This window comes from Bacillus sp. FJAT-28004 (genome assembly GCF_001280845.1).
Classification (GTDB): Bacteria; Bacillota; Bacilli; order Paenibacillales; family Paenibacillaceae; genus Pristimantibacillus.
Genome location: NZ_LGHP01000001.1, coordinates 593,649 through 651,319, shown reverse-complemented (window position 1 = coordinate 651,319; position 57,671 = coordinate 593,649). Strand labels below are relative to the sequence as shown.

43 protein-coding genes (1 of these 43 only partly in view) are annotated in these 57,671 nt (G+C 42.4%); 11 read left to right on the top strand and 32 right to left on the bottom strand.

The annotated features are described in order from the left end of the window. Window positions 1–158: 158 nt before the first annotated feature. The 11 genes from AC787_RS02620 to AC787_RS34625 all read right to left on the bottom strand — a co-directional run bounded on the left by AC787_RS02620 (window position 159) and on the right by AC787_RS34625 (window position 14,811). The gene (locus AC787_RS02620) at window positions 159–1,130 is read right to left on the bottom strand and encodes a glycosyltransferase family 2 protein (protein WP_054023374.1); all 972 of its coding nucleotides are present in this window, start codon (window positions 1,128–1,130) and stop codon (window positions 159–161) included. Beyond that, entirely contained in the window at window positions 1,120–2,526 is a 1,407-nt protein-coding gene (locus AC787_RS02615; protein WP_054023373.1) for an undecaprenyl-phosphate glucose phosphotransferase, read from the bottom strand. Before AC787_RS02615 ends, AC787_RS02620 begins: the two co-directional genes overlap by 11 nt. Window positions 2,527–2,623: 97 nt before the next feature. Beyond that, window positions 2,624–3,568, bottom strand: coding sequence for a glycosyltransferase family 2 protein (locus AC787_RS02610; RefSeq protein ID WP_054026855.1), 945 nt, complete (start codon window positions 3,566–3,568; stop codon window positions 2,624–2,626). 8 nt (window positions 3,569–3,576) lie between these two features. Then, window positions 3,577–4,425 carry a dTDP-4-dehydrorhamnose reductase gene (gene rfbD / locus AC787_RS02605; protein ID WP_054023372.1) on the bottom strand — a complete coding sequence of 283 codons (849 nt, stop codon included), beginning with the start codon at window positions 4,423–4,425 and terminating at the stop codon, window positions 3,577–3,579. Window position 4,426: 1 nt separating this feature from the next. Next, on the bottom strand, window positions 4,427–5,449 hold the full coding sequence (gene rfbB, locus AC787_RS02600) for a dTDP-glucose 4,6-dehydratase (protein WP_054023371.1): 1,023 nt from the start codon (window positions 5,447–5,449) through the stop codon (window positions 4,427–4,429). Between the two features lie 9 nt (window positions 5,450–5,458). Beyond that, window positions 5,459–6,016, bottom strand: a complete 558-nt coding sequence (gene rfbC / locus AC787_RS02595) for a dTDP-4-dehydrorhamnose 3,5-epimerase (protein ID WP_054023370.1) — start codon at window positions 6,014–6,016, stop codon at window positions 5,459–5,461. 15 nt (window positions 6,017–6,031) lie between these two features. Then, complete coding sequence (locus AC787_RS02590) at window positions 6,032–6,775, bottom strand: sugar phosphate nucleotidyltransferase (RefSeq protein WP_054023369.1); 744 nt, start codon at window positions 6,773–6,775, stop codon at window positions 6,032–6,034. Continuing rightward, window positions 6,772–7,746 (bottom strand): glycosyltransferase family 2 protein, encoded by a 975-nt coding sequence (locus AC787_RS02585; RefSeq protein ID WP_054023368.1) that lies wholly within the window; start codon window positions 7,744–7,746, stop codon window positions 6,772–6,774. Before AC787_RS02585 ends, AC787_RS02590 begins: the two co-directional genes overlap by 4 nt. Before the next feature lie 29 nt (window positions 7,747–7,775). Next, window positions 7,776–12,119, bottom strand: coding sequence for an HAD-IA family hydrolase (locus tag AC787_RS02580; RefSeq protein ID WP_054023367.1), 4,344 nt, complete (start codon window positions 12,117–12,119; stop codon window positions 7,776–7,778). A gap of 21 nt (window positions 12,120–12,140) precedes the next feature. Further along, on the bottom strand, window positions 12,141–13,415 hold the full coding sequence (locus tag AC787_RS02575; protein ID WP_063847477.1) for an ABC transporter ATP-binding protein: 1,275 nt from the start codon (window positions 13,413–13,415) through the stop codon (window positions 12,141–12,143). Between the two features lie 19 nt (window positions 13,416–13,434). Then, window positions 13,435–14,811 (bottom strand): ABC transporter permease, encoded by a 1,377-nt coding sequence (locus AC787_RS34625; RefSeq protein WP_063847476.1) that lies wholly within the window; start codon window positions 14,809–14,811, stop codon window positions 13,435–13,437. Window positions 14,812–15,419: 608 nt separating this feature from the next. Here AC787_RS34625 and AC787_RS02565 point away from each other — a divergent pair. From AC787_RS02565 to AC787_RS02555, 3 genes are all read left to right on the top strand, one after another. Next, window positions 15,420–17,681, top strand: coding sequence for an O-antigen ligase family protein (locus AC787_RS02565; protein ID WP_054023366.1), 2,262 nt, complete (start codon window positions 15,420–15,422; stop codon window positions 17,679–17,681). Between the two features lie 176 nt (window positions 17,682–17,857). Continuing rightward, window positions 17,858–18,871 (top strand): peptidoglycan DD-metalloendopeptidase family protein, encoded by a 1,014-nt coding sequence (locus AC787_RS02560; protein ID WP_054023365.1) that lies wholly within the window; start codon window positions 17,858–17,860, stop codon window positions 18,869–18,871. Beyond that, window positions 18,871–19,323, top strand: a complete 453-nt coding sequence (locus AC787_RS02555) for a bactofilin family protein (RefSeq protein WP_235560885.1) — start codon at window positions 18,871–18,873, stop codon at window positions 19,321–19,323. Before AC787_RS02560 ends, AC787_RS02555 begins: the two co-directional genes overlap by 1 nt. An 83-nt stretch (window positions 19,324–19,406) precedes the next feature. Here the strand turns inward: AC787_RS02555 and AC787_RS02550 are convergent, their stop codons facing one another. The 5 genes from AC787_RS02550 to gltB all read right to left on the bottom strand — a co-directional run bounded on the left by AC787_RS02550 (window position 19,407) and on the right by gltB (window position 28,500). Next, a complete protein-coding gene (locus AC787_RS02550) occupies window positions 19,407–20,201 on the bottom strand; it encodes an ABC transporter permease (RefSeq protein ID WP_054023363.1) in 795 nt (264 codons plus the stop codon). Continuing rightward, window positions 20,194–21,114: an ABC transporter ATP-binding protein gene (locus AC787_RS02545; RefSeq protein ID WP_054023362.1), complete on the bottom strand. Its 921-nt coding sequence runs from the start codon at window positions 21,112–21,114 to the stop codon at window positions 20,194–20,196. Before AC787_RS02545 ends, AC787_RS02550 begins: the two co-directional genes overlap by 8 nt. A 520-nt stretch (window positions 21,115–21,634) precedes the next feature. After that, a complete protein-coding gene (locus tag AC787_RS02540) occupies window positions 21,635–23,017 on the bottom strand; it encodes a sugar phosphate nucleotidyltransferase (protein ID WP_054023361.1) in 1,383 nt (460 codons plus the stop codon). Between the two features lie 50 nt (window positions 23,018–23,067). Next, window positions 23,068–23,508, bottom strand: coding sequence for a PilZ domain-containing protein (locus tag AC787_RS02535; RefSeq protein WP_054023360.1), 441 nt, complete (start codon window positions 23,506–23,508; stop codon window positions 23,068–23,070). Between the two features lie 387 nt (window positions 23,509–23,895). Beyond that, window positions 23,896–28,500: a glutamate synthase large subunit gene (gene gltB, locus AC787_RS02530; RefSeq protein WP_054023359.1), complete on the bottom strand. Its 4,605-nt coding sequence runs from the start codon at window positions 28,498–28,500 to the stop codon at window positions 23,896–23,898. 418 nt (window positions 28,501–28,918) lie between these two features. On the opposite strand from gltB, the gene AC787_RS02525 reads away from it, so the two are divergent. Beyond that, window positions 28,919–30,262, top strand: coding sequence for a stalk domain-containing protein (locus AC787_RS02525; protein WP_054023358.1), 1,344 nt, complete (start codon window positions 28,919–28,921; stop codon window positions 30,260–30,262). A 7-nt stretch (window positions 30,263–30,269) separates the two neighbouring features. On the opposite strand, the gene kapB is transcribed toward AC787_RS02525, so the two are convergent. Beyond that, window positions 30,270–30,665, bottom strand: a complete 396-nt coding sequence (kapB, locus tag AC787_RS02520; protein ID WP_054023357.1) for a sporulation phosphorelay system protein KapB — start codon at window positions 30,663–30,665, stop codon at window positions 30,270–30,272. A gap of 201 nt (window positions 30,666–30,866) precedes the next feature. On the opposite strand from kapB, the gene AC787_RS02515 reads away from it, so the two are divergent. The 3 genes from AC787_RS02515 to AC787_RS02505 all read left to right on the top strand — a co-directional run bounded on the left by AC787_RS02515 (window position 30,867) and on the right by AC787_RS02505 (window position 34,534). Beyond that, window positions 30,867–31,982, top strand: coding sequence for an MGDG synthase family glycosyltransferase (locus AC787_RS02515; protein WP_054023356.1), 1,116 nt, complete (start codon window positions 30,867–30,869; stop codon window positions 31,980–31,982). Window positions 31,983–32,064: 82 nt separating this feature from the next. Then, a complete protein-coding gene (locus AC787_RS02510; protein WP_054023355.1) occupies window positions 32,065–33,480 on the top strand; it encodes an NAD-dependent malic enzyme in 1,416 nt (471 codons plus the stop codon). A 409-nt stretch (window positions 33,481–33,889) separates the two neighbouring features. Beyond that, window positions 33,890–34,534 carry a YqaA family protein gene (locus AC787_RS02505; protein WP_054023354.1) on the top strand — a complete coding sequence of 215 codons (645 nt, stop codon included), beginning with the start codon at window positions 33,890–33,892 and terminating at the stop codon, window positions 34,532–34,534. 62 nt (window positions 34,535–34,596) lie between these two features. Here the strand turns inward: AC787_RS02505 and AC787_RS02500 are convergent, their stop codons facing one another. From AC787_RS02500 to AC787_RS02490, 3 genes are all read right to left on the bottom strand, one after another. Next, a complete protein-coding gene (locus AC787_RS02500) occupies window positions 34,597–35,622 on the bottom strand; it encodes an SH3 domain-containing C40 family peptidase (RefSeq protein WP_235560884.1) in 1,026 nt (341 codons plus the stop codon). 335 nt (window positions 35,623–35,957) lie between these two features. Next, window positions 35,958–36,863, bottom strand: a complete 906-nt coding sequence (locus AC787_RS02495) for a cation diffusion facilitator family transporter (protein WP_054026852.1) — start codon at window positions 36,861–36,863, stop codon at window positions 35,958–35,960. Between the two features lie 277 nt (window positions 36,864–37,140). Next, the gene (locus AC787_RS02490) at window positions 37,141–38,139 is read right to left on the bottom strand and encodes an ABC transporter substrate-binding protein (RefSeq protein ID WP_054023353.1); all 999 of its coding nucleotides are present in this window, start codon (window positions 38,137–38,139) and stop codon (window positions 37,141–37,143) included. A 199-nt stretch (window positions 38,140–38,338) separates the two neighbouring features. Here AC787_RS02490 and AC787_RS02485 point away from each other — a divergent pair, with 199 nt between their 5' ends. The 3 genes from AC787_RS02485 to AC787_RS02475 are packed head-to-tail and all read left to right on the top strand — an operon-like array spanning window position 38,339 to window position 41,264. Next, window positions 38,339–39,346 carry a FecCD family ABC transporter permease gene (locus AC787_RS02485; protein ID WP_054023352.1) on the top strand — a complete coding sequence of 336 codons (1,008 nt, stop codon included), beginning with the start codon at window positions 38,339–38,341 and terminating at the stop codon, window positions 39,344–39,346. A gap of 1 nt (window position 39,347) precedes the next feature. Further along, window positions 39,348–40,394, top strand: a complete 1,047-nt coding sequence (locus AC787_RS02480) for a FecCD family ABC transporter permease (protein ID WP_054023351.1) — start codon at window positions 39,348–39,350, stop codon at window positions 40,392–40,394. Between the two features lie 54 nt (window positions 40,395–40,448). Further along, window positions 40,449–41,264: an ABC transporter ATP-binding protein gene (locus AC787_RS02475; RefSeq protein ID WP_054023350.1), complete on the top strand. Its 816-nt coding sequence runs from the start codon at window positions 40,449–40,451 to the stop codon at window positions 41,262–41,264. A 99-nt stretch (window positions 41,265–41,363) separates the two neighbouring features. Here AC787_RS02475 and AC787_RS02470 read toward each other — a convergent pair whose 3' ends face one another. The 8 genes from AC787_RS02470 to AC787_RS02435 form a co-directional block, all read right to left on the bottom strand. Then, a complete protein-coding gene (locus AC787_RS02470) occupies window positions 41,364–43,025 on the bottom strand; it encodes a glycoside hydrolase family 13 protein (protein WP_054023349.1) in 1,662 nt (553 codons plus the stop codon). A gap of 97 nt (window positions 43,026–43,122) precedes the next feature. After that, window positions 43,123–44,214, bottom strand: coding sequence for a carbohydrate ABC transporter permease (locus tag AC787_RS02465; protein ID WP_054023348.1), 1,092 nt, complete (start codon window positions 44,212–44,214; stop codon window positions 43,123–43,125). 1 nt (window position 44,215) lies between these two features. Next, window positions 44,216–45,298 (bottom strand): carbohydrate ABC transporter permease, encoded by a 1,083-nt coding sequence (locus AC787_RS02460; RefSeq protein ID WP_054023347.1) that lies wholly within the window; start codon window positions 45,296–45,298, stop codon window positions 44,216–44,218. Window positions 45,299–45,495: 197 nt separating this feature from the next. Then, complete coding sequence (locus tag AC787_RS02455; RefSeq protein ID WP_200930692.1) at window positions 45,496–46,884, bottom strand: ABC transporter substrate-binding protein; 1,389 nt, start codon at window positions 46,882–46,884, stop codon at window positions 45,496–45,498. A gap of 304 nt (window positions 46,885–47,188) precedes the next feature. Then, window positions 47,189–48,196 carry a LacI family DNA-binding transcriptional regulator gene (locus AC787_RS02450; protein ID WP_054023345.1) on the bottom strand — a complete coding sequence of 336 codons (1,008 nt, stop codon included), beginning with the start codon at window positions 48,194–48,196 and terminating at the stop codon, window positions 47,189–47,191. A gap of 593 nt (window positions 48,197–48,789) precedes the next feature. Next, window positions 48,790–50,409 carry an ABC-F family ATP-binding cassette domain-containing protein gene (locus tag AC787_RS02445; protein WP_054023344.1) on the bottom strand — a complete coding sequence of 540 codons (1,620 nt, stop codon included), beginning with the start codon at window positions 50,407–50,409 and terminating at the stop codon, window positions 48,790–48,792. A gap of 248 nt (window positions 50,410–50,657) precedes the next feature. Beyond that, entirely contained in the window at window positions 50,658–51,725 is a 1,068-nt protein-coding gene (locus AC787_RS02440) for a Gfo/Idh/MocA family protein (protein ID WP_054026851.1), read from the bottom strand. 178 nt (window positions 51,726–51,903) lie between these two features. Continuing rightward, window positions 51,904–53,031: an MBL fold metallo-hydrolase gene (locus AC787_RS02435; RefSeq protein ID WP_054023343.1), complete on the bottom strand. Its 1,128-nt coding sequence runs from the start codon at window positions 53,029–53,031 to the stop codon at window positions 51,904–51,906. Between the two features lie 267 nt (window positions 53,032–53,298). On the opposite strand from AC787_RS02435, the gene AC787_RS02430 reads away from it, so the two are divergent. Further along, entirely contained in the window at window positions 53,299–54,453 is a 1,155-nt protein-coding gene (locus AC787_RS02430; protein WP_054023342.1) for a virulence factor, read from the top strand. 112 nt (window positions 54,454–54,565) lie between these two features. Here AC787_RS02430 and AC787_RS02425 read toward each other — a convergent pair whose 3' ends face one another. The 4 genes from AC787_RS02425 to mutY form a co-directional block, all read right to left on the bottom strand. Continuing rightward, the gene (locus AC787_RS02425) at window positions 54,566–55,750 is read right to left on the bottom strand and encodes a transglutaminase domain-containing protein (RefSeq protein ID WP_054023341.1); all 1,185 of its coding nucleotides are present in this window, start codon (window positions 55,748–55,750) and stop codon (window positions 54,566–54,568) included. 85 nt (window positions 55,751–55,835) lie between these two features. After that, on the bottom strand, window positions 55,836–56,813 hold the full coding sequence (locus tag AC787_RS02420) for an alpha/beta hydrolase (RefSeq protein WP_054023340.1): 978 nt from the start codon (window positions 56,811–56,813) through the stop codon (window positions 55,836–55,838). Window positions 56,814–56,830: 17 nt separating this feature from the next. Next, entirely contained in the window at window positions 56,831–57,463 is a 633-nt protein-coding gene (locus tag AC787_RS02415) for a bifunctional 4-hydroxy-2-oxoglutarate aldolase/2-dehydro-3-deoxy-phosphogluconate aldolase (protein ID WP_054023339.1), read from the bottom strand. Between the two features lie 28 nt (window positions 57,464–57,491). Continuing rightward, on the bottom strand, window positions 57,492–57,671 hold the 3' end of the coding sequence (gene mutY / locus AC787_RS02410) for an A/G-specific adenine glycosylase (protein WP_054023338.1). Its footprint extends 1,062 nt past the window's final position; only the last 180 of its 1,242 coding nucleotides appear in the window; its start codon lies off the right edge, out of view; it ends in the stop codon at window positions 57,492–57,494.

Here is a 57,671-nt window from a genome sequence, read left to right as displayed (position 1 = left end):
AACACCTCGTTTTCTCCTTACCCAGCGGAATCTGACAAGTCCCTCTAGTTTGAACGCATGCTTAGGAACGTATTCTTATAAAATGAAAAAAAGCCCGCCGATTATTTATAATCGGACGAGCTTAAGCGATGTTTAGAGTAATGATTGGAGTGAGTGGATTATTGCTTCGTTGTCACGCCGGCATTATTGTTTTCAATATGAGTAAGGATAAGGCGATGCATGCTAAGCCTTCTTGTTATAAACTGCGGCAGAAGGCGGTAATTCATGCCTAACTTATAGCCAATCAGCTTAGCTGCCGATTCAGCGATCAGCTTAGGAATCAGATGCCATTTGCGAGTTCGATTGAGCTCATTCAGCTGCAGTTTAACGAGCTTTGAGCCTGCCTTGCCTACCGCGCTATAAGGCGTGATCCATGTATTGCAGCGCATAGAAATTCCATTATCAAAATAACGCTTGAATTGCTGGCTAATCGAATAGTCATGTGAATGAAACACGACAGCCTCTGCGCAGTAGGCAACCTTATTGCCCGTTAAGACGCATTTTGCAGCCATAAACAAGTCCTCATTAAAAATGACAGGCTCCTGAAATCGTCCCATCGACTCAAAAGTCTCACGCCAAATAGCTGAGCATACATTGGAGCAAAAAAACGTCTTTATACCAAGTTGCTCAATATCCTCATATGCTTTCAATTGCGACTCGGCCGGATAGTTATGCTGCCTTGCTAGACGCTCCAGTACATTTGCTCCTGGTCGAGGCAATTGCCTCGCATAAGCATATGCAACATTATTTGCGGAGAGAAGTGGGCGTGTGAGTTCCTTAATTAGCCTATCGTCATAAGGGAGAGCATCCTGCGTCATAAATAGTAAAATATCGCCTCGCGCTTGCATCGCTGCAACGTTACGCGTGCCGCCGTGATCGAAATCGCTGCGTTCAACACTCATGACTTGTGCGCCAGCCTTGAGCGCCCGCTCCTGCGTCCCATCGTCTGAGCAGGAATCTATAATGATGATTTCATAAGGAGGAAGAGACTGCCGCTGCAATCGCTCTAACAGCTCCTCCAGCTCTGGCCCTGCATTTAATGTAGGAATAATAATCGATACTCGGTATGCTGAATCGCTGTTAGTAAGCATTTTTGTTAATCAAGCCCTTCAGTACCGTTTTAAAAATAATTTTAAGATCAAAGAAAAAAGTCCAATTTTCAATATAAAAAATATCAAACATAATGCGGTCTTGTATGGAAGTATCGCCTCTTAAGCCATTGGTTTGTGCCCAGCCTGTTATCCCAGGTCTAATCTGATGCTTAACCATATATTTAGGAATTTCTTCTTTGAACTGATTAACAAAATATGGCCGTTCCGGTCTTGGTCCAACAACGCTCATATGACCAAGCAGTACATTAAAAAACTGCGGCAGCTCATCCAGACTCGTGCGACGCAGGAAGCTACCAAATTTGGTGCGGCGCGGATCGTTCTCCACTGTCCACTGCGTGTTGGATACGGTATCCGTCGATACATGCATAGATCGGAACTTAAACATATGGAAGGTTTTGCGATCGAGCCCCATTCGTTCCTGCTTGAACAATACTGGACCAGGCGAGGTCAGCTTAAGTCCTATAATGGTAAACAGCATAATGGGTGAAGTTATAAGAATCGCAACTAATGAAAAAGCGATATCGAACCAACGTTTCAATATACGATTGCTTAGCTCATCGAGCGGAATATCTCTTACATTAATAAGCGGGATGCCGGCAAAATTATCAAAAAATGGCCGCGCCGGCAGCAGATCAAAGAAATCAGGGATGATCAGCGTCTTAACGCCAGTCCGCTCACAAATTTCAATAATTTCCGCATACTTTGCATGAGCTTCGAGAGGCAGAGCAATGATTACTTCATCAATAGGCATCTTATCCAGCTTCTGCTTTAAAGCGTCAAGCCTGCCGATAATCGGCTTCATATATTGATGCTCAAGTGCATGCTCCTCTTGATAATCATCCAGAAAACCGACAACCTCATAACCAAGATCCGGATGCTGCTGTAGGTTCGAATAAAAACTGCGTCCCACTGAGCCCGCACCAACGATAAGTACAAAACGTTTATTAAAGCCTTTGCGCCGGAAAGAAGCGAGGATCGATTTCACCCAATATCGGTAAGACGCAATGGCAATAAAATTCATGAAAAAGAAAATCGCTAGAAATTCTCGAGATATATGTACTTCACGCGTGAAGAAGAACAAGCTGAGCAATCCAAGAAAGCTGATCGTTTGAATCTGTAAAATACGCAGCACTTCGTAGGAATAATTTTTACGTCGTTTTGGCGAATAAAACTGAAAGTAAAAGCCTATTAGCACTGCTGAAAATGAATAAATCGTTCCCCATAATAAATAGGTTGAGAACGATACGGAGTTATAGCTTGGCAGCAAGCCGCTATAAAATTTAAGCCAATAAGCGGCCATAAAAACGACCAATGTGCAGGATAAATCCGCCAACATATATAATTGCGTCAAAAACCGTTGGTTTTGCCTTAGCATTCGCCGTGTTCACCCGCATTCTCTTAAAATTCGACTCTATCTGCATTGTACCAAAAATAGGATGCAAGGAGAACCCTGTATTTGTCATCCAAAATAATTATTTGATGGGATTAATCCGTTGTTTTTGTTTAACCTTATTTTGAATCCATTTGCGTTTCTCGAGCATACTTGGAAGCAACTTTACAATAGTAGACCAACATCGTAACAATCCAGGCTCCCGCAAAATAATATAACCAAGCTTCACGGTTTCTGTTGCGAGTATCAACGGCCCAATCAATAGGGAGTGCCAACCAATAGGTTCGTTTTTTATTAGGGTGAAAAAACGGTTTTGATAGGAATGCTGACGTACAAAAAGCGGAACATTGCTTCTACTTCCCTTTTTCCACCCTCTATGATGAAGCGCATTCGCAGCAGGTATGTAATAAGAGGTCCAACCTAGCTTCTTCGCTCGCCATGCCACATCTACGTCTTCCTTATATGCAAAAAAATGCTCATCAAAAAACTCACCGTCAAACTCGATATCACGAATCATAGCCGTTCGATATACCGCTGCCGCACCAGATACACCAAATACAGCTTGTGTTGTATTCCAGTCAACTGCCTGATCTCCTGCGGCAAGATCATATGCATTTCGAGTGCGTTTCATTCCTATCCCAGCACTATCCATGACTTCTTTATTAGACGCAAAAACAAGCCGTCCGGTTGCACTTCCAACCGTCGGCTTTTGTTCCATAAAACCAATAATTTCTTTTAAATAATTCGGGTCCAACGTCACATCCGGATTCAGAACAAGAACATAATCCGAGCTTGTTTCACGAATAGCTTGATTTTGGCCGCCGGCAAACCCATTGTTCACTTCGTTCGCTATGAAATGAACCTGCTCTGCAAAAGGCTTCACTTGTTCAGCCGTTCCATCGGTTGAGGCATTATCGATGACGACAATGCGCTCTACAGGGATGCTTTGCTTCTGAACCGCTTGCAAACAGGTCTGGATGTCTTTCGCACTATTATAGGTCACGATACAAACGCTAACTGTTGGCATTACATTTATCACTCACTGTCTTTGAGATAGTGGTTAAGTGCTTCTCTCCACGGACGAAGCATGTTAAGTCCGTTACTGCGAATAGCAGTATGATCCATAACCGAATATGCAGGTCTCGGCGCTGGTCTTGGGAAGTCAGCAGTCGTGCAAGGCTCTACTAAAATAGCGGTGCCGCTGTCGTCAAAAATAGCATTAGCAAATTCAAACCAAGAGCAAACTCCGCTATTTGATGCATGGTAAATACCAAAATAATCAGTTTGAACAAGCTCTAGCAAAAAAGCTGCAAGATCATAGGTGTAAGTTGGCGATCCGATTTGATCTGCAACTACTTTGAGCTTATCGCGTTCTCCTGCCATTTTCAGCATCGTTTTCACAAAATTGTTGCCGTATTTCCCGTATACCCATGATGTCCGAACGATGTAGAAGCGATCATGAAGAGTCTGAACTGCTTGTTCACCTGCATATTTCGACTTTCCATACACCGTTTGAGGATTGATCCGATCGTACTCATTGTAAGGGACATTGCTGCTTCCATCAAAAACATAATCGGTGCTTATATAACAAAGCTTTGCACCGATCTCACGAGCAGCTACCGCTACATTGCGTGTTGCAGCTGCATTCACACGAAAAGCCTCGTCCGGCTCGGACTCGGCTTTATCTACTGCTGTATAGGCAGCGCAGTGTATGACAACATCAGGGCGATGAATCGAAAATAAATTTCGGCATGCAGGGAGACTCGTAATATCAAGCTCACTACGACTTAATCCGATGATTTCTGCGGTATCCGTCGTCCACTGCGTTAATTCTCGACCGAGCTGCCCATTCGCTCCAGTAATAACGATTTTTAATTTAGACATATTATTCTTTCGCCTCCAGGCGATCCTTGTACTGGGTGTCGTAGTACTGTTGATACGAGCCTGATGCAACCTGCTCCATCCACTCCGTATTGCTTAGATACCAACGAATCGTTTCCTTGATTCCATCCTCATAGTTGAACTTCGGCTGCCAGCCTAATTCATTACGGATCTTGTCTGCATCAATCGCATATCTGCGGTCATGACCAAGACGATCCTTCACATAAGTGATAAGCGTCTCCGGCTTGCCGAGTTCTTCAAGAATGGTACGAACAACCTGCAGATTGTTTCGCTCGTTGCGTCCACCTACATTGTAAACTTCACCATTAACGCCTTTATGCAAAACCAGATCAATGGCGCTGCAGTGATCCTCTACATACAGCCAATCGCGCACATTAAGTCCGTCGCCGTATACTGGGAGCGGCTTATCTTGAAGCGCGTTCTGGATCATCAATGGAATTAGTTTCTCAGGGAACTGATATGGACCATAGTTATTGGAGCAGCGTGTTATATTGACGTTTAATCCGAACGTTTCGTGATAAGCCCTAACGAGCAGATCCGCTCCAGCTTTGCTTGCAGAATAAGGACTATTTGGCGCAATCGGTGTATCTTCAGTGAAAAGACCAGTCTCGCCCAGCGTACCGTACACTTCATCCGTAGAAACTTGTACAAATTTAGTTACGTTATATTGCTTTGTGAGATCTAGCAGCGTCTGAGTACCAAGAATGTTCGTTTGTACGAAAATCTCCGGATGCAAAATACTGCGATCCACATGTGATTCTGCTGCAAAGTTAATGACAGCATCCACGCCTTGTTGGAACAATGGCTCTAATTCACTTCGTTGCGCAATATCTGCTTTCACGAAGGTATGTTTAGAATGCTGCTCAATCGAGCGCAGGTTTTCGAGATTGCCCGCGTAGGTGAGCGCATCAACATTAATGATTTCGTAATTTGGATAGTTCTTAATCATATATAATACAAAGTTGCTGCCAATAAAGCCGGCACCGCCGGTAACTAGTAATTTCACGAATCTAACTCACCCTTCATATACAAAGTTGATTTCCGCATCAGCAAGCACTGGATGCTTGCCATCCTTATCCGATAAAATCGGTGTCGATGTCGGCCAGTCGATTGCAAGTAGCGGATCGTTCCAGGCGATGCCGCGGTCGTGTTCGGGGGAGTATAGGGCATCAACCTTATACTGAACCTCACTATTTGGAACGAGCGTACAAAATCCATGTGCAAAGCCCTGTGGAACAAGCAACTGACGTTTATTGGCTGCACTCAGAATAAAACCTTGCCATTGTCCAAATGTTGGTGAGCCTCTACGAATATCAATTACAACATCGTAGATTGCCCCGGCAGTAACACGAACGAGTTTTGTTTGCGCTTTAGGAGACAATTGATAGTGCATGCCTCTAAGTACACCGGCTTCTACTGATAGGGAATGGTTGTCTTGAATAAAAGCGTATGGAATTCCATTGGCACGGGCTACTTCTTCATTATAGCTTTCCATAAAGAAACCACGGTGATCACCAAATACGGCAGGTTCTAGCAACTTAACTCCTGGAAGCTTCGAATCTATTATTTTCATATGTCACCTATTTTTTTATAATTTTAGTTTACCGAATTCTTCGCCAAACGTAAGTTCTTTCGCAAGCTCATTTGCTTTCGTCAACGAAGCATGAGTACCCGCATCCGTCCACCATCCGTGGAGAATATCATAACTAAGCTCGCCTGCTTCAATATATGCATTATTTACATCCGTAATTTCAAGCTCTCCGCGACCTGATGGTTTAAGCGTTTTAACGATTTCAAAAACATTACTATCATACATATATATACCTGTAACTGCGTAGCTGCTCTTTGGTTGTTTAGGTTTCTCTTCAATAGAAACGATCTTATCCCCATCCAATTCAGGTACACCATAACGCTGAGGATCGTGAACCTCTTGAATAAGAATTTTTGCTCCCTTATTTTGCTTTTTAAAGTTGCTGACGAATGGAGCAATACTGTCATCAAATACGTTATCACCTAGAATAACGACCATTTGGTCGCCATTCACAAAATTTTCAGCCAATCCGAGTGCCTGTGCGATTCCACCTGCTTCGTCCTGAACTTTATATGTAAAAGATACACCGAATTCATGGCCACTACCGAGTAAATTCACAACATCTCCCATATGATCTTTACCAGTAACAATGAGGATATCGATGATATCCGATTCTTTAAGCTTTGCAATAGAATGAAATATCATAGGGTACTTCCCTACTGGAAGTAAGTGTTTATTTGTTACTTTTGTAAGTGGGAATAGACGTGAGCCTGTTCCTCCTGCAAGAATTATACCTTTCATATAAACCTCCCGATAAAATATTTAAACGTGTCATTAATAAGGTCAATCTGAATCCTAAAGTAGTTTTCAAGGTATATTAGTCTATGATTCACTCTCTGAATTTTCTTGCAATTTTTAATTCCTTCAATTGTACCTTCATAAAAATCTTTCCCATAACCGCGTCGATGATATGATACATTTTTCCAAATAATTCCTATTAATAAAAAAGGGAAATTAAGTATGAGCTGAATATATGGCATATTCTTATAAAACAAATAAATGTTATTTCTAGCGCTTAATCTTACTTTAAACGAATTAATACCTTTTTCTCCTCCACCACTCGTTGCACTTCCTATATGGTATACCTTTGCTTCAGGACAAAATAGATTTACAAACCCGTAAATTTTAGCTCTATATCCAATGTCTACATCTTCTAAATATGCAAAGAATGTTTCGTCAAAGTAACCTATTTGATCTAACATGCTTTTTCGATAAATAGCTGCACCAGCACAAGCACTAAAAACTTGTTCTTGCTTAGTAAACTGACTGACCGGTTTACCATCACCTCTTTTATATGCCCAACCAATTAGTGTAAGTCCGTCACCAGCATCATCTATAAACTGTTTATTATTGCATTGAATCATTTTACTACTCACTGAAAAAACACCAGGATTGTTTTCAATAGAATCTATCAAACTATTTAACCAACCGTCACATACTTCTGTATCGTTATTTAACAAAATTATGTAATCACTATTCGCAGCACGAATTCCTTCATTTACTGCACTTGAAAAACCATAATTTTTATCTAATACAATTAGTTTGATGAATGGGTAAGTTGACTCAATAAATCGAACACTGTTATCAGTAGAAGAATTATCCACAATAATTACTTCATCCAGACTAACATCTACTTCTTTAGATAAAGCACTTAAACAATTAGCCAAATACTCTAACCCGTTATAATTTGGAATAATAATTGTAGACCTCATTTTTCGCCTCTTATCATAAATGCCTTTTATCATAGACCAAACCATCGCTTATAATGTGTAAAAACAGATATCTCGTCAGATAAACAATAGGTATCTTCAACTAAAAATAATTGTTTTATCTCTTCAGAGACCAAATTATCAAAGATCATTATAGAATCTAATAATTTCTCAACAACACTTTTTGAAGTAGGCATCTCTAAAATGAGATCCCCTTGTATCTTAAGAACATCCTCAAAATACTGCTCTATTCCATCCATTATTTCTTTAAGATTCTCAAAATTTTGCTGTGCAAACCCCTTAACTCCGAAGTTAGGGATCAATTTCCCATCCATATCTTTAATGAAATTAATAAATTGGCCTTGATCTGAGGTCAGTATGCTTTCTAAAATTAACTGATATTTATAAACTGCACTCTTAGATGTAAGATAATTTTCGTTTTCACCGAAATATCCATTCATAATATTCCCACTAAAAGCAGTACCTTTAGAATTATTACTTGTTACAAAATAATAACCACTTGTTGATTGATTTAACAACTTCGATAAGTATAGTTGTATACTTCCTGAATATCCAACATCTACAATAGCATTCTTTTTACCATCAAGTTCATATGATTTACAATATTCTAAATAAACTGCTCTTTCTTCTTCAGCAATTGCTAAGATCTGTTCAGTATATTTTTCAATTAGATTCTTTACATTCTCAATGTCATCAGGCATATTTATCTTTTTATCAAGATCTGCATTGTTCAAAATCAACCCAAATCTAACTTTCAACAAATCACTGATTGTACCCTCGAACGGCGTTTGTAATAAGTAATATATATCTTCTATATTCTTCAAGCTCGCAACTGAAGCAGCTCGTCTTGAAGTTAAGAAATAAATACTAGAAATATCATTTAGTTTCGCACTTGTTTTCAAATTAGAATAAGATTTGTCAAATAATTTTTTAAGTAGAAAACCCTCTCTAGCAAGAAATAAAACATTATCAATTTCATCTTCTTTAGTTTTCTTAATCAGCCAAATGACAAAGTGCAATAGAATAGGTCCGAAAATTATGTATCCTAATTTATTCAAACTTGTAATTTGATAAACACCATTAGTATTAGAAAGTTTAAATGGACTATTAAACTCCTTAGCAACAATAGGCCCGATTAATGCCGAATCTCCCCAATTATCATTCATCAAAACTTCTTTTCCAATATAATTCCCAAAGTCAGTATTATAAAACATATTAGCACCATTCATTACATGATAAGTAAGTAGTCCTTTATCTTCAGGAATTTGAACATCAGAATGTTCATTATCACCTATATGAAGAGTTTTTCGACCCTCATAGTTGCTTTTGAAATAATCCCACATTTGTCCGTTATCTTTTCTCTTTTGCAATTTTGAAGATACTAATAATTCATCATAATAATTAATATTACACTTTGCTAACATTCTCTCAATTGTTTTCACATCTAAGTACATATCACTAATTAATATGATTCTTTTATTTTTAATACGTGAATAATTTAAAATCTCAATGACTTCTTTTCTTGGCATACAAAGTTTAATTTCATTATCAATCTCAATATATTTCAATTTTTCACATAGGCTAGGAGCTAAATCATATAGTTGAGACATTTTTTCGTATATCTCATCAATAGAGCAATCTCCAATATAATTTTTACTCTTCCTTACCTCAGATTCCGCTTCTTTTCTCATATTAATATAATCAATTGGATTTCCAAAAAATGATTCATTTTCTTTTGCAATCATTTTGAATACAGTATCCGGTGAAAGTAGTGGACGAGTTATTAATGTATCAAATATATCAAAAGTAATAATATCGATGCCATCGATAATATCTTTTAATTCATTCAGTTTCCTAGGCCAGTATTGCATTAAATTACGACTTCCCTTGTTAAATCTACACACATCATTCAATACATTTATTTCGGCATAGCCATTTCCTGTACTTGTTACAATAGGTATAATAGCTCTTTCAATAGCATGAGCAATAGTACCATCGATTTGTTTATTTTCCTCATCAAAATCATTATAAGTCAAACCTAGATCAAACAATGGTTTAAGTGCTTCTACTTTAGCCCAAAACATAGTGCCCGCTGGAAAATCAATATACTGTGAGAAATCATGTTTTATTCCCATCCTACTTAACAAACTGGAACCAATCATTTTATTTGAAAGCCAAGTGTGCGCCCAATAAGGAATAGATTGATAAGTTTCAGGATAAATTAATCCTAACTCCTTGTGACTATTAAATAATGAAAAAAGCTTTTTTATCACTAACTGGTTCCCGAATAAGTTATCTAGCAAATGTTTTCGCCAACCATCTTGTTGAGTACCTGTATATAATGATTTCTTCGAGTGAACGTGGCTCACATAATTATATTCTGATAGATATTCTCCAAAATCAACAAACATGGGTGCAACATCTCTTCCACGGTTCGGTGTTACCTTAACCATTATTTTTTTCAAATGTTGTATACTACTTAATTTCTTTTCAACTTCTATCTTTTTATCCTCATGTTGAATAGAAACATAAAGATCAAAGTCATAAGGAATATTACAAAAATACTCAAAGAACTCATCCAATAAATCTACGTAATACAAATGCAAATGAACAGCGATTTTACCCGGTTGCTCATTAAAATTTTCCACAGACCCAAACGTAGAATCACCTAATAATCCAAACTTGTTCTCCTGTAATGTTAATTCCCTTTTAGATTCAAGCCAGATTTTATACATTCCTGTGTTTTTAATCAAAAAACTCATCTTTTTATATATCATATCTTTTATCTTTTGTTTAGTTTCTTTATTAACAGGAAAATAATGATACGTTGTTTTGACAATTTTTTTTAATATTTTTTTAATAAACGCAATAAAAGCTTTAATGTTCCTAGCTGTATATCTAAGAGGAGATGTAATTCTCCATGATTCTGAACGAATCAAACTATTAATTGTTTCGTTTAATTCTGTATTAACAGATAGTATATGATTTCTTTCATGAAACAAATTGTTTCTTTCGTTAATAGTTTGATTAACCAAATTCCTCAATGAAACAACTTCGTTGTTAAAATCCGCTAACATACTCTCCGCATTTTCGTGAAGCTTTTTATTTTCCAACATTATTTTTTCATTTGATTCTAGCAGTTCTATTTTTTCAGTTTCTAAATTCACTAGTTTAGATAAAACAGAATCTGAGATATTATTAAATTTACTTTCTATACGATCTAATTGTCTTTGTTCTTTTAAAGTAGATTCTAGTGTATTAACTCTATACATCATTTCTTGAAATATTGAATTCTCATCTAATATAGTTATATCTCCAGTTACTATTATCCTATCCACTCTACCGTATGTATTAATAATTTCATATTGAGGCATATAATCATGAAACTCATCATAACCTTCACGGCTACTCCATGCATTTAAAGGTGTTAAAGAAAGTTTTGGAAATACATTGGAGATATTCAATTTCACAATTCGATCTTGTAAAGGGATCCATTTATAACGAATTACACCTTGTAATTGATTTAAATTAATAAATTCCACTCGAAATTCATTTCCCTTTATAATCAAATCAGCAAACACAGTTATATCCTTATGATAACCTTCACCAAAATCAACCAATAGTTTACTTGTAAAATTAGGATTTTCTTTAAAAATCATCATATTCCCAAAAGAGTCAAGATGAGGAATATCTGTTTCCGAGCATACTGCTACGATGTATTTTCTGTTGATATTTGTAAGATCTTTCGGATCAATTAGTTTATACTTGGTATTAGTTTTCATATTATTATCTACATGGTTAAGTACGCTAAGAGTTTCAAATCCTTGATTGAACATCTGAACGTTTGCAAAGTATTTAGTTAAAAACAACTGAAACTCATTAAAGTAAAACTCTTTGATATGGAAACTATTTCTGAACTTTGGTACATCAGAATAATTGAGCTTGTCAGGAGTAGAAATTATTAAAATTCCATTTGGTTTTAGTAATCTCTTTATTTCATTCATAAAACTTACTTGAATCTCTTCATTCACATGCTCTATGGTCTCAAAACTTACTACAACATCAATAGAATGACTTGGCAATGGGATTTTTTCTATGCTTGCTTCAATAAACTTCGTATTCGATGTACCATATTCTTCTTCCGCTAATTTAATTGATTCATTAGAAATATCAATTCCATATACAAACTGTGCAAAGTCAGACATTAGAGAAGTACCGTAACCAACACCACAAGCAGCATCAAGGACTACTTTATCTTTTATCAGTTCAAGGACTGAATAATATCTTTGTTTATGCTCAATTTCTATTTCTCCAGAAGCTATCTCTGGTACGAAGCGTTCCCCTGTAAACTCCATAATTACCTCCAAATATAAAAATTATTCCTCAATCGTTTGTGTCATTCCAACATTTCCTAATATACAAAAACCATGTGCCGTTGGATAAGTTTTCTTATTTCTTACATCTACTAATAATGCATCGCTAATCCAATGGTGCTGCACATGTTGTTCGTAAGTACCATCAGCAATTGCTAAATCCAGACTGTATACACCATCTCGTATCATGGGAAACTGAAAATTCCATTTAAAAACATAAGTCTTATTAATTAAAATTGGTCTGATCTCCATATTTTCTATTTCTGTGTTCATAATCACTATCGAATTTCCTATTCTATCCTTCAAAACAAACCCAATTATCGGCATTAACAGACTTTCTCTCGCAAAAACTCTAACAATTAATTGAACTTTTTCTCCACCTGTAATATAGCCATTTTCAGTTCCTAAATAATTCAATAGTTTTGCATCTACTATTTCTGCACCCATTTCTCCAAATACTTGAGAATCGTTGGAGAATGAATTTCCTTGAGATATCATAATATTCTCTTTATCTTCAGTATCATTTAGATCATTCAGAATTGTATCATAAGTCATAAATGCATGATATTCATCTATAATATCCCCAGGTGCTCCATCTTTATAGATTTCACCTTCATTAAACCAAACTACCCTATCACAGAAGTTAGATATTGCTCCAAGATCGTGACTAACAAACAATACTGTTCCTTTTTCTTTAAACTCTCTTATTTTTCTATAACATTTTTGCTGAAATCTTATATCACCTACACTTAACGCCTCATCTATTATTAATATTTCAGGTTCAACATTAACAGCGCAAGCAAAAGCAAGTCGAACAAACATTCCACTAGAATACGATTTGACTGGCTGATGGATGAAATCACCAATATCTGCAAAGCCGAGAATTGAATCTATTTTTCCGCCAATTTCTTCTTTAGTTATTCCCATCATAGATCCGTATAAATATATATTTTCTAGTCCTGTATATTCAGGATTGAAGCCAGCTCCCAATTCAAGAAGTGCCGATATTTTCCCACTTACATCTACGTTGCCTTGTGTAGGTGTTAAAATCCCAGTAATCACTTTCAGTATTGTCGATTTTCCAGCACCATTTTTTCCGATGAAACCAATGGTTTCACCTTTATTAATTTGCAATGAAATATTTTTCAGTGCATGAAAATCTTTGTGTCTTTTTTTTGAAAAAGGATTGAGTGCCTCTATTAGGCGATCAGTTGCTTTATTATAGAGCTTATATACTTTTGAAACACTCTGAATTGATATCGCAACACTTTCATTCATAATAACATTCCCCAATCCATCACAGCACATCAGCAAAATGTGGCTTTAGTTTTTTAAATATAAATACACCTAGTAAAAACATCATAATAGTAAAAAACCAAAACCACAGTGTAAGATAGATATTTTCATAAAACCATGCTTTGTAGAACAGAGAATCTCTATATCCTTGTACAACATAATACATTGGATTTATTTTAAATATCCAATTGTATCTATCACTAATAATTTTTTCTGACCACATAATAGGAGTTAACCACATGCCTACTTGAATAATTATAGATATTATTTGACCCAAATCTTTAAAAAACACAACTATTGCAGAAGTAAAATATGAAATCCCTACTACGAGTAGTATTGTACAGAAGGAATAATAAATTAACTGTATGTTGTAAACATGAAATGAATTTCCATACGATAAATATACAATATAAAGGAAAATCAAAAATACACAATGAACAAATAATGAAGACAATATTTTAACAATTGGAAGAATACTAATTTTAAAAACAACTTTCTTGACTAAAAAACTATATTCTATAAAACTGTTTGTAGCATTAGAAAGAGAGTCTGCAAAGAAAAACCACGGAATCAAACCTGATATAAACCATATCGCAAACGGAATATTTTCATCAGCTGGCATGACCTTAAGACCTACTTGAAAAACAAACCAATATACGAGTATAGTCACTATAGGCTGAACATACCCCCACATAAAACCCAAATATGAACCTGCATATTTTGTTTTAAAATCATTTTTAGCTAAATTAAAAATTAATCTTCTATTGCTGAATATATCTACATAAAAGCTAATAATTATTCTTCTTTTCACTAATAAAATAAAGAGAACCGAGCTGATTAGTAACCCAACAAAATTACAGATCAGAGTTTTAAATTTCTTGTTATCAATCATGTTTTGTTCTCTTAATTCAGTTGTTAATGGAAAATAAATAAAAGGATCAGGTCCTTTTGTAACTATCTCTATGTAATCATCATTTTTCTTAATATTGCTAATTTCATTACCAACTTCATTCGCTACCAATGATATAGACAAATGATTCTTTTTGAAGAATGGCTTAAAATAAATACTTGATATTTCTATTTTTCCTGGGTGTTCTCCTAAATCAAATCTTATTCTATCTACATTAGAATCTATTAAAAAGTCCAATTTCATTTTTTTTCTAGATGCTTCATATTCATCTCTACTCGAGTTTTTTTCTGTGAATTCTTGTTCCTTCTGAGCATAAAAGACTTGAAAACCATTTACATCACTATTTACTATCTCCACGTACATTTTCATTGTTCCTGGTATTTCAAGAAACGTGGTCAATGCAACTACTGAAAGAATATACAATACAATGAAAAATAATATTTTTTTAAATTTATTTTTAAATTTCATTTTTTTGACACAAGCCTTTCACTATCATTATTTTGTGTAATTTGTAATTCAATTTAGTTTATTATTGTCGAATAAACTAAAAATAACTAAAATATGACCACTATGATTGTTTAAAGTAAAACATAAAAGAATATTTGAAGATGAGATATTGAGACTAACGCGCCCTTCAAAAACACGGTTTAATAGAGCAAACACAAGTAATCTAAACTCTATAAACTCAAAAAAAGCTGATAACAATGAACTACTCTCAAAATAATATCGACTAGTAAGACGATACAATTGAACAGCTAAGAATTTTTAAGTTTTATTTGGTTTGTGGTTAGATTTAATCTAGATCGCCCTTCAAAACTCTTAATAAAATGTCTATACACCCCTGCTATCTTACCAAAATTCCTACCATATTAACACCTTATTCTACCTTTGCACCGAATAAATTGTAGAATCTTTCCGATTTTATCTCCATTTCGACAAACCCTCATATTCTACAAATTTGTAAACTACATACAATTCCCTTCTTCTAATATAGTAATCTACTCCCCCATTTGCTAAAATACAAATAAAGCTAATTGTTTCATATATACATAACGATGGATGAGGAGTACTTACGAATGAGTGCACGAAACAAATCAAAAAAGAATACGAACACTTTAAATGCTGATTTTGCGCTTTTGAGGTGGATTGGGGCCATTGGAATTGCTCTATTTTTAGTAATCTTCCCCTATGAGAAAGCATTGTTCAACGGCTACGAATTAAGCTTTGAAGGACCCATTTATGGAGCTCTCATCTTCGGGTACGTGATGCTCGCATTTACTGCTGTCTATGTGTACCGCAGCTCGCAGCTCAACAGTTATCGTGGGATTTTGTCGATTGCCGTCATGGTTCTTCCATTCATTTATTGGTTGTCTTCATTCCAGGCGGTTTCAGTCTACTACGCAAAGTTTATGACTCTCGTATTTTTCCTGCTCGCGGCTCTATTCATAGCAGCGCTGTATTTTGCAGAAAATAAACTTACACGAAAAACAATCGAATACGCTGTTATGCTCTCCTCTTATTTAATTGTTCTATTTGGTTTACTCAACCTGTTCGGTCAAATGTATTATAAGGATGCGCTATGGCTCGCACATGATGGTTACCGTCTTTCTTCGGTTTTCCAATACTCAAATTCATACGCCGGCTTCCTAGTCGCTTTGTTTCTAGTCAGTCTCTATTATGCTGTTCATTGCGTGCGTCCTTCTGCAAGAATCATTCACGCTGCAATGCTTGTACCGATTTGGATCTCGTTCATGCTTACCTATTCGCGCGGTGCAATTGTTATTATTCCGGTTATGCTGCTAATTGTACTGCCATTTCTACGCTTAACGAAGCAGATTACATACATCGTGTTTATGGGCTTATCCGTAGTGGTTTCCATGACTATACTTGGCAAACTTACAACAGTTGCAGATAGAATAGCTACTCTGGTTCAACCAACTGAAACGAAAGCACCAAGTACAATTTCTTTGTTCAGCTCATTGCCTATGCAGGGCTGGGGATTACTGTTGCTCGGCCTCATCGTTACTACTAGCCTTATCATGCTTTATCATGCCAAAGCTGCTGCTTTCCTAGAATCAAAGCTCGCCAAGCTATCTTCCTATAAGTGGTCGTTTGCGGCTGTGCCTATCATTACTATCGTACTTACTGCTGTAGCAGCGGTCAGCCTCCTCGGCAGCAGCGCGATTCGCGGCTTGCTTCCAGATAAAATTGCTGCACGCTTTGAAAATATTAATCTCCAACAACACAGCGTCTTGGAGCGCTTAACCTTCTACAAAGACGGTCTGCGAGTTGCAGAGGATTATCCCTTGCTAGGTGGCGGAGGCGGCGCTTGGCAGTCCATGTTTGAGCAATACCAGAATAACCCTTATTGGAGCAGACAAGCACATAGCTTCTTTGTACAAGTTCTGGTAGAGAGCGGTTGGATCGGTTTAATCTCACTCATCGTACTGCTTGCATTTGTTTATTTTCTATATATTCGATCCTTTATTCGTTATCCCGAGCTTAGAGGCAGCCACTTTATCTTTTTCATTTTTTCTTTAGCGCTGCTAGCCCACAGTGTAATCGATTTTGATATGAGCTATATTTATATTATCTCTCTCGTCTTTATTTCTCTCGGCTGTATGCTTGCGCCATATAGTCATAAACTTATTATCGAAGGTATGAATGGCAAGCTCAGTCGATCCTGGCCAAAAATTGCTTATCCTGCGGTTATCGCTGTATTGTCTTTATTCCTTCTAATCGTTGCTATTCGAGAAACCAACGCAACCAATAAGTATAATAAAGCCATCGATCTAGCGGTTAAACAACAGACTTCTTTAGAGGAGCTTCTACCGATACTTGATAGTGCCATTAAATCTTCACCAACGCAGCCATACTATAAATTAACGAAGGCTGACTGGCTGGAGCAGGCGTACAAGCAAACGAACACCGTTACTTTCCTTGACCAAGCTCTTACTACTGTAAAGGAAGGCAGAAAATATGATCCTTATAATCGAAGCCTTCTTATGTCTGAATATCGTTTTCTGCAAGAAAAGGGACTTTTTGAAGAGTCACTTGTAACTATTAATGAAGGTGTCAAAAAATTCCCTTGGGATATTAAGCTCTATGAAGCTGCAATAACCTCATATGCCAAAGCAAACCAAACGGCTCTTACTGAAAAAGATGAGGCTAAAGCACAAGAATATGCACAGCACGTTATCGAGCTTTCTAACGAAGTGAAAAGAAGAATCGATCAGCTAGCTTCTCTTCCAGCCGAGCAGCAGCAAGGGCGTACCTTCGCTATGACACCAGTTATAGAGGAAGCAGTAGCCCAAATCGAGATTGCTTCGGCGCAATAGTTCAGTTGCAACCATCTAGTATTAGAAAGACTGCCCGCTTGCACAATTCATGTGCGACGGGCAGTCTTTCTCTTTTCACACAAGTTTTATGGCATGTTTTACTACATCCAAGAATAAATAGCATAAGAACGTTCTGATCGTTTATAGCGAATCTTAAGTAGGGAAGGAGAAGTCTATTGAAACGAGTTCAGAAGCCAAAATGGTCCTTTGTCGTGCTGCGCGGCGCTGACAAAACCGTCAAACAATTTCACGTTTCAAAGCGATCGGTCTTTGCAGCTCCAACGGCTGCCGTACTAGCTGTTTCGGGTTGCATCGCCGGAATTCAAATAAAGTCTACTTACGAACTGAACCAACTTGAAGAACAAATGTCACAACAAGACGCTCTATTTGCACAAACCGTCTCAGATAAGAACCAAGCAATTGTCTCGCTACAGCAAGAAATACTCGGACTGTCAGAGCAAGCAAATGACATGAAAGAGAAGATCGATGATCTACAGCAGCTCGAGTTAAAGCTGAAGCAATTTATCGAAAACTATGGCAGCAAACTTGAAACCTCTTCCTATCTGACGCCAAGAATTAAGAGTAAGACAAATGTAAAAACACTTCCCGATACTCCCGCAATGCAAAGTATCAGCTTTAACGATTCGAAGCAAAGCAAACAGTTTGCTTTGTTCGCGCAGGAAACAGGGCTTCATCTCACTGAGTTGCAACGGATGGTCGAGACGATGGAGGATTCTTTAGCACTGACGCTCCAGCTGGCACAAGCGACGAGAGTCTCAGTTGATGCTTATCCTTCCGGCTGGCCGACACGCTCCAAAATGCTTACCTCAGGATTTGGTTATCGAAGAGATCCATTTACCGGACGAACTGCTTTCCACGCTGGAATAGACATCACTGGCAAGCTAGGAGACCCGATATTTAGCGCAGCAGACGGCACAGTGTCGGACACTGGCTTCAATAACTCACTAGGCAAGTATATCGTCATCGACCATCTAGGAGGGCTGCAAAGCGCCTATATGCACTTAAAAGAAATCGAAGCTAAAGTAGGCGACATCGTCGTTCGAGGCGAAAAGATCGGTTTACTCGGATCGAGCGGTAGAAGCACTGGTCCGCATTTGCATTTCCAAATCATCCAGAAAAACGAACCCGTTAACCCGTTACCATTTTTGGCATTAATAAAGGAGGATTAATGTCTATGTTTAAGGACCATAAACGGCCGGCGGCCACTGATACATTAATTGGCCAAGGTACGATAAGCGAAGGCAGGTTAATTTGTGAAGCAAGTCTTCGAATTGAAGGGGAACACCGAGGCGAAATCGAATGCAAAGCCGACGTCATCATTGGTGAATGTGGTCTTGCTCGCTCGAATATTACAGCGCGTGATATTACTATTGCAGGCAAGGTTTTCGGAGATATCGTCACAAAGGGACGGCTGATCATTACCTCCTCCGGCATTTTGACTGGTGAAATTACAACCCAAACACTAATTATCCAAGATGGCGGCAAGCTTAATGGCAACTGCCAAATGGAGCTAGCAGCTGACAGTAAAAATCGTGTGCAAATAGAATCCGATCCACCTCACAACATTGGTAAAGAATCAGCGGTAAAAGAATCCAAGGAGAAATCTCGCCAAGCAGGATAATAAAATAAAAAGCCGTTCTACTCATGCATGTCTTCCGAAGAAGCAGCACGTATAGAAACGGCTTTTTTTAAATAACCTGGCGTCTATGATGCAACATCACGTTTATTAAAGATATACCATGTAATGGCGATGAATATAGCGTAATAAATACCAAGCACAATAAGTGAAAAACCTAAGGTCATACCTTCCCGCATCGGGTTATTGTCTAAATACTGCGTTAGATTCAAATGAATAAACAACAGATAATCGATCCATTTGTATTCCAGCATCGCAATTAATGCAATAAAGCTGTTAACTCCAAGAAGAAGAAACAATGCCATACCAATCGCTAAGCCGCTGCTCCGGAACACAGTTGAGAGCATGAACGCAAGCGTCACAGTAACAACAAGCGAAATTAACGTCAAACCATAATATTGAAGCATATAGGAAAACGGATTCGTTCCTTCAGCTCCGACGAAGGTTGGTTTTATATCTGGTGCAGCATTAATGCCGAAGCAAATCCAATTCACGAATATAGTCGTTGCAAACAATACAATAGCAAGCAAAACAGCGAATATCATGATCGAAATATATTTAGACAACAATATTTTCGAGCGTGACCACGGCCTGATCAGCAGCAGCTTAATGGTGCCGCTCGTAAATTCCTCCGCAACTCCACCCGCAGCGATAACAACTGTAAAGATGGTTACGAGCAGGAACAAAATGGAGGATTCCATAAAAGCAACATCCCACATCGAGGCATCTCTTCCACCAAATATTAGCCATAGTATAGAAATCGCCAGTACTAACAAAATCAATATACCTGACATCACCCATGTGCGAGGACGACGGTAAATTTTCATATTCTCATTTTGAACAAGCGGCAAAAAATTACCCAATTCGTTCCCCTCCAGTCACTTCCAAAAATTGATCTTCAAGCGTCTTAACCTGTGCGCGAATGCCATACACCTTTATGCCGGCTTTTACTAGAGATGCATTAATTGCAGCTGTATTTTCCTTATCTGTTTCAACCGCAATGGCTTCATTGCCTTCAAGCACCGCTGAAATCCCAGAGGTGAATAACACATCCATCGCAGCCTGCTGACTGTCCACTTCGATAACAACACGGTTATGTACTTTTGCTGCATGCTCACCCTTAATAGTTCGAACATCAATGAGCTTGCCATTTTGAATGATCGCTACACGATCACACATAAGCTCCATTTCGGATAATAAGTGGCTCGATACGAATACCGCTATACCTTCTTCCTTAGAAAGCTGGCGCAAGTAGTCGCGAAGCTCTCTTATGCCCGCTGGATCCAATCCATTCGTAGGCTCATCCAAAATGAGCAGCTGTGGTTTATGCAAAATAGCCTGTGCTACGCCAAGCCGCTGCCGCATGCCGAGAGAGTAGGTTTTCACCTTATCGCGAATTCGTCCTTCGAGTCCGACTAGCTTAACGACCTCATGAACACGATGCTCTGTGATGCCTGGAATCATACGCGCATAATGAATTAAATTATCATAGCCGCTCAAATATTTATACATTTCGGGATTCTCAACAATAGCTCCAACGTGGCGAATCGCTTTTTCGTATTGCTTCGTGATGCTATGTCCTCCAATTGTTATCTCACCATCCGTGAGCGACATTAAGCCAACCATCATTCGAATCGTAGTTGTTTTGCCCGCGCCATTGGGACCTAGGAAACCAAATACCTCCCCTAGTGGGATATCAAGCGTCAATCGATCAATAATCGTTCTGCTGCCGATTTTTTTTGTTACATTTTTCAATTTAACAATAGGCTGCTCCATATTTGTGCTCCTCCTTCAAAAATCCAAATCTCATTCATTATAAACCATTAAGGAAACAATTGGAAGTTTACAAAAAAATACACCTCCACGCTACAGTTAGACTGTAGGGCAGAGGCTCTCATTATCATTTGTGCGATAGGGCTGTATAACATGTTCGGCAAGTTTTGCATCTGCACGAAGGAACAATTTATAGTCATAGTTACTGGTCTTACCCGGCGATCCTACTATAGCATCCAGCCTATCCTGCTCCACGCTGCATGTTAAGCAATAACCCATTGGATGTACCACTCGGAAAAATCCTGTTCGAAACAAAATATCTGCTTCAGGACTTAAAAGCATCTCCCCGCAACTAACACAATAAAAACGGTCCTTTGAACATATCATTCGATAGATCGCTCCCTCTCTCTTTCGTAATGACTGTATCAACCTCAACATTAAAAACGGCAATAAGCGTTAAATGGCAGAAGTTCTATCATAACGTCGATTTGCAATCCATCCCAAACATTATTCTTTAATATCATTATACACTATTTAATTGACTAGTAATCTCATCCCAAGTTGTGCCAAGCCTAATAATATCATCTTCATTAATCTGTTTGCCTGTTTGAACTTCGATAAGCTCAACGTCCGTAATCGCCCGCAAGCTGTGTCTTGTTCTCACTGGAATAGATACAGTGTCGCCTGGCTCAACCTGACGGTACACATCATCCAGAATAAGCACTCCTTCTCCGGAGATTATGGTCCATGCTTCTCTTCGCTTAAAATGCATTTGATAACTGATATTCTGGCCAGCAGCAACAAAAACTCGCTTTGTTACACAATGTGTTCCTGATGATAGGACAACTGAATCAACAATCTTGGAATGCCCCCATCGGCGCTCCTCATATTTGGGACGCTCATTCATCAACTTAAGCTTCGCATCCAGCTCAGAGCTCGCATTTTTGCTAGTCACCAAGATGCCATCGGGGCTAGCCGCTACAATGACATTCGTTAGACCAATAATCGAGATGGGAATGTCCAGTTCGTTGATGAGCTGGGATTGCTCGCTGTCATCCGATATTTCGCCCAAGCCTAATCGTTCAAAAGCCAGCTCCTCCGATAATGTTTTCCAACTGCCAAGATCTTTCCATTCACCATCGTAGCTGATAACTGAACGAGATGTCTCTTTTTGTGCGACTTCAATTTCGAAACTTGATTTTGGTACTTTCGTATACTGTTTATATAGTTCATCATAATGAATAGGCAGTCTACGATTCATAAGCAAAGTAATCATATAATCAAGCTTGAAAGCATAAATGCCGCTATTCCACAATGCGCCGCCTTTAATTAATTGATTGGCTTCAGCCTCATAAGGTTTCTCCTTGAATGAATGCACGCTACGCTCATAGCTCTCTTCATCATTGCTATTTCGATTGGCTTCCGGAACGATATAACCATATTGCTCCGAGGGGTAGCTGGGCCTTGTCCCAACCATAAGCAGTTCAGACCTGCTTTCTCTAACCAGCTTAGGAAGTCCTCTTATACATGAGAAAAAATCACAGCTTACATAGGCATCAACAGGAATGACGATGACCGTTTCGTTTAAAGATACTCCTGCGATCGAATACAAGTAAGCAGCTGACAACGCTATTGCAGGAAATGTGTCTCGTTGCTCTGGCTCAATGATAAGCGGTGCTTTGACACCAACCTGTCTTTGTAAAATCTCTACCTGCTCACGGCAAGTCGAAATACGAGCATGTTCCTGTAAATCAGACTCTTCTAACTGGCGCCATATACGCTGCAGCATCGATTCCATACCGCCTTTAGGACTCTCCAGCACAGATAAATATTGCTTTGCTCGACTGCTGTTCGATAAGGGCCATAATCTCTTCCCAGATCCGCCTGATAACAAAATGATTTTCAAAGCCTGTCCCCCTTCTAAGTTGTTATTGATATTTGCTCCCAATCAAATAGTTAACCACTGTAATACAAGCGTTTTGTATTCAATAACCTGCTGTATAAGTAATGAATTTTTTGCTGCTGTGGCTGGCTTTCTAATATTTCTTGGTTCATGACACCGATAATTAGTGAACGAAGTGTATTCGAGCACTCAAATAACACCCCGTGAACATATTGATTATCTTGTTTCGAATTCCATACGATACGGCCGCGAATAATAATCTGTACTTTTGAAATCGTCATTCGAAACTCCACTAAATAGTTGGATTGAATCGGTAATTGCAGGCCGGATAAGAAACATAAACCATTTTGGCTTAGATTAAGTAGAAGCACTGTAGTCGTAGATGGCGTCAACAATTGTCCATCCTTACTAATTAGCCGCAGCTCTGCCTTAACGCCATCTGTGAAGCGAAGCCTAATGTGGGCGCGCGAGGCATCATTTGAATTCGTCGCCATGCTTAATTCCTCCATCATACCTAATAGCAATATCAATTCATGTCATAGTTCAAAAGCAGGAATCAATTTCATCTATATGCCCATTACATCTAGTAAGTCATCTATTTCAAGTACGGTGATGGCGGAGTGCCTAGCTTATTCTTCGCTCTTCATCTCTACTTTATTTCTTAACATTTGACCAACTTCTAATAAATAACTAATAATGATAGATATATTAACATCATTATACCCGAGTCCACGGATGGAATATGTCGGTTAATGGGCGCGGCTTTCTTCTAATTTGGTGGCATTTTGTCGAAAAACAAAAGGGACTGTCGCCTGAAGTAGTAATGCTACTTCAGGGACAGTCCCTTTACTCGTATATACGATTTATAAAATTAGTCTGAATTATTTGCCGCCTGCACGTGCAAGCTCTCTCTTGTTCGCTTCGAAAGCTGCAAGAAGTGCCGCTTCACCCACCAAGCCCGTATCTTCAACCTTGCGGATCTGTTCAAGCATACGTTTGTAGTCCTTAGGAATGACTTTTACAAATTTCGAAAGCGATGCCTCCCAATCGTTCAATAGACGGGTACCGATTGCGCTCTCTGTATACGTAACATGTGATTCAATCAAACCACGCAGTTCAGAAATATCTACAGAGTCTTCTAGGCGCTCAAGCAATACCATCTCCAAGTTGCAATGGTTGTAGAAATCGCCTTTCTCGTCATAGATGTAAGCGACGCCGCCAGACATACCTGCTGCAAAGTTACGACCGGTGCTGCCAAGTATAACGACGCGACCGCCTGTCATATATTCACAACCATGATCGCCTACGCCTTCAACAACAACATTGGCTCCACTATTCCGAACAGCGAAGCGTTCGCCTGCTGTACCGCGGATATAGGCCTGACCGCTAGTAGCGCCATACAATGCAGTGTTACCGATAATTACATTATCCTCAGCTGCAAAAGTTGCCTTCGGTGACGGAGCTACAATGATTTTACCGCCAGAGAGACCTTTTCCAAAGTAGTCATTGGAGTCGCCTTCGATCGATAACGTAATTCCTTTCGGCACGAATGCACCAAAGCTTTGTCCAGCCGTTCCGACAAAATGGAATGAAATCGTATCTTCCGGCAAACCAGCTGCACCGTATTTACGCGTAACTTCGCTACCAAGAATCGTTCCGACAACACGGTTTGTATTCAAAATAGGGAATGTACCGCGCACCCGCTCACCATTCTCAATCGCTGCTTTTGCAAGTGGAACTAGCTGCTGCATATCAAGCGACAATTCAAGACCATGGTTTTGTTCTTGAACATTGTAGCGTATTGCATCCTGCGGAAGATCAGCTTCGTATAGCAAGCCAGAAAGATCAATACCTTTTGCTTTGTAATGCTCAAGCAGCTGCTTCGTTTCCAAAATATCGACGCGTCCAACCATTTCTTGAATGGTACGGAAGCCAAGCTCAGCCATAATCTCACGCAGCTCTTCAGCAATGAAGCGCAGGTAGTTAACGACATGGCTAGGATCGCCCATAAATTTCTTGCGAAGCTCAGGATTTTGTGTCGCAACGCCTACTGGACATGTATCCAATTGGCATACACGCATCATGATACAGCCAAGTACGATAAGTGGAGCAGTCGAGAAGCCATATTCTTCAGCTCCTAGCAGCACAGCAATCGCAACGTCACGGCCATTCATCATTTTTCCATCGGTCTCAAGGACAACACGATCACGCAATTTGTTAAGCATTAGCGTTTGATGTGTTTCTGCAAGACCAAGCTCCCACGGCAAACCTGCGTGACGGATCGAGCCCATTGGAGAAGCACCTGTACCGCCATCATAACCGCTGACCATAATAACATCCGCGCGGCCTTTCGCTACGCCAGTCGCAATCGTACCAACGCCAACACCGGATACTAGCTTTACATTGATTCTTGCGCGTGGATTTGCATTTTTCAAGTCATGAACAAGCTCTGCCAAATCCTCAATGGAGTAAATATCATGATGCGGCGGAGGAGAGATCAGTCCTACACCCGGCGTCGAACCACGAACCTCTGCTACCCAAGGATATACTTTAAGGCCAGGCAATTGACCGCCTTCACCAGGCTTAGCGCCTTGAGCCATTTTGATTTGAATCTCATCCGCATTAACCAAGTAGTTGCTCGTTACGCCAAAACGTCCCGATGCTACTTGTTTAATTGCGCTGCGTCTTGAGTCACCGTTCGCATCTGGAATGAAGCGTGCTGGATCCTCTCCACCTTCGCCTGTATTCGATTTGCCGCCTAAACGGTTCATCGCAATTGCCAGACTTTCATGAGCTTCTTTGCTGATCGAACCAAATGACATCGCACCTGTTTTGAATCGTTTCACGATGGATTCAAGCGACTCAACTTCCTCAAGCGGAACGGCTTGACGTCCTTCCTTAAACCTCAGCAAAGAACGAAGCGTCAGATATTTCTTGTCCTCACCCTGTACTAGCGCAGAGAACTTTTTGTAAAGCTTGTAATCATTTGTACGGGAAGCCATTTGCAGCGTATGAATCGTCTGCGGTGTGAACAAATGGTCTTCTCCATCTTTACGCCACTGGTAATCGCCGCCGGAGTCAAGCTCCTTCTCTCCGCCTTCTTGCTCAGCGAAAGCGCGGTTGTGATGCTTCAACGTCTCTTCAGCGATAACATCAAGACCGATGCCGCCAATACGGGACGGTGTCCATGTGAAGTATTCGTTGATAACATCTTCTTTCAAGCCGAGCGCTTCGAAAATTTGAGCGCCGCGGTAAGATTGAATCGTCGAAATACCCATTTTGGACAATATTTTTACAACGCCTTTAGTAGCGGCTTTAATATAGTTTTTCACTGCTTTGTCATGCGAAATACCGCGAAGCAGACCTTGATTAATCATGTCGTCAAGTGTTTCAAATGCAAGATACGGGTTAACAGCATTTACGCCGTAACCAAGCAGCAAAGCATAGTGATGCACTTCACGCGGTTCGCCAGACTCTAATAAAATAGAAACCTTCGTACGTGTACCTTGACGAATGAGATGATGATGCAAAGCCGCTACTGCCAGCAGTGCTGGAATTGCAGCATTTTCCTTATCTACGCCGCGATCGGACAAAATAAGTAAATTATGCCCTTTAGCGATAACACGATCTGCCGCTTCACACATTTGTGTAAGCGCAGCACGCAAGCCCGTCTCCCCTTCACTTGCTGGGAAGAAGATCGGAAGTGTAATGGATCGGAAGCCAGGACGGCGCACATGGCGCAGCTTAGCAAATTGCTCGTTAGACAAAATCGGCGTATCCAATTTGATGTGACGGCAGCTCTCTGGCTCAGGATTAAGCAGATTGCGCTCTGGACCAATCGTTGTACCTGTCGCAGTAATAATCTCCTCGCGAATCGCATCGATAGGTGGATTCGTAACTTGCGCAAACAACTGCTTGAAGTAGTTGTACAAACGCTGCGGACGCTCTGACAATACAGCAAGCGGTGCATCATAACCCATCGAAGCGATAGGCTCCATGCCGCTGCCAGCCATCGGCTCAAGCACTTTGCGAATATCCTCAAATGTGTAACCGAATGCTTGCTGTCTCATTTGAACAGTCTCATGGTTCGGTTCTGGCAGTTCAGGAGCTTCAGGCAGATCTTCCAAATCAACGAGATGCTCGTTTAGCCATTCGCGATAAGGATGCTCTGTTTCGATTTCCGCTTTCACTTCCTCATCGGAAATAATACGGCCTTGCTCTGTATCCACAAGCAGCATGCGTCCTGGACGCAAGCGGTCTTTGTACAAAATATCCTCCGGCGGAATTTCAACCGTTCCAGCCTCAGAACCAAGAATGATATGATCGTCCTTCGTTACGTAATAACGAGCTGGACGAAGACCATTACGGTCGAGAACTGCTCCAATTTTCACACCGTCAGTAAAACCAAGCGCAGCTGGGCCATCCCATGGCTCCATCAATGTGCTGTGGTATTCATAAAACGCTTTACGTTCGTCACTCATACTCTCATGGTTGGACCAAGGCTCTGGTACCATCATCATTGCAGCATGAGCCATAGAACGACCAGACAAGAATAGGAACTCCAGCGTGTTATCAAACATTGCTGTATCCGAGCCGTCTGGGTTAATAACAGGCTTGATTTTTTCGATATCATCACCGAACAATTCAGAGGCAAATAATGTTTGGCGGGCATGCATCCAGTTCACATTACCGCGAAGTGTATTGATTTCTCCGTTATGAATCATATAGTGGAAGGGATGAGCGCGTTCCCAGCTTGGGAATGTATTCGTACTGAAACGGGAATGTACGAGAGCCATCGCCGATACAACCGACTCATCGTTAAGCTCCGTATAGAACGAACGCACCTGCTCTGTCGTAAGCATTCCTTTATATACGATTTTTCTGGAGGATAAGCTCGAGAAGTAAAACATATTGCCGCCTTCTTTGCCGGCATAACGAATCGCAAGCTCAGCGCGCTTACGAATCACGTATAATTTGCGTTCAAATGCCATATTGTCCTTCAGGCTATCGTTCATGCCGATAAACAGCTGACGAACAAAAGGCTTAACAGCTAATGCGGATTCACCTAGCTTCTTATCATCCGTTGGAACCGTGCGCCAACCGATAACCGATTGGTTCTCCTCTTGAACGATCGTTTCCACTTCACGCTCAATTGCGTTGCGAGCTTCTTCATCCTGCGGCATAAAAATCATACCTACGGCATAGTGTCCTTCGGCGGGAAGTTCAATTTCTTGCTTCTTTAATTCTGCCGCAAAAAATGTATGCGGAATTTGAAGCAAAATACCTGCTCCATCACCCGTGTTCGGTTCGCTGCCTTGACCACCGCGATGCTCCATATTCTCGAGCAGCATCAGCGCTTGGCGTATGACCTTGTGTGATTTAATTCCCTTGATGTTGGCCACAAAGCCCATGCCGCATGCATCTTTCTCAAACTGCGGATCATAGAGCCCCTGCTTCGGCGGCAATCCCAAAATATGTTCTTTCATTGTGCGCAACCTTTCTATGAGAAGATTTTTGGGTAAGCGTGAACGTGTTGAAATTAAGCATTGATGAATACGCATTACGCTTCATTTTTGGCTTGTTTTATCATAGAATGGTAGTCAGCGAGGCACACCGGCCTGCTCCTTGACATTCCTAAGCTAAACGGCAACGTCTTTTAAGAGCGTTAACGTTTAATTGACCACACCCGGCCTTTACCGCGTCATAGCGATTATCTTGTTATTTTATCATTAGGGCAAAGCGGAATCAATTTAATATTTTCATAATAGTTTGCACTATTTTACAACAAATTCGATTATCGAAAACCGTTTAGGAAGGCGCGAGCTTCGATTCTCTGCGGAGTATCATCATAGCATAGCTTGCAGCTTTTATTTCCTTTTATTTTAACAGAGGAGAGTGTAAATATTGTATAGCAAGTTTAGGAAAGCGGCATTTCGTGCAGTATCGTCAGTTATGCTCACCTTACTGCTGATCACCGCCTTTTTCTCTCCTCTTTGCGTAAATTCACTCGTTAATAACACTTCTATCACCTATGCTGCCTCGGAACTGGACAAAAAGGTGGAGGATCATACTTACCGAATCGTCGCGGTTGGCGATTCCTTAACTGCCGGCTACGAGTATGGCTTTACCGAGCAATCGATTCCTTATGGCTTCGTAGAACATGTGTACGAACAAGCTCTTTTCCATGGACTTCGTGCGGAGTATACAAATTACGGGGTGCTAGGGCTTCGAACGACAGGGTTAAAAAAATGGGTTGAGGCTATCGTTAATGGTGTCAGCGTGAAGAGTGCGGATATCCAGAGCGGCCTTCCCGATCCGCGAGCAGAACGTATTTTTGCTGAGACCGTGCAGCTCCGCTCTGCATTAAGTGAAGCCGATTTAATCGTAATGACAATAGGCGGCAACGACATGTATGCCGTACTCGACAAGCTGAATGCTAAGGCGGATCATGCCGAAACGACAACTGTGCTGGATAAGGCCTTAGACACTTACGAGTCGGAGCTTGAGCCTGCTCTAAGATTGCTGCTTACACTGCAGCCAAATGCCCAAATCGTTATCGCAGATCAGTATCTGCCTATACCTCCCCCATTAAAGGTTGGAGCGTTCATCTTCCCCCTTTACCCCGAGGCTGACCGATTGTTTCTGCAGGATAGCATCAAACAGCTGCGGGAACGCTTAAATCAGGTAATCGAACGAGTTACGAAAGATGGCTACCATGTGAAAGTTGCAAATGTCGCATCTTCTTTTATTGATAACGAGCTAAGCTATACCTCGATTGCACAAGGGGATATACATCCTAGTAGGGCAGGTTATGCTGCAATGGGGAAATCCTTTACGAAAGCCATATGGGGAGATTATCGTGTCGTGAAGCCAAAAGAAAACGGAGCTGCTCTTGCAATTGTCGTCAGTGGAAAAGAAATGATCAGCGCAATTAAACCAATTATTGTTCAAAATCGTACTTTCGTTCCGCTGCGAAGCATTGCCGGCGCACTAGGCGCTACCACCAAGTGGAACGCCGCAGCACAGACAGCAACTATAAAAGTTGCCGATCGATCGGTAGATATAACGGTAGGAGCAGCCTCTATCCGCGATAACGGAGTATCTAAGACACTAAATACACCGCCTGCCTTCATTCATACCGTTGGCAAAGTAAGCACATTATATGTCCCGCTGGCCGCTTTATCTGAGGGATTGCAATTTCAAGTTATTTATCGCGATACTTTAAAAACCGTCTTCATTAATAAATAACATAAAACTACTTATATTCCTTCAAGAGCTGCTGCATTTGCTCCAGTCCCTTTGCAGCCCAGCGCTGCAGTCGATCCAGTGAGGCGATTTCCGCTTCTGCGGCAGCTCTTAAAGAGTCGTTATAATCAGGAATGATGCCTGTATGCCGCTTCACATCACGCAGCAAAACATTCGTTTTTTCTGTATAGCTCAGCGCACGCCGTTCGTGAAACATAGGTACATCGGGATTATAAGGATTATGGAGATCTCCTTGCTCCGGATGCTTTAATACAGCTAATACCTTTACGAGGACGCGGGGTCCGTTAATTTCAATAAGCTCACCTAGATAATGTCCAGAGCGGATCTCAACCCTAACGTTATCCCCTATTTTCAAACTATCGTCAATCTGGTTATTTCGTTCCATTTCGAATCATCCTCACTTTATTATTTATTTACTTGTAAAATATATGTAAATATAGTTGACTCCTTGGCTACATATAATAATAATGTGTACATCTTCATTCTAGGATAATTTATCCACCACATTATTCGCAACCCTAGCGGATAAAACTTGTGTTAGTCGCACTTGCATCGTAATATGGAATTAGAAAAGTAGGTGGAATGAATGCGTAAGAAAAGAGTGCTTCTGCTCTCTGAAGGCTTTGGCTCAGGTCACACCCAAGCTGCCTATGCGCTCGCTGTCGGACTTAAGCAATTAAGTCCGGGGATTCAGACCCGCGTCATCGAGTTAGGAAATTTCCTTAATCCGGTGCTTGGTCCGTGGATTATATCTGCATATCGCAAAACGGTAAGCAAACAACCAAAGATGGTCGGTCTTATGTACCGCAGCAACTATAAGAAGTCGCTTAACCGCTTTACACAGCTTGCGCTTCATCGTGTGTTTTATACTCAAACGTCACAGGTCATATCCCAGTTGAAGCCTGAACTAATCGTATGCACCCATCCTGTACCGAATGCTGTCGTTGCTCGGCTCAAACGTTTAGGACTAGACATGAGGTTATATACGCTTATTACAGACTATGATGCACATGGGTCATGGGTAAACCAGGAAGTCAATAAATACCTCGTTTCCAGCGAGCTTGTGAAAGAGCGGCTCATGGAAAAAGGAGTTACAACAGACCGAATTGAAGTAACTGGGATCCCTGTTCACCCCAACTTCTGGCATACATACGATAAAGAAGAGATTAGAGAGCAGTTTGAGTTAAAAAACATGCCGACTGTACTCATTATGGGCGGCGGTTGGGGAATTTTATACGAGGACAATGCCCTTGAATATATGACCAAATGGCGGGAAAGTACACAGCTCATTTATTGCGTCGGTTCAAATGAGAAGATGAAGGAAAAAATGCTTGCCGATCCTCTTTTCCAGCATCCGAACATTCGTATACTAGGCTTCACTCGTGAGGTTAACAAGCTAATGGACGTATCAGATCTTCTGATTACGAAACCAGGCGGTATGACCTGCACAGAAGGAATGAGTAAAGGTATTCCGATGCTGTTTTATGAGCCAATTCCAGGACAAGAAGAAGAGAACTGCGAATACTTCATCAACAACGGCTTTGGAGAAATGCTCGACTCGAACGATACCGTCGATCGGTGGTTCTCCCTCATTCATGAGCCTTACGCTTCAGGCCAGTTTAGAGACAGTCTGCTTACCAAGCGCAATCAACAATACGACCCCACGAGTTGTCCGAACGCCGTCCTGCGACTGATGCAGTGACGGTTTTCTTTTTAAATAAGAATGAAGCATAAATTGTATGCCCTTATCCAAATAGTATAACTGATGAAGGGAGCTGTTTATAATGAGTTCAAAGATGACAGACGGAAAAACGATTATTTTGAGGTTGGAAATTGATACGAATCTTGCGCAATTTGGCCGAGCAGCTACAGCAATCGAACAAGCCAAAGGTGATATTATCGCCATAGACGTCATACATACAGACAAAAACAAAAGCTTGCGCGACTTAACTGTGAAAATATCGGAGCATGGTGCAGCAGAACGACTTACGACAGCGCTGAAATCCTTAGAAGGCATTCGGTTAGTTCATATATCCGACCGCACCTTCCTGCTTCATCTTGGAGGAAAAATTTCAATTCAGCCGAAAACGCCGATCCAAAACCGCGATGACTTGTCCCGTGTCTATACGCCGGATGTTGCCAGGGTATGCCAAGCTATATCTGAAGAACCGTCCAAAGCTTATACGCTTACCGTAAAAAGAAATATGGTTGCCGTCGTTTCCGACGGTAGTGCGGTGCTCGGTCTCGGCAATATCGGTCCGTATGCAGCTATGCCAGTCATGGAAGGAAAAGCGATGCTTTTCAAGCAATTTGCCGACGTCGATGCGTTTCCTATTTGCCTCGACACCCAGGATACAGAAGCCATTATTGCAACGATCAAAAACATTGCTCCAGCTTTTGGCGGTATTAATCTAGAGGATATATCCTCTCCTCGCTGTTTTGAAATTGAACAAAGGTTGAAACAGGAGCTTGATATCCCTGTCTTTCATGATGATCAGCATGGTACGGCCGTCGTATTGTACGCAGGATTGCTAAATGCGCTTAAGCTTACAAATCGGAGCTTGCAAGAGGCTCGAATCGTTATTTGCGGTATCGGGGCAGCAGGAACTGCTTGTACGAAAATGCTGATCGCAGGCGGAGCAAAACATATTATCGGTGTAGATCGGGATGGGATATTGACAGCAGACCAGGTTTACGACAATCCTATATGGCAGTGGTATGCAAATCATACGAATGAAAAGCGCACCTCAGGCGGCTTGGCTGAAGCTCTAAGTGGTGCTGATGTATTTATAGGCGTCTCCGCCGGCGGCATTTTAACACGTGAGCATATTGCGACCATGGCACAACATCCTATCGTTTTTGCAATGGCAAATCCTGAGCCTGAAATAAGACCCGAGCTGGCAGAGGATATCGTCGCTGTCTTCGCCACAGGGAGATCCGACTACCCTAATCAGATAAACAATGTACTATGTTTCCCAGGCATCTTCCGTGGAGCTCTCGACAGCCGCGCTGCAACAATTAATGAAGAGATGAAACTCGCGGCTGCGGAGGCTATTGCCTCCGTTATCAGTGATGAAGAGCTGAGCCCCATGTACATTGTACCAAGCGTCTTCAACACCAGAGTGGTTGAGGAAGTACGCCGCCGCGTCATACAGGCTGCTCAACAAAGCGGTGTCTCTCGTCGTAAAATTCGGGAGTAGCTATTACAAATCCATCTGTTATACAACATCCTCCGCTTGTTTACGGCCCCCGTGAACGAGCGGTTTTTTTTATTGATGAACAACGATAAATTCATCTCAAGAAATCAATAATCATAAGATTTGATGAGCTCCAAAAAATGATGTCAAAAAGGGTTGAAACCTCTGAGCAGGTATTCACGTATTCGTTCTTATGCCCTCGGTCCTAATAAACAAGAACATAGGTATATTAAACACATGACAAGTATCATCTTCTTAAGCGAAATAATTATGCTATAATTAAAATATCAAGCGCTAAAGCGCTTTTTCAACAAGCTGCAGCATATGTTAGCATATAGTGGAATTTACACACGGTATATTTCGTAAAAGCAGGCTTTATGTGCAGGTTAGTTGATGGAAAGGGAGCCTGGTAATGTTTCAAGCCGTAGTCGATTTTTTAAAGGAATTCGGACCACTTGGACTGTTTATTCATTCGTTTCTAGACGCAGTTATATTTCCCATTCCTGCTTTCTTTCTTCAAGTTTCATTAAGCATAGTCAATCCATCTACAGCATTATGGCTGGCCACTGTGGGCTATATCGCCTGTCTCCTAGGTACACCTGTCGGGTATTATTTGGGGAAGGTAATGGGCAAATCAGTACTATATAAATTTCTAAAAAAAGAATGGATTGACGCCGCTACTGATAAATTTCAGAAAAATGGCGAAGCAGCCATTCTTATTGGCTCCTTCACACCGATTCCATTCAAAGTATTTACAATATTGTCTGGCTGCTTAAACTTCCCATTATGGAGACTAATCGGTTATGCAGCAATTGGACGGGGCTTAAAGTTTTATATAGTTGGTTCATTATTTTACTTCTATGGCCGTGCTGCTGAAAGCATGGTAAAGGATGTTTCCTTGTATATTTTTTTAGGAGCCGTGCCTATTCTCATTGTTTATCTTTTGCTTCGCAGAAAACGTAATAAGAAGAAAGCCCTTGAGAACAAGCAAGCTGAAGCAGACCAGCATGAACAATTGAAACATAATGATAATGCAAAAATTCAAATAGATTCTTAATCAAATGATTACAGAATAAAAAAAGACCAGATAGGAATTTTCCTATCTGGTCTTTTTTCGAGCTATAGTGCGCTTCCGCCGAACAGAAAGCGATACTCCCAATGTGTTCCTTTTATGCTGCTGATCGTTACGCCCCCACCTTCATTCGAATAGGTGTGCAATACTTTTCCATCGCCCAAATAAATGCCGTCATGAGTAATCGCTGCTTTTGACTTATCGATCCCATTATAAGCAGATGGCTTTGACCCTTTATAAGACATGAAGAATACGAGATCACCGCGTTTAAGATTAGCTAGGTTTGTGGTTTCAGAGCTCTTATTTTTCACATATTGACCTTGCTGACGTGAGTCAGCTGGCAGTCGAAGTGAAACGCCGTCTAGAAAAGCTTGTCTTACGAAATCAGAGCAATCAAAGGTCGTTGTTGTGTTACGGTCAGAGCCATATTCATATGGGGTACCTAAATACTTCATCCCTGCTGCTATTATTTTCTCTATTTGCTTATCCTTAGCTTCACCTGGATTAGTTACAGTATCACCTGTATTTCCGCCAGTGTTTCCTGTGCTCCCGCCAGGTATCGTGCCCGTAACATTAAGATATGAAGCTTGAGTGCTTACAAAACCGCGTACACCCTTGCTATCTTTCACTTCATACCAATAGCTGTTTGTCTTTGCAAGAATAGTCACCTGCTCACCTTTCTTCAAATATCGAATACGTTCACCCGATGTTGAGGGCGACTTTCGGAAAGAAACCGATGTTTGAACGGTAGCATTGCCATCTTGTGCCGGAACTGAGGTTTGAAGCTCAATATATTTGGATGAGGTAGATATGTAACCTTTTTTACCCGTAGTATCCTCTACTTTATACCAATATGAATTAACCTTCTCAATAACCGTTATTTGTTCGCCTTTCTTTAGACTGCGAACAATAGATGCGGATGTGGAAGGTGCTGTTCGCATATTTACACTGGATTGTACCTCGGCTGCTTGTGTTGCTTGCGCCGCCAGTGCTGCTGGAACTGAAATCGAACTAAACAATAATGCTGCCGTTAACGCTGCTGTTGCCATCCTTTGTTTCATGGTGTATTGCAATCATTACGCCTCCTTGGTGTGTAAACAGTTTAAGTTTCACGGTTCTGCTTCATTGTAAATTCGATTAGATTAGACAAGTATCGACCATTCTGCCTAATTACCGATTCATTCAACTGGGTTATAAGCACCACAAAATCGTTGTAAGCACACAAAAAAAAGACATCCGCATGTAACAGATGCCTTAATACCTATTTTTTCTTGCAATATCCCCCAACAACGTAACTAATAGATATGATTTTAATGTGAAGTTTAGGTCTTTTGGCGTTTAAGATCTGACATGCCATTAGAACTATAATTTTATATTTTTGATTAGTTTGGAAACAATTACCGATTTTTTATAGCTTTTCAGAACTATTTATCTCTGCATTCTCCATTAACACATGGGGCTCAACGTGAACATGAATGCTCATGATGTTGTGCTTCCTACTCATACGATGCTCGATTTCGTCACTTATTCGGTGACTCTCGATCAATGTAAGCTCAGGATCAACCTGAACAATTACATCGACAAGTACATGACTGCCGTGAACTCTAGCCTTAATATCCTTAATCGATTTAACGCCCTTCGTTTTTGCTATGGTTGTACGTAGGGAGGACAACTCATTCTCGTCAAAGCCGTCTGTAAGCGCGTGTGTAGAGCTATAAAAAATTTCCCATGCTGTTTTACAAATAATAATACCTACGGCTATTGCCGCTACCGGATCAAGCCACGGCAAGCCAAACTGTGCTCCTATAATACCAATTGCTGCCCCAATGCTCACAAGCGCATCCGATAAATTATCCTTGGCTGCTGCCATTAAAGCCTGATTTTTTATTCGAAGGGCCAGCCTTCGATTATAAAGATAGACGCCGCCCATACATACAGCTGCAAACAATGCAATCCATGCCGAAATTAGATTCGGAACATGATGATCAGCAGCAAATAATGACTTTACGGCACTAATTAACACTTGCAGGCCCACTGTCGCCATAATGAACGAAGCAATAAGCGCAGCTATCGTCTCAGCCCGAAAATGGCCATATGGATGATCCTTGTCTGGCGGCTTCTGTGAGATTCGTAATCCAACCAATACCGCTACTGATGCAACAATATCTGTTAGATTGTTATAACCGTCTGCAACGAGAGCACCTGATACGAACCAGTAGCCTGCAACGAGTTTAATCGCAGATAGCGCCAAGTAGGCACAGATGCTGACCCAAGCACCCTTCTCGCCCTGTTTAATTTCATCATACTGATTCAGCTTCAATACCCTCCCAAGCAAAACACGTATGTATTTTTAAATTTTCAAAATAACCTATCGGTATCATAACGGAACGCACCCGTGTGGGTCTAGAGAAACAGTGTTTACCAGGTACGCACATTTATGCACCGATGCAACAATTCGTTGTTTCGATTAGAGAGTTCATGTTCTAATTAAGTTACCCGTTATTTTAAGAAAAACACAGTTTTACAAAAATAGGTTCGTGATAAAGAAAAAACAGCCGGTAAAAGAACCGACTGCTTTAATAAGCGATTATTTAGTTGATTTCATAAATCTTATAAATCTCATCAAGCATTAGATTAGCTGCAATTACGCCGCCTGCTGTATTCCAGATCGCATCGCTCACTCTAATCGCTTTATTATTTTTTACTACGTTAAGGCTTTGCCACAACGGGTCTTTCAACATTTCTTCTTCCATCTGAGTTCCCTTGCCGTCACCCGTATCATAAGTGAAGTAGAACAACATGTCTGCATCTACCTCAGGAAGGCGTTCTTTCGTAATTTCCTCAACGAATGTATCTTTATATTTTTGACTATCTGGACGTGTAATGCCAAGCTTCGAGAATGCAATGCCTGTAAAAGTATCCTCTAAGTAAATGCGAGTTTTGCCTGCCATAAACCGAACGACAGACACCTTCTGGTTAAGCTTGTCGCCAGCTTTCCCTTTAAAGTCTGCTGCGCGGCTATCATAGTCGGCAATGACTTTTTCACCATCAGCCTTCTTACCGATCGCGTCAGCATATAGCATAAAATTAGACTGCCAAGCACCACGAAGTGTTTCGGAAAACACAGTAGGTGCAATTGCCTTAAGCTGATCATAAACTTTCTCTTGGCGTAATTTATTACCGATAATAAGATCAGGTTTTAGACTTGCAATCAGCTCGATGTTAGGCTGACTCTCTTCGCCTACAACTGTAACACCATCCATGTCCGCTTTTATGTGGTCGTACCATGGATCGCCTGTCCAAGATTTTACTGCGCCTACCGGTTTAACCCCAAGTGCAAGCAACGCTTCTGTTCCTTCGTTAGTTAGTACGACGATACGAGTAGGATTACCTTCGATTTTGGTGTCGCCCATTGCATGCGTAATCACTCTTGCGTCTTCTGTCTTCGACGTATTCGTTCCTTCTGAAGCTGACGAATTGCCATTGTTATTTTTCGAACCTGATTGGCCGCATCCCGAAACAATTACGGCTAGTGCTAGCAACAGCGCGGATGCTGTCCAAGTTAATTTCCTTTTTAGTACATAAGACATTTGTTTTTCTCCCCTTCATGCTGAAAATCATTCTCAATAATATCTCAAACGAAACTATAACAGCCGCATAAAACAAAGTCAACAACTTCTGATAATGATTTTCAACCTCATTGACACGATCAACGTGATCCCCTAAAATGTCTTAGTAGTCATAAATCATTACTGCCGTTCATTATTGACATCGAGGAAAGAGGAAATTATGGATACATTATTACATACGCGAACTCAAAAAGCAGCAGGCCTGATCGTTGGTTTGCTCCTCTTTGCTGTGGGTCTCATTTGCAGCATCGCTTTTGGAGTAACGAATATCAGCTGGCGTACGATATTAGATTCTTATACCGCATTCGATGGCTCTCAAGAACATCTTATTATTCAAACGGCTAGAATGCCGCGTGCATTCATTGCTGCCGCAGTCGGAGCAAGTCTTGCCGTTGCCGGCTCACTCATGCAAGGGATTACCCGCAACCAGCTCGCTTCCCCGAGCATATTCGGCGTTAATTCTGGAGCCGCTTTCTTTATCGTCATTGGCTCAGCCTTCTTCGGCGCTAGCGGCATGTCGACTTTTGCAACTCTCGCCTTCATAGGGGCTGCCTTCACAGTAACCCTTGTGTATACGCTCGGCTCAATTGGCAATGACGGATTGACGCCGCTCAAGATTACGCTAGCCGGCGCTGCTATGACTGCTTTTTTCTCTTCGTTATCACTAGGCGTCCTGCTGACAAGCGGCCAAACGTTCGATCAAGTTCTTTATTGGTTTGTAGGCTCCGTCTCAGGACGCGATATGAACATATTTACAGCTGCCGCTCCATACATGGGAATTGCCTTGATCGCAGCATTCGTGCTTGCTAGACATATGAACGCGCTTGCGCTCGGAGATGACGTAGCTGTAGGGCTCGGCCAAAAAACAGTCTATATCAAATTAGCAGCAGGAATCATTGTCGTTCTGCTCGCAGGAGGCTCGGTCTCTATGGCGGGTCCTATCGCTTTTGTTGGCATTATCATTCCTCATCTAATGAGATATTTAGTTGGCATTGACTATCGATGGGTTATTCCATACTGTGCAGTGTTTGGCGGCATATTGCTACTCGCTGCTGACATCGGCTCAAGATATATTTCATTTCCGAAGGAAGTTCCCGTTGGCATTATGACCGCTATTATTGGTGTTCCTTTCTTCGTGTTTATCGCTAGAAGAGGAGGCCAATCCTAATATGAATATATGGTTCACACTCAGAGGCCGCAAATATTCCTTTCAACTAAACCGCCGAACTTTAATGGTGATCATGTTATTACTGCTTGCCAATGTAGCAGCTGTCATCATTTGCGTTGGTCTTGGCAGCAAGACAATTAATCCTATCGATGTCGTACGTACTTTTTTGGGAATCGGTGACTCGTCAGATGCGATGATTATTTTTTCACTTCGATTGCCGCGCGTGTTAATTGCAGTGATGGTAGGATCTGCCCTTGCAGTTTCAGGCGCGTTGTTGCAAGGTATTGTACGCAATCCCTTGACGTCTCCCGACATTATCGGTATCACCGGCGGAGCATCTCTTGGCACCGTTATATTCATTTTGTATTTCTCGCATATTAGCATCCGCTTCATGCCACTTAGTGCTGTTATAGGAGCTTTTGCTGCTGCTTTCCTTATTTACTTATTCGCGTACCGGAAAGGGATCACGCCGCTTAGACTCGTCTTAATCGGCATTGGAATGGCTACTGCCCTAACTGCTGTTACGTACATGCTTATTCTCACGTCATCCTTCACGCCTACTGCCGTAGCCGTTAAAGCCTTCACATTTATGACAGGCAGCATCTACGGCGTCTCATGGGAGAGAGACTTTTGGACACTGCTTCCTTGGCTCGTCGTGTTGTTTCCAATAGCGCTTATCTACGCTCGGCATCTTAATGTCCAGGAGCTTGGGGATGAGGTTGCTACAAGTGTAGGCAGTTCTGTCCAAATAAAAAGAACGATTCTACTCCTCATCAGTGTTGCGCTTGCAGGCGCAGCGGTTGCTATAGGAGGTGCTATAAATTTCATCGGACTCATGGCACCTCATATTGCCCGAAAGCTAGTAGGCCCGTCCTATGGAGGTGTAATACCTGTTTCCGCTTTAATCGGGTCACTTGTATTACTGCTCTCAGACCTTATTGCAAGAACTGCGTTCCTCCCGCTCGATATTCCTGCTGGTGTCTTTACCGCAGCGATTGGCGCGCCGTTTTTCATCTATTTATTGTATCGCCACCGCAACCGATCATAACTCGCTTTTTAGCGTTTACTCTTAAACCATAATAAGTAAAGGGGAGAGGTTATCGTGTCCTCCATTCAAGCGAAAAATCTTACGTTATCTTATGGACAAAAAGCGATTTTCAATAATCTTGATTTGCAGATCCCTGCCGGCAAGATCACGGTTTTCATCGGCAGCAACGGCTGCGGCAAGTCGACGCTGCTCCGTTCCCTTGCCCGCCTATTAAAGCCGCAAGAAGGGTCGATCCTTATTGATGGCAATGAGATTGCCAAACTCTCCAGCAAGGAAATCGCAAGGCGTCTAGCCATCTTGCCGCAAGGTCCTATCGCACCGGAAGGCTTGACCGTCCATCAGCTCGTGAAACAAGGACGTTATCCTTATCAAAGCTGGCTGCAGCAATGGTCGCATGAGGATGAGAAGATGGTCAAAAAAGCGCTTGAAGTGACACATATGGACGAGCTATCCTCTCGTTCCTTAGACTCGCTATCCGGCGGCCAACGTCAACGTGCTTGGATTGCAATGACTCTGGCTCAGAACACACCGACTATTTTACTTGATGAGCCGACAACCTATTTGGATATGGCCCATCAGATTGAAATTCTCGATTTGCTCTTTGACTTGAACGAGCAGGAGAATCGTACGATCGTGATGGTTTTACATGACATTAACCTTGCTTGCCGATATGCTGATCATATCGTAGCTGTAAAAGACGGAAAAATACATGCGCAAGGCAAACCGGAAGCTATCATGAACGAGCAGTTCATACGAACCGTATTTGATATGGAATGCCAAATTACAGCAGACCCCATATTCGGAACTCCCCTTTGCATCCCTTACGGAAAAGGCCGCAAGCTGCCATTATTACAAGCAAGCGTACGTTAACTCACATAATAAAAAAATGGTGGAGCAGGGTTTATTCTGCTCCACCATTTTTTCGTTTGCATAAATCTACTCTATTTTTCGTAATAGTGTGCCTTCAAGCTAGGAGATTACCTCATATATTCGCGCCTCAAATGGCCTCAGCTCGATGCTGCGTCCCTCGTCATTCCAAGTGCTTAATGTATTCTCATACGTACCAAGAACCAGCTTCAGCTTCAAAGATTCACTACCGAACAACGAATCTGAGAACGTAAAAGTATGCGCGTCATCATCATGATTCAACAGCACGATCCATTCGGTTCCCTCCAGCTCTCGCACATAAACGTATAAATTCGGATCAACTTCACTTATATCAGTAAAGTCACCATAAACCATTACGGGATTGCTTTTTCTAAGTGCAATGAGCTCCCGATAAAATGCTAATACTGAATTCGGATTGCCTTCCGATTGTTCAACATTAATTTCTTCATAATTGGGATTGACCTTTATCCATGGTTCTGCGCTGCCAAAACCTGCATGGGGGCTCGTATTCCATTGCATTGGTGTTCTGGAGTTGTCTCGGCTAAGCGGCTGCAAAGAACGAAATACCGCCGCAGGGTCCTTGCCCTTTCCGATCTCCTCTACATATTTATTGATCATTGCGATGTCCTTGTAATCGCCAATCGTTTCGTACCTCACACCCGTCATGCCGATCTCTTCACCTTGATAAATATAGGGAATGCCTGGGAGCGTATGAATCATCGTAGCAAGCAGCTTAGCTGATTCCACCCGGTACTCCCTATCATTTCCATAACGGGATACCTGCCTAGTATGATCGTGGTTATTAAGAAACTGCGAGCCAAAACCTCGTCCTGCCAATGCCTCCGCCCACTGCCTCTGAATACGTTTGAAGCGAACCATATCCCATTCCGGCATTTCATCTGCCACCTCGAAATGGAACAGCGTGTTCAGCTCCATACGATCCTCTTCAACAAACAAAGGACCTGTCTCCGGTGTTGCGAACGCAATTTCACCAACAGTCATCATATCATAATGCCGGAAAACCTCACGGTTCATTTCCTGTAAATAATCATGAAGCCCCGGATTATGAGTCAAATAGCGAATATCATGAGGATTCTCCACATCTGTAAAGCTGCTCGGCTTAGCGAGCAATGCCAGAGCATCGAGCCGAAGGCCGTCCACACCTTTATCCAGCCAGAAGCGCAGCATTTTGTAGATTTCCATCCGCATTTCTGTATTCGCCCAATTTAAATCCGGCTGCTCGATCGCGAAGGAGTGCATATAATATTGGTTTGTCGTCTCATCTAACTCCCAGCTTGAAGGATTAAAATAGGAACGCCAATTGGTAGGAGGCTCCCCGCCCATTCCATCCTGCCAAATGTACCAATCTCGCTTCGGGCTGCTGATTGAAGAGCGCGATTCGATAAACCAAGGATGATGATCCGATGTATGGTTGACGACAACGTCCATCATCAGCTTCATGCCTCTCGCATGCGTCTCGGCAACCAATCGATCAAAGTCCGCCATCGTGCCTGCCTTCTTCATGACCGTATAATAATCGGACACGTCATAACCATTGTCCTTGTCTGGAGATTCATTAAAAGGATTAATCCATACCATTGTCACGCCTAACGATTGAATGTAATCCAGCTTTTCAATAACACCACGAAGATCACCGATCCCATCCCCGTTTGTATCTTTGAAGCTGCGCCAATAAACTTGATAAACAACCGATTCCTTCCACCAATCCGGCTTTACCTGCATCTGAGTCTCTCCTTCTCTCTAAACATTCAAATGGCGCGCGAGGGGACACCGTGTCCAGACGCTGCGCCATTTATTTGCTTCCCATTTATCTGTTTGTTTAACCTTTGATCGATCCGCCAAGCATCCCGCGAACGAAATATTTTTGCAGGGCAAAAAATACGGTCAGCGGCATGAGCATCGAGACAAATGCTGCTGCTGTAAGCAAATGCCAGTCATTTCCTCTAGAGCCAACCATGTTGGCAATATTCATTGACAATACTTGCACTTCAGGCTGGCTTCCGAGAAATATAAGGGATATCAAATAATCATTCCATACCCATAAAAACTGGAATATGCTAATCGAAGCAAGTGCTGGGACAGATAACGGCAGGATGAGCCTGCTGAAAATCGTAAAATTCGTTGCACCGTCCATAAATGCTGATTCGAACAAATCCTTGGGCAGCTGACTAATTGATGTGTACATAAAATAAGTGATCAAGGGCAATCCAAACGCCGTATGCGCAAGCCAAATTCCAAAGTAAGTGCCATTCAGTCCAAGCGACGTATAATCGCGCAAAATCGGAATGAGCGCTACCTGCAAAGGTACGACAAGCAAGGCGATGACGACGACAAACAAGGTCTTCCTCCCTGGGAACTTAAGCCAAGCAAAAGCATAAGCTGCAAAGGAAGCAATAAAAATTGGAATTACGGTAGCTGGTACTGTAACCGCAATCGTATTCCAGAAGGATCGCGACATACCGCTGCCCTTTTCCGTTTTGGTCGTACCATCTGGCATCGTAATGGAGTAGGTTTTTCCACCTAGCACGGTCTCATAGTTCTGAGTCGTAAAGTTAGAAATGATCGTCCACTGTTTATCTTGAACGTTCAGCAGTCTAGCCCGGCGGTTTTCCCATATGATTCGTTCGCCGTTAAGCTCAACACCTGAACGCAGCTGATCATCCGTATAGGTTGTTCCGTTCACCTTGATTGGCTCACGAAGATCGGTATCCTTGGGCAGCTGAATCTGCTCTGTTGTGTTCCAATCACGATGCGGAAGTATATTCCACCAGCCGGTTGATAATATATCAGCTGCGGGCCTGAAAGAGGATACGAGCAGACCGAGCGTCGGGATTGTCCAAATGAGACATATGACGGCTAGTACTGTATTCACGAGCCACTTGGACTTACGAGATTTTATGTTCCTGCTCATATTAGAACCCCCCCTCTCTACGGAACTGCCGCAGATTAATTATGATGACTGGAATGACAGCAATGAGAAGCACAATCGCTAAGGTTGAACCATATCCTGCATTTTGGTACATAAACAGCTGACGATAGAACTGTGTTGCCACTACGTCCGTTTCATATTGTCCGCCTGTCATGATCATAACAACGTCGAAGATTTTGAGTGTAAACACAATAATCGTTGTTGTAACGGATAACAAAGTTCCCGCAATGTATGGAATCATAATTTTGAAGAAAATGCGAACCTCACCTGCACCATCCATACGAGCGGCCTCCAGCATATCTTCTGGGATACTCTTAATCGCAGCTGAGAATATAACCATCGCAAAACCTGTTTGCATCCAAATGAGAATAACGATAAGGAACAAGTTATTCCACGGCTGAATCATACTGAGCCATGCCTGTGGTTCCCCGCCGAATTTCACGACGATCGCATTGAGCAGCCCAATTTGCTCCTCGCCTGGCTGATAGTAATAAATAAATTTCCAAATAACGCCTGCCGCCACGAACGAGATCGCCATAGGCATAAATATGAGTCCCTTAGCCAGCTTCTCAAAGCTGCTTCGATCAGCAAGAATCGCAATTAAAAGACCTAAGCCAACACAAGCCAGTGTGCCAAAAAACACCCAAAGCAAGTTGTTTCGCAGCGCCATAACGAGAAGCCGGTCCGAAAATACAGCTACATAGTTGGCGAAGCCGACAAAATTGACCGAGCTGGCATCAAAAAAGCTTAAATAAAGAGTCCGAAGTGTCGGAAAGACAAGCAGCCAACCAAGCAGCAGCACCGCCGGGCCAACAAATACAAAAGGCAATATTCTCCGCTTCCATTGATCCGGATATTTCTCAACTACCCAGTTAAACGAATAGTAAATGGAATAAATGCCAAGTGCTCCCCAGAGGACTGCCAAAACCGCATTGACGATTGGCGGAAGGTTGGAGTCACGAAAAAATATAAATATGCACCAGTGAATGGCAATATTCAGAACTGGCACGAGCACGGATAACAACAGTAGCCGCAGAACATTGCCTTTCCTAGCCTGTAATTCCATATGAATCCTCCTCAAAGGTTTGCGAAGCAAACCTATCTTCGTAAGCATGTGCTTAGGTTTGCGAAGCAAACCTATCTTCGTAAGCGTGTGCTTAGGTTTGCGAAGCAAACCTATCTTCACAATCTATAATTCACTGATGAGATTATGGAGGGGCTTTCGCCTTTCGACGAGAAGCCCCGAATCCATCAAACAATCATTTATTTTTTCCAGCCTGCTTGAATTTCTTTTAGTGCTGTATCCAAATCTACTGTTCCGCTTACCCAGTCCGTCATACCTTTCCAGAATGTACCTGCGCCAACCGCGCCTGGCATCAGGTCAGAACCGTCAAAGCGAATTGTTTCTGCCGTTTTTACGAATTCAGCCATTCTGCGTTCTTGTTCATTCGGGTACCAAGATGGATCTGCATCGTTCATAGGAGCCGTTACGCCACCCGTTTGAATCCATGCTTTGAGCGACTCGCCTGTTGTGAAAAACTCCATTACAGCACGAACCTCTGGACGATCATTAAACATGGCATAAATATCGCCCGAGATAAGAGCTGGTTGACCATATTGCTCATCAATAGCAGGGAGTGGGAACCAATCGTAATCATCAGCTGTCAAGCCCTCTGGGAAGAAGCTTGTAATAAAGCCAGCTTGACGGTGAAGCCATGCTTTTGGAGGATTGTCGAACAATGGCTTAACTGCATCTCCAAACGATGTCGTAGCGATCGATTTTTTCCCACCGTATACATAATCCTCGTTGAACCAAATCTCAGCCATTTTTTCCGCAGCATTTTTGACAACTGGATCTGTGAATGGAAGTTCGCCAGATACCCATTTATCGTAATTTTCTGGCGTAGTCGTGCGGAGCATAATATCCTCCATCCAGTCTGTAGCCGGCCAACCAGTTGCTGTGCCGCTCTCGATGCCAATGCTCCAAGCTGGATCGCCGTCCTTCGCGATCTGATCAGTAAGCGCCATTAGCTCGGTCCATGTTTTTGGAACAGTATAACCTGCTTCTGCAAACGCCTTTTTGTTGTACCATACTAAGCTTTTTACGCTGCTGCGCGCCCAAATTCCTGACATTACACCTCCGCTTGTACCCTTCATTGTTGCCATGTCGAGCCAGCTTTGGTTGTATTGCTTCTTCAAATATTCATCGCTAAGAAACGATTTCACATCAATAACCTTGCCAGAGTTCACAAACCCCTTCAGCAAACCAGGCTGCGGGAAATCCGCAATATCAGGAGCGTTTCCACCATTCACACGTACAGAGATTGTAGCCTCAAACTCCTTGGAGCCTTCATAAGCGATATCGATTCCGGATTTCTCCTCGAACGCTTTAATACTTTCGTTAAACTTCACTTCATCCGCATCCGTGAACGGACCGAACATCGTAACTTTTTTACCTTTAAAATCGCCGTTTAATGCTTTTGCCAGTGCGCTATCGCCTGTGCTTGTTCCACCCTCAGCTGTATCGCTTGGCTTCTCTGTCGGCTGGTTAGTCGTATTATTATTTTTTCCTCCGCAAGCCGTAATCGTCATCGCAAGCACAATCGTTAGAATAAAGACAGTCAATGCGTTCTTTGTTTTTCTCGTGTACATAGACCTCATCCTTTCATGTTTAAGTAATCAGTATTTAAATTACACTTACATAGCCCTTTTGAAAATTTAAGTTAACGTCAGATAACAAGTTGTTTCATCACCTCCTTTAAAGTTCCAATGTTGGTTCTTTTTATGCTCAAGGTACATCGAAATAGGGATAATTAATTAGATAACGCTTACATCGTTCTGAAAAGCTTTTCAAAGCTTGGATAGCATGAACGACCAAAGCCAAAAAGTTAGGCAAAGCTCGTTTCGCTATCATTATTTTGAAATGGATGTATTACAAAAAATAGAGATGGCGTAATTATGAATAGGCTTTAGTCGATTCCCGCACGATTAAATGATGAGGCAGCTTCTCTCTGAGCACAGCAACTTTTCCTGTCGTAATTAGCTCATGCAGCTTTTCAACTGAACGGTACCCAATATCATAGGTCGGTTGGTCTATCGTCGTTAGCTTAGGTATAAACATTTGAGCCATTCGAATATTGTCAAATCCGACAACTGACATATGCTCGGGAACGGATTTGCCATGGTCACGCAAATAAGAAATCGTTCCCATCGCGAATTCATCCGAAGCTGCAAAAACAGCCGTCAATTCCGGACAACGCGTTAACAGACGTTCAGCTGCATCATAAGCATGCTCAAATCGATGTAGGGCGAATTCAATGCAATTCGCGTAATCTAAGAGGTCAAACTCCTGAAGCGCCTGCTTGAATCCAGCATATCGCGGCTCGCCGGAGATCGTAACTCCTAATGGAAAACCAATCATACCAATGCGGCGATGTCCTGCTTCAATTAAATGCTTAACCGCCTCGTACGCACCCTGCTCATCATCAATATCAACAGATGGAATATCATATTCCGGAGCATTCGTTGAAGCTAGAACGAATGGCAGACGATAGCGCTGCATCTCCTCGTAATATTCTTCATGCAAAGAATCACTCGTAAATATAATGCCGTCTACTTGCTTCTCAAAAAAACTTTGCACGTATGCGATTGTCCGCTGCTTGTCGCGATCCGTATTGCAAATCATCAGACTATGATTTAGCATAACGGCTGCATCCTGCATCCCGCGTATTAGTCCTGCGTAATACGGATTTTCGATATCTGGAATCATAACGCCAAGCGTGTCTGATTTTTTGTAAATCAATCCTCTAGCGAATCCATTCGGCTGGTATTGAAGCACCTCAATCGCTTCCAATACCTTCACTCGCTTCTCTTCCACCACTGTTTCCGGCGCATTCATAACCCGGGATACGGTGCTTATGGATACGTTTGCGTATTTTGCTACATCCCGTATAGTTGATTTCATAATGGCACGCCTTTCTTGATGAGTGAAAGCTCTAGTGATCTACATGCACTAGTTTGCCCCAGCTTAGAACTATTCACAATGCTACAAACTTCGATATGATAAAAACGCTTTCTGAAAACCTTTTCTGAAAACCTTTTCTGAAAACCTTTTCAAACGTAGTATAACTCCCTTTTCCACATTAATCAACCTAAAATTTTGTAGGTTTGTCCTCTTATATTACTCTCTCCAACTCAATTCCCAAGCTGCGCTGCAGTTTTTACAACGTATACCAATCAATCAAAAAAATACTCAAGCTAAGCTGCAGTTTATACAACAGAAGCGTCAGCTTCCTTCTCATATTTCAAGTTCTGGACTGAATATGTTGCATTTCTGCAATGCAAAGCATAATTTGAGGTGTGATGTCAGGTTTCTGTTGCACTTTCTGCAATGGGCTGCTATGCAGTATAGCTAGTAAGAGCGTCAAAAATGCTCTAAAAAGTACGAATATCTAATCCTAATTCAAATTACGCAAACATTCGCCTTGTTACGTCTAGATAAAATAAAAAAACGTCAACCAGCGAGGCTGCCCTCACTGATTGACGCTCTATAGTAGATTAAACCGCGTACATACGCTCACGAAGCGCTTTAACCTCAGCACTTTCAAGGTACTCGTCATAAGTCATCATCCGGTCGATTATACCGTTAGGCGTAATTTCCACGATACGGTTAGCGATCGTTTGAACGAACTGATGGTCATGCGAAGTGAACAAAATTGTACAATCCGTATCTGTCAGACCGTTATTCAGAGCCGTAATGGATTCAAGATCCAAGTGATTCGTTGGCTCATCCAAAATAAATACGTTCGCGCCCTCTAGCATCATCTTGGAGAGCATGCAGCGAACTTTCTCGCCCCCGGACAATACGCTTGCTTTCTTCATTGCATCATCGCCCGAGAAGAGCATACGGCCAAGGAATCCGCGAATAAAGGTTTCATCCGGATCTTTCGAATATTGACGCAGCCATTCCACAAGGTTCAAATCCACTCCATCAAAATAGGGAGAGTTGTCTTTCGGGAAATAAGCCTGCGATGTTGTTACACCCCATGAGTAGCTGCCCGCATCCGCTTCAACTTCACCAACAAGCAATTGGAAAAGCAAAGTTTTAGGCAAGCTGTTCGGTCCAACAAATGCAACTTTATCGCCTTTATTAAGAGCGATCGTCAGATTGTCGATAACTTTCTCGCCGTCAATCGTTTTGGTCAAGCCATCAACAAGCAGAAGCTGCTTGCCCGCTTCACGCTCACCTTTGAAGAGGATAAACGGATATTTACGATTCGATGGACGAATATCATCAAGCGAAATTTTCTCAAGAAGCTTCTGTCTCGAAGTTGCTTGTTTCGCTTTCGATTTATTCGCGCTAAAACGTTGAATAAACGCCTGCAATTCCTTTATTTTGTCTTCCTTCTTCTTGTTCTCTCCGCGCATCAACTGCAAAGCAAGCTGGCTGGATTCGTACCAGAAGTCATAGTTGCCGACATACATTTGGATTTTACCAAAGTCGATATCCGCAATATGTGTACATACCGTATTCAGGAAGTGCCTGTCATGGCTGACAACGACAACAGTCCCTTGGTAATCGGCAAGGAAATCTTCCAACCAGCGAATGGACTCAATGTCCAAGTGGTTGGTAGGCTCATCGAGCAATAGAATGTTCGGCGTACCAAACAATGCTTGAGCCAGCAATACGCGAACTTTCTCGTTGCCGCTTAGCTCAGCCATTTTCTTGTCATGCAGGTCAGGAGTAATACCAAGTCCATTTAGCATCTCTGCTGCTTCAGACTCAGCTTCCCAGCCGTTCATGTCTGCGAAATCTGCTTCAAGCTCACCTGCACGCATACCATCTTCATCAGTGAAGTCTGCTTTTGCATACAAAGCGTCCTTCTCCTTCATTACTTCATAAAGACGTTTGTGACCCATCATTACCGTCTCAAGTACAACTGACTCGTCGTATTCATAATGGTTCTGCTTTAGAACGGCTAGCCGTTCACCCGGCGTTATATGCACTTCTCCGTGCGATTGCTCTACTTCACCGGATAATATTTTCAAAAAGGTCGATTTGCCCGCGCCGTTAGCGCCGATCAAGCCATAACAGTTGCCTGGCGTGAACTTAATGCTAACATCTTCAAAAAGCGCACGCTTCCCGTATCGGAGCGTTATGCCACTTGTACTAATCATTCGTTTAATCCCGTCCTTCACTACAAAATCACTTTATCTTGATCTATTATACCACAGTATGCAAGGAAACCGAACCTTCTTTTGCCTTTGCCTTGGCATTTGGATAGACAATCCAGCAGCAAGGAACACTTTTAATTCATAGATCACACCGTAAAAAAACCTTCCTCCATGCGACCTTGAAGCGGTTGGCGCATTTGGGAAGGCTTCTAAGCTTTTATGTTGTTGCGAAGTTGCAGCTTATAAAAACATTAATTCCAATTCAGTTTAACTTCATTGCCCGTCCGGGATGATTCATATATGGCGTCAAGAATACGGTTATTTGTATAACCTGACAACGCGGACGTAATCGGCTGTCTGCCTTCGCGAATGCAATCTACAAAATGACGGCTCATCAGAATCCGATCCTCTTCGCCTTCTAGCGGAACGATGTCGCTTTCAACGACCTCATTGTTCTCATGCGTAACGTATTTGCCGTTATTGCCAATGATGGCTACGCCGCCCTCTGTTCCCATCAAATGAATAAACGGATCTTCAGGCAGGAAGGCTGAATGTGCTGCCCAACTAACCTCAAGCGACAATGTCGCTCCATTATCAAGTTTAATAAGCGCCGAAGCAAGATCCTCAACGTCGTAATATCCGTCCCAATTTGGCGTTCCCCATGTTCCTGTTCCGAGACGGTTTGGTCCGAATTCAGCATATGTCGAGCCGTATACGGAAACGGGCTTCGGGTTACCCATTAGATAGAGCGATAGATCAAGCATATGAACGCCGATATCAATAAGCGGACCGCCGCCTGCTTGGTCTTTGCGAGTGAACCACGAACCCCAGCCGGGAATCCCCTTTTTGCGGAACCAACCTGCTTTTGCATTGTAAATGTGGCCTACATCGCCGTTATCGATCCGCTGCTTAAGCGCGCGGCTTAGTCCGCTCCAGCGCATCTGATGCGACATCATCAGTATTTTACCTGATTTCTCAGCTTCCTCTACGATCAAGCGCGCTGCTTCGGAATCAATCGCCATCGGCTTCTCCAGAAGAACATGCTTGCCCTGCTTCAATGCCTCGATAGCAAGGTCAGCGTGAAATTGATTCGGTACACCGATAACTACCGCATCGATCGACGAATCCTCAAGCAATGATTGCGGACTTGGATGAACCGCTTCAATACCGTATTCAGCAGCACGCTGCTCAGCAAGCGGAAGGTAAACGTCCGTTACAGCAACTACATCAATACCATCGACTTTATTGAATGTCTGCATATGTATGCTACCGATTGCACCTGCACCGATAATACCTAGACGAATGTTTGCATGAATCATTCCTTGCTCCTCCTTATAGGTACCTTGCTTCGTAAGATAGAGCTTAGATTTGCGCATGCAAACCTAAGCTCCATCGAATTTCCGCTTTGTATACTTAGCTAGTATTATACTTAGCCAGTATAACTCTTTCACATATCGTCGTCATTGCTCAAATTTGGCGAAGCTTTGTACTCGTTTGTTATTTGCCGGACAAACGCCATGTCTCGCCATGCGGCAGAACTAGAATACGATCATCGGCAATACAACGTTTTCTGCGTTCAGCCTCCAAGCGATCGAGCGCTTCACGAGGCGTATCATCAGCAAGCTTAAACGCGCCATAGTGCATCGGTATGAACCACTTAGCATCCAAATCATCGAATGCTTGAAGCGCTTGCTCCGGCGTAATATGCTGAGGTGCCATGAACCATTCCGGCTCATAGGCCCCAATTGGCAATAATGCTACATCAACAGGAAAGCGGCGGCCGATCTCCTTGAAACCTTGAAAATAACCGCTGTCCCCAGCGAAATAAATGGTCGGGAAATCGGAAATGACGGGTCGCTCTCCTGAACCTTGCTCACTAAAAAACGGACGAATTCGTGCTGCGGCAGGTTCGGACGCGCTTGCGATTTGCGCTCGCGACTCTGCGGCTGATTTACCTCTGTCGCCACCCTCGGAATCTTCACGAACACGGCTTACGAGCTTTTCACTTCGTGATGCAGGACGCTCAATGATAAAGCCGCCCCAATGCGAGCTATTCGTATCCCATGGATTGCGGCGAGTCGAATGCTGTGAAGGCACGAATGTGAATTTAACGCCGTTATACATAACGGATTCCCACCAATGCAGCTCCTTGATTCTGAGAAAACCCTTCTTCCGAAGCTTAGCACCGAGTCCAGCTGGTACAAGCAATTGTCTAGTGCCAATCAGCCTGCGCAGCGAGTTTATATTTAAATGGTCATAATGGGAATGAGAAATAAGCACGATATCAATTGGCGGTACATCTTCAACCTTGATACCTGGCTCTGAAAGCCTTTTTTGGAACGCCATCTGAGTCGACCACACAGGGTCCGTAATAATGTTCAAACCGCCGAACTGAATAAAAAAGGTCGAATGCCCCACCCAAGTAATAGAAGGCCATTTTCTGTTATTCTCCAAGTATGCGATGTCAGGTTCAACATTCGGAACGGTGAATGAATAATCTTTCATTCTCAGCTTGCGAATGCGCTCCTGACGCCATCTTTTGAATTGCTTTAAAGAAGTGTGCTGCTCGATAGGATCTATGTTTGCAAATCGTTTTAACTTCAACCGTCCATCCCTCCTTCGCATTCATTTGTTGTTTTATTAAGATACCAAGCCAGCGGCTCACAATGCAAATTTGTTATTTATGCGAAACCATCCAAGCTCTCGTATGACAGTCTCTCCAGAAATATGAATTAGAGACAGCCTCCCGCTTGATTGTTCGCATCCTAACATGAAATCAGTTACACTTGATTATAAAGCTTTTACACATAAGATTACGCTTTCGACACAGCATTTGTTACACAAATACAACAGATGAATGTCTATACATCACTTACCCTAGGAGGTTTCTTTATGAAACTAATTTCAATAGAACCAACGCCAAGCCCAAATTCTATGAAGCTGAACGTCGATGAGACACTGCCGCGCGGTCGCAGACTCACCTATAAAGCGAGTGAAGCAAGCGATGCTCCTGAGCTGCTTCAGCAACTTTTGCAAATAAACGGTGTTAAGAGCTTGTTCCGCACAGCTGACTTTATTGCGCTTGACCGCAAGCCTGGAGCAGATTGGGCAGCTATACTTGCTGAAGCAGGACAATTGCTGCAGAAGGTTGCTGATGATGACAATGAGGACGGCAACGGAAAAGGACCCTCAACAAGCTTTGGTGAAGCGCAGGTGCTCGTTCAAATGTATCGCGGCATTCCGATGCAGGTGCGCGTAAGAATGGGAGACATCGAGGCAAGGTCGGCGCTTCCTTCTCCGTTTGGCGAGGCGGTTAGCCTCGCCGCCGGCTCAGGCATGATTCGCGAACGCAAGCTGGAGGAATTTGGTGTCCGCTATGGCGAGCCTGAGGAAATTGCAGCTGAAATTGTACGTGAGCTGGAAGCTTCCTATCCGAGTGAGAGATTGGATACTCTCGTACAAGCGGTCATTTTGCAAGGGAATACTAGCGCTGTAGGAGATGCGCCAGCTGTTGTAAGACCTGCTCCTCTTACTTTTGAAGAAGCTGAGGAGCAATTCAACTCGCCGGATTGGCAGGTTCGTTATGCAGCATTGGAGCGATTCGTATCCTCTATTGAAGGTTTGCCATTACTTGCACAAGCGATTAAGGACGAGAACACTTCTATTCGTCGTCTAGCCGTTATTTATCTTGGTGATCTGCGATCGTCTGAAGCGCTGCCTTATTTGTTTATGGCGCTGCGCGATTCCTCGACTTCCGTTAGAAGGACTGCTGGCGATACACTATCCGATCTTGGTGATCCGGCTGCAGTTGGACCGATGATTGAATCGCTGCGGGACAAAAACAAGCTTGTCCGGTGGCGTGCGGCACGCTTTCTCTATGAGGCTGGAGATGAGTCAGCTATCGAAGCGCTCCGCGAAGCCGCAAACGATAATGAGTTCGAAATTCAGCTTCAAGCCAAAATGGCACTTGAGCGGATTGAACGCGGTGAAGAAGCAGCAGGCTCGGTATGGCAGCAAATGACCGCGGCAAGGAAAAATGAGCAATAATTGACTTTATCGAAACACAAAGGGGGTGCAAAGATGCACCCCCTTTGTCATGCGAGCTCCTTTAAAGCAAAATGAGGTACATCTCTGCACCTCATCCCATCCTCATTCCATTCTATTTCGCATACTCTAGCTGAAGGTTAACAAGAAGTGATTGATCTCCAGCATAAGGCTCGTAGCTTGCCCGATAGCCGACGGCTACGTTTATTCGTTTGAAGGCAGCCTTCAAAGCTGCTGGGAATTGATCGCCTTGCTCATATCTGAATGCTAAGCTACCTGTCTTCGAATCAAGCGCCGATTGAATAACTTGATTCAGCTGCTCTGAGCTTGATACCGTATATTCTGGTTCAAGCCAGTGCAAGCCAAGCGCTATCTTCAGCCTGCTGAAGCGGCTGCGCTCTGACTGCGCCCCTTGCTTCTCCAGCTCGCGAATTGTATCCGCATAGGAGACGTTCGCAGCAGGATATGTTTTGGTCCATTGGTGATCGACCCGCAATTCTTCGTCCGTTCTCAAATAATAGTTATAGCGAATCGTACTCTCGCTTGGCGAAACAGTTTGTACAGTTGTTTGGTTGCCTGCCGCCGCTGCAGCGACCGGATCATCCCAAGTTAGATCCAAATGGTACCAAACTCCGTCTACCTGCACCATATTCCATGCATGTTCACCCGTATTCACAGTACCTTCTGCGATTAATACCGTCAGTCCCGCTTCCTTGAGCATTTTGTAGCCTAGCAGAGAATAACCTTGGCAGACTGTTTCTCCAAGTGTCACAGCATCATACGCAGTATAATGCTTCAATGACTTATCATACTCCACATGGCTAACGACCCAGTCGTGAATGGCTTTTATTTTCTCATGCTCATTCATTCCCGGCTCTATAATGGATCGGAGCGCCTTTGCTACTTCACGGTCTACAACTGCAGTTTGTTCGAGTGTTTCGCGATATCTCGCTTCAAGAGCGATCGTCGATTTATTTCCCCAGCTGCGAATCGTATAGATATAGGATTCAAGAATGTAAGCTGAATAATCATCATGCTTTAGGGCAGCACGTATAACCTCCGTCATCTTACTCGATAGTTCCTGCTTGTCCCCCGTGTATGTCACCGAAAATCGCTCGGACCGAGCTTTGAAATGTTTAGCAAGTTCAAGCTCCAAGCGCTCCATCTTATTCGTTTCATCCATAGCGGTAACCTCCTCCGACTCTGCTGCGGCCGGAAATAAATCCAGCTTTAGGTCCAGACAAAATGCAGCCACTACGATGACGACAACCACCAACAGTTTGGAAGCTACTCTACGCATTCGAACCTCCTGTAATCAAACTGTAATATTTCTCTCATCTTGGTTTCATCTTATGCTTATATAATAAATTCATGACCCCCCTTTATTATATATTCTCTCTTGAAGCCTGCAGCCTCGTGCCGTGGGCTTCCTTTTTGATAGATGCATGTTCAATGGATTCCAGCAAAAAAGGAATAACCTTCTCCCAAAAGTTAGGATCTTGCTCTGATGTGCTATGTCCATTTGTTGATACGAACAGTGTTCGAATCATTTGTTCAGGCAATTGCTCTTTTAGCCGCTTCAGATCCTCCGCACTAATAAACTCATCACCAATCGAGTGAATCATCATAACCGGCGTACGCCCAATATCCGAACTGCCCGCATGTCTAGCTAATACCGCAGGAATACTGGCCTCTTTAAACTGCGACCACGATATGCGTGAACGAATAAGCCATATCATTGGGATCAGATAGGCTAGTGGAAAAAGCGGTAGTTTTTTGCGTCGCAATTCGGACTTCATCATTGTATCGAAGTGGACGGGCATCGAATCCGTTACGACCGCCCTCACTTTCAAACCTTGATCAAGTGCGAGAAGCGTCCCAAATCCACCGAGTGAATGACCTAGTACCGCAATTCGGTCTGGATCGATGCCTGGGAGACTTTTAGCCGTTTCTACTGCAGCGAGTACATCATCCCGAAACATGAGCGCGGAAGGCGCAGAAATAGAGTCGCTGTTGCCGTGGCTGCGCGCATCATACATCAAGATTGCGAACCCTGCTTCATAAATCGGACGCGTATACCGAAGTACTCTCGTTCGGTTTGAACCCCAACCATGCGCAATGACAATTAGAGGGGTAAGCCCCTCATTAGGCAAGTCGTTGGAAGCTGGTTGAAGCAGCCAGCCTTCTAGCTTAGAGCCATGATTGGTGAAGGACACGGACTGCCACTGCGTGTTAACATCAGGAGCATCCGCATTCATTATCTTCCGTGGTTTCTGGCTGCGCACGCCCATTTGCCAGATTAACGCGGCCAGTAACAAAACAATAATGAAGAAGATGATTAACATCCATAAGACTGCGTCCATGTTATAACCTCCTTGCTCTATAACGTACGTACAATTTCTACAAATTGCCGAGCTCGTTCCGTTACTTGAGCGAATTTCCCCTCCCGAATCCATTCCATATTGACGAGTTTACTGCCCATTCCGACAGCATTTGCTCCTGCTTTAAAGTAATCTGCAATATTATGTAGATCCACTCCGCCAGTAGCAATCATCGGTATATCGTTCAACGGTCCGCGAATTTCCTGCAAGTATCCTATGCCAAGAGTACCCATCGGAAATATTTTCACAGCATCCGCTCCAGCCTTCCAAGCTTTCACAATTTCTGTCGGTGTCATAACACCTGGCCATACTGAGAGGCCGTGCTCGCGGCCATATGCAATAACTTCCTCATCCAAGTTAGGCGATATGAGATACTGGGCTCCTGCCTCAGCAGCCTGCTTAGCAAGGGCGACATCCGTTACCGTTCCAGCGCCCACTGCAGCCTTTCCATCAAACTTCGTGCGCCAACGATCTATCATAGCTGCTGCACCGTCTGTATTCATTGTAATTTCCATCATATGAATACCGCCATCAATTAAAGCCTGCGCCGTTGCATCCGCATGCCGATCTTCAATTCCTCGTAAAATTGCTACTATTTTATGCTCCAACAACAGCTCTAGCATATCGCTCATATTCTTCTCCCCCAGCTCTTCTATTCATTTATTCCCAAAATTGCTTTAAAATGCGCAAAAATAAATTTGGAAACGGCAGCGTATCCATATCTTCCTTCGTAATCCAACGATAAGAGCCCATTTGCTCCAAATGTGTCTCGTTAGAATGATCTATAATAGCTGACTTTCGAATCACTTCATAAATGGACCCTGCTTCAGCAGCAACAGC

Excerpts from the sequence above, each read along its gene's own strand:
- AC787_RS02620 (WP_054023374.1), bottom strand. The coding sequence starts at position 1,130 with ATGCTTACTAACAGCGATTCAGCATACCGAGTATCGATTATTATTCCT.
- AC787_RS02615 (WP_054023373.1), bottom strand. The coding sequence starts at position 2,526 with ATGCTAAGGCAAAACCAACGGTTTTTGACGCAATTATATATGTTGGCG.
- AC787_RS02610 (WP_054026855.1), bottom strand. The coding sequence starts at position 3,568 with ATGCCAACAGTTAGCGTTTGTATCGTGACCTATAATAGTGCGAAAGAC.
- rfbD (WP_054023372.1), bottom strand. The coding sequence starts at position 4,425 with ATGTCTAAATTAAAAATCGTTATTACTGGAGCGAATGGGCAGCTCGGT.
- rfbC (WP_054023370.1), bottom strand. The coding sequence starts at position 6,016 with ATGAAAATAATAGATTCGAAGCTTCCAGGAGTTAAGTTGCTAGAACCT.
- AC787_RS02590 (WP_054023369.1), bottom strand. The coding sequence starts at position 6,775 with ATGAAAGGTATAATTCTTGCAGGAGGAACAGGCTCACGTCTATTCCCA.
- AC787_RS02585 (WP_054023368.1), bottom strand. The coding sequence starts at position 7,746 with ATGAGGTCTACAATTATTATTCCAAATTATAACGGGTTAGAGTATTTG.
- AC787_RS02580 (WP_054023367.1), bottom strand. The coding sequence starts at position 12,119 with ATGGAGTTTACAGGGGAACGCTTCGTACCAGAGATAGCTTCTGGAGAA.
- AC787_RS02575 (WP_063847477.1), bottom strand. The coding sequence starts at position 13,415 with ATGAATGAAAGTGTTGCGATATCAATTCAGAGTGTTTCAAAAGTATAT.
- AC787_RS34625 (WP_063847476.1), bottom strand. The coding sequence starts at position 14,811 with ATGAAATTTAAAAATAAATTTAAAAAAATATTATTTTTCATTGTATTG.
- AC787_RS02565 (WP_054023366.1), top strand. The coding sequence starts at position 15,420 with ATGAGTGCACGAAACAAATCAAAAAAGAATACGAACACTTTAAATGCT.
- AC787_RS02555 (WP_235560885.1), top strand. The coding sequence starts at position 18,871 with ATGTCTATGTTTAAGGACCATAAACGGCCGGCGGCCACTGATACATTA.
- AC787_RS02545 (WP_054023362.1), bottom strand. The coding sequence starts at position 21,114 with ATGGAGCAGCCTATTGTTAAATTGAAAAATGTAACAAAAAAAATCGGC.
- AC787_RS02535 (WP_054023360.1), bottom strand. The coding sequence starts at position 23,508 with ATGGCGACGAATTCAAATGATGCCTCGCGCGCCCACATTAGGCTTCGC.
- gltB (WP_054023359.1), bottom strand. The coding sequence starts at position 28,500 with ATGAAAGAACATATTTTGGGATTGCCGCCGAAGCAGGGGCTCTATGAT.
- kapB (WP_054023357.1), bottom strand. The coding sequence starts at position 30,665 with ATGGAACGAAATAACCAGATTGACGATAGTTTGAAAATAGGGGATAAC.
- AC787_RS02515 (WP_054023356.1), top strand. The coding sequence starts at position 30,867 with ATGCGTAAGAAAAGAGTGCTTCTGCTCTCTGAAGGCTTTGGCTCAGGT.
- AC787_RS02510 (WP_054023355.1), top strand. The coding sequence starts at position 32,065 with ATGAGTTCAAAGATGACAGACGGAAAAACGATTATTTTGAGGTTGGAA.
- AC787_RS02505 (WP_054023354.1), top strand. The coding sequence starts at position 33,890 with ATGTTTCAAGCCGTAGTCGATTTTTTAAAGGAATTCGGACCACTTGGA.
- AC787_RS02490 (WP_054023353.1), bottom strand. The coding sequence starts at position 38,139 with ATGTCTTATGTACTAAAAAGGAAATTAACTTGGACAGCATCCGCGCTG.
- AC787_RS02485 (WP_054023352.1), top strand. The coding sequence starts at position 38,339 with ATGGATACATTATTACATACGCGAACTCAAAAAGCAGCAGGCCTGATC.
- AC787_RS02480 (WP_054023351.1), top strand. The coding sequence starts at position 39,348 with ATGAATATATGGTTCACACTCAGAGGCCGCAAATATTCCTTTCAACTA.
- AC787_RS02470 (WP_054023349.1), bottom strand. The coding sequence starts at position 43,025 with ATGCAGGTAAAGCCGGATTGGTGGAAGGAATCGGTTGTTTATCAAGTT.
- AC787_RS02465 (WP_054023348.1), bottom strand. The coding sequence starts at position 44,214 with ATGAGCAGGAACATAAAATCTCGTAAGTCCAAGTGGCTCGTGAATACA.
- AC787_RS02460 (WP_054023347.1), bottom strand. The coding sequence starts at position 45,298 with ATGGAATTACAGGCTAGGAAAGGCAATGTTCTGCGGCTACTGTTGTTA.
- AC787_RS02455 (WP_200930692.1), bottom strand. The coding sequence starts at position 46,884 with ATGTACACGAGAAAAACAAAGAACGCATTGACTGTCTTTATTCTAACG.
- AC787_RS02450 (WP_054023345.1), bottom strand. The coding sequence starts at position 48,196 with ATGAAATCAACTATACGGGATGTAGCAAAATACGCAAACGTATCCATA.
- AC787_RS02445 (WP_054023344.1), bottom strand. The coding sequence starts at position 50,409 with ATGATTAGTACAAGTGGCATAACGCTCCGATACGGGAAGCGTGCGCTT.
- AC787_RS02440 (WP_054026851.1), bottom strand. The coding sequence starts at position 51,725 with ATGATTCATGCAAACATTCGTCTAGGTATTATCGGTGCAGGTGCAATC.
- AC787_RS02435 (WP_054023343.1), bottom strand. The coding sequence starts at position 53,031 with ATGCGAAGGAGGGATGGACGGTTGAAGTTAAAACGATTTGCAAACATA.
- AC787_RS02430 (WP_054023342.1), top strand. The coding sequence starts at position 53,299 with ATGAAACTAATTTCAATAGAACCAACGCCAAGCCCAAATTCTATGAAG.
- AC787_RS02425 (WP_054023341.1), bottom strand. The coding sequence starts at position 55,750 with ATGCGTAGAGTAGCTTCCAAACTGTTGGTGGTTGTCGTCATCGTAGTG.
- AC787_RS02420 (WP_054023340.1), bottom strand. The coding sequence starts at position 56,813 with ATGGACGCAGTCTTATGGATGTTAATCATCTTCTTCATTATTGTTTTG.
- AC787_RS02415 (WP_054023339.1), bottom strand. The coding sequence starts at position 57,463 with ATGAGCGATATGCTAGAGCTGTTGTTGGAGCATAAAATAGTAGCAATT.